The sequence below is a fragment of the Novosphingobium sp. 18050 genome (assembly GCF_902706195.1).
GTDB lineage: Bacteria > Pseudomonadota > Alphaproteobacteria > Sphingomonadales > Sphingomonadaceae > Novosphingobium.
The window spans coordinates 1-41,528 of record NZ_CACSJO010000032.1 but is presented as its reverse complement, the minus strand read 5'-3'; the positions used below and the strand labels follow the sequence as shown (position 1 = coordinate 41,528).

36 protein-coding genes, 1 tRNA gene and 1 pseudogene are annotated in these 41,528 nt (G+C 62.0%); 17 read left to right on the top strand and 21 right to left on the bottom strand.

Features of this window, described 5'->3' with window-relative positions; translation table 11 throughout:
- The first annotated feature begins 409 nt into the window (after positions 1-409).
- A complete protein-coding gene (locus tag GVL61_RS21470; protein ID WP_159982766.1) occupies positions 410-697 on the top strand; it encodes a TauD/TfdA family dioxygenase in 288 nt (95 codons plus the stop codon).
- Between the two features lie 377 nt (positions 698-1,074).
- Positions 1,075-1,956 (top strand): SDR family NAD(P)-dependent oxidoreductase, encoded by an 882-nt coding sequence (locus GVL61_RS21465; protein WP_235037826.1) that lies wholly within the window; start codon positions 1,075-1,077, stop codon positions 1,954-1,956.
- A gap of 77 nt (positions 1,957-2,033) precedes the next feature.
- Here the strand turns inward: GVL61_RS21465 and GVL61_RS21460 are convergent, their stop codons facing one another.
- The 7 genes from GVL61_RS21460 to GVL61_RS21430 form a co-directional block, all read right to left on the bottom strand.
- The gene (locus tag GVL61_RS21460) at positions 2,034-2,969 is read right to left on the bottom strand and encodes an SDR family NAD(P)-dependent oxidoreductase (RefSeq protein ID WP_159982762.1); all 936 of its coding nucleotides are present in this window, start codon (positions 2,967-2,969) and stop codon (positions 2,034-2,036) included.
- Positions 2,966-3,844 carry an SDR family NAD(P)-dependent oxidoreductase gene (locus tag GVL61_RS21455; protein WP_159982760.1) on the bottom strand — a complete coding sequence of 293 codons (879 nt, stop codon included), beginning with the start codon at positions 3,842-3,844 and terminating at the stop codon, positions 2,966-2,968. Before GVL61_RS21455 ends, GVL61_RS21460 begins: the two co-directional genes overlap by 4 nt.
- Complete coding sequence (locus GVL61_RS21450; protein WP_235037825.1) at positions 3,844-4,422, bottom strand: nuclear transport factor 2 family protein; 579 nt, start codon at positions 4,420-4,422, stop codon at positions 3,844-3,846. The genes GVL61_RS21455 and GVL61_RS21450 overlap by 1 nt, the downstream gene beginning before the upstream one ends.
- Positions 4,412-5,308 (bottom strand): SDR family NAD(P)-dependent oxidoreductase, encoded by an 897-nt coding sequence (locus tag GVL61_RS21445; RefSeq protein WP_159982758.1) that lies wholly within the window; start codon positions 5,306-5,308, stop codon positions 4,412-4,414. Before GVL61_RS21445 ends, GVL61_RS21450 begins: the two co-directional genes overlap by 11 nt.
- Positions 5,305-5,850, bottom strand: a complete 546-nt coding sequence (locus tag GVL61_RS21440; protein ID WP_159982756.1) for a nuclear transport factor 2 family protein — start codon at positions 5,848-5,850, stop codon at positions 5,305-5,307. Before GVL61_RS21440 ends, GVL61_RS21445 begins: the two co-directional genes overlap by 4 nt.
- A 129-nt stretch (positions 5,851-5,979) precedes the next feature.
- Positions 5,980-6,774: an enoyl-CoA hydratase/isomerase family protein gene (locus GVL61_RS21435; RefSeq protein WP_159982754.1), complete on the bottom strand. Its 795-nt coding sequence runs from the start codon at positions 6,772-6,774 to the stop codon at positions 5,980-5,982.
- A gap of 23 nt (positions 6,775-6,797) precedes the next feature.
- The gene (locus GVL61_RS21430; RefSeq protein ID WP_159982752.1) at positions 6,798-9,122 is read right to left on the bottom strand and encodes a TonB-dependent receptor; all 2,325 of its coding nucleotides are present in this window, start codon (positions 9,120-9,122) and stop codon (positions 6,798-6,800) included.
- 225 nt (positions 9,123-9,347) lie between these two features.
- On the opposite strand from GVL61_RS21430, the gene GVL61_RS21425 reads away from it, so the two are divergent.
- Entirely contained in the window at positions 9,348-10,403 is a 1,056-nt protein-coding gene (locus tag GVL61_RS21425) for an AraC family transcriptional regulator (protein ID WP_159982750.1), read from the top strand.
- A gap of 190 nt (positions 10,404-10,593) precedes the next feature.
- On the top strand, positions 10,594-10,815 hold the full coding sequence (locus tag GVL61_RS21420) for a hypothetical protein (protein ID WP_200844913.1): 222 nt from the start codon (positions 10,594-10,596) through the stop codon (positions 10,813-10,815).
- A gap of 86 nt (positions 10,816-10,901) precedes the next feature.
- Here the strand turns inward: GVL61_RS21420 and GVL61_RS21415 are convergent, their stop codons facing one another.
- Complete coding sequence (locus GVL61_RS21415) at positions 10,902-12,026, bottom strand: Gfo/Idh/MocA family protein (protein WP_159982748.1); 1,125 nt, start codon at positions 12,024-12,026, stop codon at positions 10,902-10,904.
- Between the two features lie 35 nt (positions 12,027-12,061).
- Complete coding sequence (locus GVL61_RS21410) at positions 12,062-12,505, bottom strand: cytochrome c family protein (protein ID WP_159982746.1); 444 nt, start codon at positions 12,503-12,505, stop codon at positions 12,062-12,064.
- Between the two features lie 147 nt (positions 12,506-12,652).
- Between GVL61_RS21410 and GVL61_RS21405 the strand changes: the two genes are divergently transcribed.
- The 6 genes from GVL61_RS21405 to katG all read left to right on the top strand — a co-directional run bounded on the left by GVL61_RS21405 (position 12,653) and on the right by katG (position 19,916).
- A complete protein-coding gene (locus tag GVL61_RS21405) occupies positions 12,653-14,863 on the top strand; it encodes a PQQ-binding-like beta-propeller repeat protein (RefSeq protein ID WP_159982744.1) in 2,211 nt (736 codons plus the stop codon).
- On the top strand, positions 14,860-15,627 hold the full coding sequence (locus tag GVL61_RS21400; protein WP_159982742.1) for a hypothetical protein: 768 nt from the start codon (positions 14,860-14,862) through the stop codon (positions 15,625-15,627). Before GVL61_RS21405 ends, GVL61_RS21400 begins: the two co-directional genes overlap by 4 nt.
- Before the next feature lie 46 nt (positions 15,628-15,673).
- Positions 15,674-16,405: an alpha/beta hydrolase gene (locus GVL61_RS21395; protein ID WP_159982740.1), complete on the top strand. Its 732-nt coding sequence runs from the start codon at positions 15,674-15,676 to the stop codon at positions 16,403-16,405.
- A 416-nt stretch (positions 16,406-16,821) separates the two neighbouring features.
- Positions 16,822-16,986, top strand: coding sequence for a TRIC cation channel family protein (locus tag GVL61_RS25500; RefSeq protein ID WP_368667140.1), 165 nt, complete (start codon positions 16,822-16,824; stop codon positions 16,984-16,986).
- Positions 16,917-17,129 (top strand): TRIC cation channel family protein, encoded by a 213-nt coding sequence (locus GVL61_RS24845; protein WP_235037824.1) that lies wholly within the window; start codon positions 16,917-16,919, stop codon positions 17,127-17,129. Before GVL61_RS25500 ends, GVL61_RS24845 begins: the two co-directional genes overlap by 70 nt.
- Positions 17,130-17,678: 549 nt before the next feature.
- Positions 17,679-19,916 carry a catalase/peroxidase HPI gene (katG, locus tag GVL61_RS21385; protein WP_159982738.1) on the top strand — a complete coding sequence of 746 codons (2,238 nt, stop codon included), beginning with the start codon at positions 17,679-17,681 and terminating at the stop codon, positions 19,914-19,916.
- Positions 19,917-20,039: 123 nt separating this feature from the next.
- Here katG and GVL61_RS21380 read toward each other — a convergent pair whose 3' ends face one another.
- From GVL61_RS21380 to glmS, 3 genes are all read right to left on the bottom strand, one after another.
- Positions 20,040-20,390 carry a hypothetical protein gene (locus GVL61_RS21380; protein WP_159982736.1) on the bottom strand — a complete coding sequence of 117 codons (351 nt, stop codon included), beginning with the start codon at positions 20,388-20,390 and terminating at the stop codon, positions 20,040-20,042.
- 79 nt (positions 20,391-20,469) lie between these two features.
- A complete protein-coding gene (locus GVL61_RS21375) occupies positions 20,470-20,871 on the bottom strand; it encodes a hypothetical protein (protein ID WP_159982734.1) in 402 nt (133 codons plus the stop codon).
- A gap of 107 nt (positions 20,872-20,978) precedes the next feature.
- Positions 20,979-22,802, bottom strand: coding sequence for a glutamine--fructose-6-phosphate transaminase (isomerizing) (gene glmS, locus GVL61_RS21370; RefSeq protein ID WP_159982732.1), 1,824 nt, complete (start codon positions 22,800-22,802; stop codon positions 20,979-20,981).
- A gap of 164 nt (positions 22,803-22,966) precedes the next feature.
- Here glmS and cls point away from each other — a divergent pair, with 164 nt between their 5' ends.
- On the top strand, positions 22,967-24,367 hold the full coding sequence (gene cls, locus GVL61_RS21365) for a cardiolipin synthase (protein ID WP_159982730.1): 1,401 nt from the start codon (positions 22,967-22,969) through the stop codon (positions 24,365-24,367).
- Positions 24,368-24,710: 343 nt separating this feature from the next.
- Here the strand turns inward: cls and GVL61_RS21360 are convergent, their stop codons facing one another.
- The 5 genes from GVL61_RS21360 to GVL61_RS21340 all read right to left on the bottom strand — a co-directional run bounded on the left by GVL61_RS21360 (position 24,711) and on the right by GVL61_RS21340 (position 29,303).
- Entirely contained in the window at positions 24,711-25,598 is an 888-nt protein-coding gene (locus tag GVL61_RS21360) for a LysR family transcriptional regulator (protein ID WP_159982728.1), read from the bottom strand.
- A 397-nt stretch (positions 25,599-25,995) separates the two neighbouring features.
- Positions 25,996-26,202, bottom strand: a complete 207-nt coding sequence (locus GVL61_RS21355; RefSeq protein WP_159982726.1) for a ferredoxin — start codon at positions 26,200-26,202, stop codon at positions 25,996-25,998.
- Complete coding sequence (locus tag GVL61_RS21350) at positions 26,199-27,515, bottom strand: cytochrome P450 (RefSeq protein ID WP_159982724.1); 1,317 nt, start codon at positions 27,513-27,515, stop codon at positions 26,199-26,201. The genes GVL61_RS21355 and GVL61_RS21350 overlap by 4 nt, the downstream gene beginning before the upstream one ends.
- A 346-nt stretch (positions 27,516-27,861) precedes the next feature.
- Positions 27,862-28,311, bottom strand: a complete 450-nt coding sequence (locus GVL61_RS21345; protein WP_159982714.1) for an NfeD family protein — start codon at positions 28,309-28,311, stop codon at positions 27,862-27,864.
- Positions 28,311-29,303 (bottom strand): SPFH domain-containing protein, encoded by a 993-nt coding sequence (locus GVL61_RS21340; RefSeq protein WP_159982712.1) that lies wholly within the window; start codon positions 29,301-29,303, stop codon positions 28,311-28,313. The genes GVL61_RS21345 and GVL61_RS21340 overlap by 1 nt, the downstream gene beginning before the upstream one ends.
- A gap of 314 nt (positions 29,304-29,617) precedes the next feature.
- Between GVL61_RS21340 and GVL61_RS21335 the strand changes: the two genes are divergently transcribed.
- From GVL61_RS21335 to GVL61_RS21325, 3 genes are read left to right on the top strand one after another with little or no spacing between them, the layout of a single operon-like run.
- Positions 29,618-30,142 carry a 2Fe-2S iron-sulfur cluster-binding protein gene (locus tag GVL61_RS21335; RefSeq protein ID WP_159982710.1) on the top strand — a complete coding sequence of 175 codons (525 nt, stop codon included), beginning with the start codon at positions 29,618-29,620 and terminating at the stop codon, positions 30,140-30,142.
- A complete protein-coding gene (locus GVL61_RS21330) occupies positions 30,139-31,122 on the top strand; it encodes a xanthine dehydrogenase family protein subunit M (RefSeq protein WP_159982708.1) in 984 nt (327 codons plus the stop codon). Before GVL61_RS21335 ends, GVL61_RS21330 begins: the two co-directional genes overlap by 4 nt.
- Positions 31,119-33,452: a xanthine dehydrogenase family protein molybdopterin-binding subunit gene (locus GVL61_RS21325; RefSeq protein ID WP_159982706.1), complete on the top strand. Its 2,334-nt coding sequence runs from the start codon at positions 31,119-31,121 to the stop codon at positions 33,450-33,452. Before GVL61_RS21330 ends, GVL61_RS21325 begins: the two co-directional genes overlap by 4 nt.
- Positions 33,453-33,525: 73 nt before the next feature.
- On the opposite strand, the gene GVL61_RS21320 is transcribed toward GVL61_RS21325, so the two are convergent.
- Entirely contained in the window at positions 33,526-35,595 is a 2,070-nt protein-coding gene (locus tag GVL61_RS21320) for an AsmA family protein (RefSeq protein ID WP_159982704.1), read from the bottom strand.
- Between the two features lie 269 nt (positions 35,596-35,864).
- On the opposite strand from GVL61_RS21320, the gene GVL61_RS21315 reads away from it, so the two are divergent.
- The 3 genes from GVL61_RS21315 to GVL61_RS21305 all read left to right on the top strand — a co-directional run bounded on the left by GVL61_RS21315 (position 35,865) and on the right by GVL61_RS21305 (position 39,418).
- Positions 35,865-36,542: a murein L,D-transpeptidase catalytic domain family protein gene (locus GVL61_RS21315; RefSeq protein WP_159982702.1), complete on the top strand. Its 678-nt coding sequence runs from the start codon at positions 35,865-35,867 to the stop codon at positions 36,540-36,542.
- A 260-nt stretch (positions 36,543-36,802) separates the two neighbouring features.
- Positions 36,803-38,047 carry a L,D-transpeptidase family protein gene (locus GVL61_RS21310; RefSeq protein ID WP_368667139.1) on the top strand — a complete coding sequence of 415 codons (1,245 nt, stop codon included), beginning with the start codon at positions 36,803-36,805 and terminating at the stop codon, positions 38,045-38,047.
- Positions 38,048-38,197: 150 nt separating this feature from the next.
- Positions 38,198-39,418 carry a phospholipase A gene (locus tag GVL61_RS21305; protein ID WP_159982698.1) on the top strand — a complete coding sequence of 407 codons (1,221 nt, stop codon included), beginning with the start codon at positions 38,198-38,200 and terminating at the stop codon, positions 39,416-39,418.
- A gap of 397 nt (positions 39,419-39,815) precedes the next feature.
- Here the strand turns inward: GVL61_RS21305 and GVL61_RS21300 are convergent.
- From GVL61_RS21300 to GVL61_RS21290, 3 genes and pseudogenes are all read right to left on the bottom strand, one after another.
- Positions 39,816-40,855 (bottom strand): annotated as a pseudogene (locus GVL61_RS21300) (IS3 family transposase).
- Positions 40,856-40,974: 119 nt separating this feature from the next.
- Positions 40,975-41,229 carry a hypothetical protein gene (locus tag GVL61_RS21295; protein ID WP_200845009.1) on the bottom strand — a complete coding sequence of 85 codons (255 nt, stop codon included), beginning with the start codon at positions 41,227-41,229 and terminating at the stop codon, positions 40,975-40,977.
- A 145-nt stretch (positions 41,230-41,374) separates the two neighbouring features.
- Positions 41,375-41,451: transfer RNA gene (locus GVL61_RS21290), tRNA-Met, on the bottom strand.
- Positions 41,452-41,528: the final 77 nt, after the last annotated feature.

The window sequence follows — 41,528 nt, the reverse complement described above, 5'->3', positions numbered from 1 at the left end:
AATACTGCCACCCCGAGCCCTGAAGCCCCGGGAGCAGGCGCCGTCGCCCACATGTCCCTTCATCAAAAACCTACAATGTCAAAAAGCACAACCAGACAAAAAACCCGGACAACCACTCATCCCCCGCTTCTTGCGATTAGGGAGAGAGCCAGATGCCCGTCCAATGTCGGCGACCGCGGCAACAACCAGATGGGCCGCTGCGGTGAACAGCCCTCTAAGAGCCACCCGCGATTCGGTCAAACCAAAGTTTTCCACGACTTCTCCACAACCCCAAACCGACGATCAAACCGGGGTCCGATGCGCCAGCTCCCATTCCGACGCGACAGCATCTGATCTGCTGATAGCCACCATGGCCACGCTATTCTGCTTGAGGGTTTTCACGGCAAAGCTCGGGCAATGACATTGGCATTTGATCGCCCCTGAGATCAACAAAGAGGCCGTCGAACACCTCAAGCGTTCACTGTTCTGGCGCATCGATGACACGATGAACCCGGCACCAAGCCGGTGCTCGATCTTACCGGTAAGGTTTTGCCTACCCCGGGGCGACAACACCGAGTTCTCTAATTGTTACGCCGCTTTCGACGACCTGCCCCCAGAGACTAAAGCCGCGATCGACAATCTCAGGGTCATTCAATCGATGTCAAATACCGGGCTCTATCACACGCCCGAACCCTCGCTTCCACAACTGAAGGATTAGCAATCCAAGGGCGAAAAGGAACTGCCACTGGTCTGGCGGCACTGGTCCGGCCGACGAGCCTCGTGCTCGGCAATACCGCGCAGCAGATAGTAGACAAGACGCTGGCCGAACGCGCACGCATTCGTCATTCGCTCCGCGAGTTCGCGACGTCCGGGCCTACCATTACAGCCATGAATGGCGCGTCGGGGTTTCGGTCATGTAGGACAATACCGGTACGCTCCGCTGCGCAATGTCCCCTATCGTGGTATGTCAGGCTCGATCTTTTGGCTCCCCCGGAAAAGCGGCACCAACCATCGCCGCCACGCTGGCGGGGCCCTTGATTGCCATGTCCGCCATCGTGCATGGACGCGCAGGCGCCTTTTCGACGGAGCACGGCAGTGACAAGAATATCAACGCCAGTGGCGGTCGTAACCGGCGCAAGTTCCGGGATCGGCAAGGAAGTCTCCAAGGCGCTGGCACGCCAGGGTTGGCGCGTTATCGGGACCGGACGCGATCCTGCCCGCATGGCTGCAGCCAAGGCAGAGATTGCCGCCCTTTCCGTAACAGGCGCCGTCGATATGATCCACGCTGACCTGTCACTCATCGCGGCGGCACGTAAAACCGCTCGGCGGATCGAGGAACTCACCGATCGCATCGACCTGCTGGTCAACAATGCCGGCGGCATGGCGAGCGAGATGGTTCTCACTTCCGAGGGTCTGGAAGCGAATTTCGCGGGTAACCATCTGGGGCCGTTCGTGCTCACCAACGAACTCCTTCCGCTGCTGCGCAGCGCAGCGATGGAAAGGGAGGCGGGTATGGTTCGCATCCTCAACACGGCATCCGACGCAAGCGAGATGATCCCGGCCATCAACCTCGACGACCTGCAGAGCCTGAAGCGTTTCGACCCGGGCCTCGCCTATTGCACCGGCAAGCTTGCCAACGTCCTGTTCACGCGGGCGCTCGCAATGCGGCTCCGCGAAGACGGGATCGTCGTACACGCCGTTCACCCCGGCGCGGTGGAATCGAACTTCTTTTCCTACGCACCGCAGGCGACACAGGAGCGCACACGCGATCTCGCCAAGGCGACCGAAGAGGAAGGCGCGGATACCCTAGTCTGGCTGGCAACAGACGACGAAGGCAGGCAAACCAGCGGCGGATACTGGTTCCGCCGCGCGCCGCGCGCGCCGAACCCGATCGTCGAAGACCAAAGCATTCTCGATCGCTTCTGGCTGGAAAGCGAAAGGCTGGTCGAGCAGGCAGGCCTGGCTCAAACGTACTAAGCGAACAAGGCCTCAACTGAGGCCACGATCGCGTCTCAGCGGTAATCAATCAGATTGAATTGCGTGAGATAGTAATCTCAGTGCTGGGATAACGCATCGCGCGGCAGTGCAAAGCTCTTTGCCATGTGTTCTGCAAAGCCGTTTTCAACCGGGTGGAATGTCCACCGCACGCCTTCGTCGCGAATGGCATCCATGTCCGCAGCGACCTGGTCGATTGTCCATTCGGGACGATAAACGCCTTTTGTCTCCGTGACGAAAGCACGAGCGATGCGCCCCGCCATCGACACGTAGAGTTCACCCGAGACCGGGCAGCTTTCGTGAGCCAACAGGGCGACCACGGGGGCAACGAGTTCCGGTCCCATTGGCGGGTACTGCGTCACGTCGAGCCCTTCGGCCATGCGCGTGACCGCACCGGGCAGGATCACGTTCGACTTCACACCCCGATCCGCGCCCTCGATCGCAATCATGTTGTTGAGGCCAATCATGGACGACTTCGCCATCGCATAGTTCACGCCGTGCGCGATCGAATAGAGGCCACCGATCGATCCGCTAAGGACCACGCGGCCATAACCCTTTGCCGCCATCCATTCGAAAGCGGGGCGCACGACGTTGAACGCGCCTAGCAGATGGACATCGAGCACCGCGCGAAAATCTTCGTTGCTGATGGCATCAAGCCCGCCATTGCGCACATTGCCGGCGCTGGCGATCAGCACATCGATACGGCCGAAAGAGTCGAGGGCCGCATCGACGATGGCCTTGCCGCCCTCAGGCGTCACGACACTATGCGTACAAGCTACCGCTTCGTAGCCGGCTGCACGAAGGGCACGCGCGGATTCCTCCGCTGGGCCAGCATCGCCGCCTGAACCCGACATCGCGCTCCCGTTGTCGTTGATGAGGATCCTGGCGCCGAGCGAGCCCAGCAGCTGCGCATAGGCGAAGCCAAGCCCCCGCGCTCCGCCAGTTATGACGACGACGCGCCCATCGAACCGGCGCCAGTTTTCCGAGGCAGTCATGCCGTTCTCCAGGTCGTATCTCCGGCAGCCCATAGCGGCGCGCCCCGGCTAGCGCGCAGGGATGGGATCTCGCGTCCGTCCTTGTCGGTCACTCCATACTCGGATGCGAGTTCTGCGTTGATGAAGGTTCCGCCCGATTTCGCGGAGACCTGCGGGTCCATCGCCAAGGCTGCAATCACGCGCCCAGGGAACTCCGGCGAGGAACCGACTGCGCTGTTGAGTTGACCGGCCATTCCCGGGACCGACTTGAGGTTCTCGGTCGCCCGCTCGGTATAAGTGAAACCCTGCCACAACGACACGGCGCTTACGCCCGTCCCCTGCAATTCATGACCGAAGTCGCGCATCATGCGATCGGTAGCGGACTTGGTCGTGCCGAAGACGACGTCATAGGTATAGGTCACCCCGACATATCCCGAAAGCGCCGCTATCAACCCCGAGCCCTGCGGCACCATGATACGCGCAGCATGCCAGGCAGCGATGTAGGCAGCCCGCATCCCGGTGTCCCAGATCTGCCACTCCTCGGCGAGCGGTTTTTCCCAAAAACCGACACGTTGTGTCATCGCATCAGGAATGGCCATCGCATTGTTGACCAGCACATCGAGCCGCCCCTCATCGCGTTGGACGCGCTCGAAGACTTTGGCGATCTGAGCATCGTCGAGCAGGTCCATGGCGATCGCCACGCCCTTGCCACCGCGCGCATTCACTTGCGCCACGGTTTCCTCGAGCGATCCGGGAAGCACGTGCCCTCCGGGGCTAACCGTCCTGCCAGTCACGTAAACCGTCGCACCGTGATCGGCCAGCGCGCAGGCGATGCCCTTGCCGATGCCCCGACTGGCACCGGTGATGACCGCAACTTTGCCAGTCAGCGCACCCATCAGGCTTTCACCGGATTGGCAGGCGCGCGCCGGTTGACCAGCGGGCGCTGGTAGGACGGGTCGGCCATGCTGCGCGAAGACACCCCGTTCACGGCGATGTCGAGAACATCCGCGAAGGGGAGCGGCATGGGAGGTGGCAAACAGCCCCACTCGATCACGTTGGTCCGCAGCGCGATCCGCCAGATACCACCGCGCCGCTCAAGCCGGTCTATGTAGCGGCCGCCCGCGATCCACAGACTCTCGTCGTGATTGCGCCCGACAAATTGATAGTAGGTTTCGGAATGCGCGGTGTGTCCGTCAAGGTCGATGGAAGTCTGCAGCAGCGAGTGGTGTGTAACGATCTGCCCCGCCTCGTGCATCGGCACGGCCCAGTCCCAGCAGTCCGCCGCGCTGCCAACGAACGGACCAGCCGCCATCTCCGCATCGTCCCAGAACGCCGAGAGGTAGATGCTGCGGTCGAAACGGTCCATCCCGCGTGAGAAGCGCGCAAGGCACTCACGGATGTCTTGCTTGTCCAACATCGCGTCGATGCGCGCATCACGGTCATTTGGATGCTCCATCGGCTGATCACTTGCCACGGTAGTCCACCTCCGAGATCGGTTTCCAGATCGGCGACCCGCGCGTCGCGCGGGCCGAAGCGATGACCGCACCGTCGACATCGGTCAGGCCGTATTCCTGCGCCAATTCGGCCGTCACGAACTCTCCACCCGAGCGCTTCATGACATCGGGATCGGCGGCAAGCGCAGCGACCACCCGGCCGGGGTGCTCGACGCTGCTGCCCTGCATAGAGGTAATGGACTTGGTCATCCTGTCGCCCATCTTCGCGAGGTTATCCCTGGCCTTCTCGGTCAGCGTCAGCCCCTGCCACAAAGTGAGCGAGGCAACGCCGTGCGGCTCAAGTTCGATCGCCATGTCGCGCGCCATGCGGTCCACCGCCGACTTCGAGGTCCCGAAGATCACGCCGTAGGTATAAGTCACCGCAGCAAAGCCCGAAATTGCCACGATCAGGCCAGACTTCTGCGGCGCCATAATTTTCGCTGCGTGCCAGGCAGCAACGTAGTTGGATTTGACGCCGACATCCCACATCTCGAGATTGGCCAGCGGCTTTTCCCAGAAGCCCTTGGGCGTCAGCAGATCGTCGGAGAGTGTGAAGGCGTTGTTGACAAGAATGTCGAGCCTGCCCTGCTCCGAAGCGATGCGCGCAAAGAGCGCCCCCACCGCCGTATCGTCGCCGTGGTCGCAAGCAACGGCAATGCCGCCGCCCCCGCTGTCCTTGCCGCGCGCATCGCACTCGGCCGCAGTGCCCCCGACGGTGCCGGGGAGATAATAGTCGCCCTCCCGAACCGTGCGGCCCGTCACATAGACGATCGCGCCCTGCTCGGCGAGTACAAGCGCGATTCCCTTGCCGATACCCCGGCTCGCACCTGTGACGAGCGCGACCTTACCCGCGAGCGGCGCGCTCATGCCTTGTCTCCCGCAAACCAGTGCTCGGAGAAATCGCCCTTGGCGCTGCCTGGGAAGTGCTCGGCTGTAAAGGGATAGCCCATCACCCCCTTCGACCAGTCTGCCGCGGCGCCCCAGTCCTGCTCCCAATCGTAGAGCATCACGCGGTCGGCGATGCGCCATTCGGGCGAACCCGCTTCATTGGCGCGCTTTTCAAAGGTATCGAGATAGCGACCGCCGATGCAGGTATCGCGGTCTCCCTGTCCCATATCGACGCGGTGGTAGGAGAATACGTGCGTTTCGGCCCTGGCGAGGTCGCCGGCCAGTTCGACATGCGTCTGACCCAGCAGATGCTGCGTGTCCTTGATGGCGTCGGCGCCGGGCACGACCCACGCGAGATAGGTTTCGAAATCCCCGTTGTGCACGCCGTAGTCGAACCGCGCCTCAGGCCACCAGCACGAGCGTATGAGATCGGCGCTGCGCCGGTCCTCGCCTCGTGCCAGCCGCGCCACGCACGAGCGGATGGCCTCGCGGTCCAGCATCTCGCGTAAAACCTGCTCCATCATGCCTCTCCTTGATCCGCCTCTATCGAGGGCGGCTTGTTCAGGTTCTAGCCGATCCGGCTGCTCCCGATTTGACCGATGCGGACAGAGATGCAGAATCCGGGATCATCGCCTCTGCGCCCGCATTTTTCACGGCTTCGGAACGTCCAATCCTTCCGGTATCCACGCAGGCGGACGCTTTTCCATGAAGGCGCGCATACCTTCTCGCGGTTCATCGGAATGCTGCAACGACCAGAACATGGTCTGGTAGTCTATCGCACCATACTGCTGGTTGAGCATGCGCTTGACATGCGTGCGTGCCTCCGGCGCGGTCATCAGGACTTCACGCACCGCCTGCAAAGCCGCTTCGCGCAATTCGTCGTGCGGCACGACCCGCGATATCAACCCTATGCGCTGTGCTTCGCGTGCGTCGATGGTGCGTGCGGAAAGCAACAGATCGCGTGCGGTAGCAAGGCCGACGTGGGCAGGCAGCATTGCCGCGTAAGAGGAATCGATAATTCCACGCAGCAGTTCGGGCACGCGGAAGCTCGCTCGCTCGCTCACCACGGCGATGTCCGCCATCATTGCGATCAATAGCCCTCCAGCCTGGCAGATGCCGTTGACGGCCGCGATCACCGGCGCAGTGCTTTCTCGGATGCTGATGAACGGAAGACTTTCGTAACTCAGTCCCTCGGGGACGCGCTCGTCTCCGGGCTCATAGCGGCCGCCCAGATCACCCCCGGGCGAAAAGACGTCGTCCGTCCCGGTGATGATGAGCGCACGAAGTTCCGGGTCGGTATTGACGAGCCTCACAGCGCGCTTGATACCAAAGTACATCGCCGGAGTAAGGGCGTTACGCGCATGCGGCCGGTCGATCACGCACCACGCTATCGGACCGTCCCTCTCAATCCGTAGCGCCGATGCACCGAGGTCATCTCCGTCCATTCATCTACCCCTTCAGGTTCGCATCAACGGAACTTCACCCCTACTTCCACGCCATAAGTCACCGGGGAATTCCAGACCGAGCCGGTGCCCAACGTGTTGAAGAGGACCTGTGTCCGATAACGCCGGTTGGTGACGTTGTCCCCGAAGACCGCGATCGTAAACATGTCCGCTGGGTCGGTCCACTGCGCACGTAGGCTCAATACCTCGTAGCCCTTCTGACGAAACTGCTGTTCCGGGTCGAAGTAGAAGCTGGACGTGTAGTAGAGATTACCTGAAAGCAAAGTCCGACCGCCCGCAAGATCGAAGCCATAGCTCGCGCCGATGTTGCCGGTGAACTCGGGCGCGCGCTGCATCTTGTAGCCCGATGCATCGATCGAGGCCTGGACGATACCGCCTGCGCTCTGGGTGCCGGAATACGCACAGTTCATCGGATTGGAAAAGTCGGTGACCGCCGGGTCGCAGTACCCGTAGTACGGTGCATTCGGGAACGACTTGTATCGCGCATGGGTCCAGGCCACGCCCCCGTTGATGTTGAAGTCGCGGCTGATGGCATAGCGGACCTGAGCTTCCGCGCCGTAGATTTCCGAGGACGCAGCGTTGCGGATCTGCGCCGCGCCGTCCTGATAGCTGGACACCTGAAGATTCTTGTAGTCGTAATAGAAGCCCGCAAGGTCCACCTGCAGTGTCCGGTTGTCGAACTTGTACCCGACCTCGAAGGCGTTGATCTTCTCAGGCTTGACCGGCTGCTGCGAATAGCCACCCACGTTGAGGATTCCCGCCTTGTAGCCGCGTGTGAACGAGCCGTAGACGCTCGATTCTTCGCTTGGCTTGTAGCGCAGCACCACGCGCGGAATGAAGCTGTCATTCTTCAGCGTATTCACCGCGACCCGGTCCCCCGAGCTGCCGGTGAACGGCACGTTCTGTCCCTCGGGACCGGTGTAGCCGGTCAGCGGCGTGGTGAAGTTGGCGGTGAAATAAGCATCGCCGACCACGTCATGGCTATAGCGGCCACCCAGGGTGACAAAGAAGCGGTCGTTGACCTCGTAGGTCGCGTCGAGGAAAGCCGCGTAGGACGTTGTCTTCGTGCTCGAACCGCCGAAGGGGGAGAACGGCGCGCCACCGAACGAAGCGCCGATCGTCCAGGTGTCACGAATCTGGAAGTAGTTCAGGCCGGCAGTCCACTGCAGCCGCCCGCCCGGCTTGGAATTCAACAGGAACTCCTGGCTCCAAGTCTCGTCATTGACCCCAACGAAGATGTTGAACGCCGGGATCGCGGTCGCGTCAAGATCACCATAATAGGGCGAAAGATCCTTGCGGTACTGGGTGTAGCTGGTGAGGTCCGCAAAGCCGAGATCCGCGCTGATGGTTCCCTGAAGGGCATCCGAATTGGTACGGAAGCTGAGCGGCTTGTTAAGCAGCACTTCGCCAGGCCTTGTGGCGTAGGCCGAAGCGGGCGTGCCGTAGCCGACGAGCGGCAAGCCCTTGGAACTGGACACGCCGTATATCGCAAGACCGGCAGGCGAAACCTTGCCGAAGAATCCGGCACCGCCGCTCTTGTCGACATAGGCGTTCACAAGCTGGGTGGTGGGGTCGTCTGTCTCCGCATGGACCCAGCGTAACAGAACCGAGACGTCGTCGGTCAGTTCCGCCTTCAGCCCGACACGCAGCGACCAGTTCTCGTACTTTCCGACTTTGTCGTCATCGTTGCTGACATCGGTGATGTATCCGTCACCGCGCCGATATAGCCCCTCGATGTCCAGCGCTACGCGATCACTAATACCGTAGGTCACATAAGCCTGTGCCTTGAGCGAGTTGAAGCGCCCGTAGCTGACCTTGGCCTGCGCGCTCGTTTCGGTACTTGGCTCGGCAGTGGTGACGATGATCGCGCCGCCAGTCGTATTGCGGCCGAACAGTGTACCTTGCGGACCTTTGAGTACCTGGATGCTGCGCACGTTGAGCAGGTCGAAATCCGACATGTATGTGTTGGCCTGGAAAAAACCGTCGACATAGATGCCCACGTTCGGCCCGCCGCCCGAAGTCGTGATGGCCGTGCCGACGCCCCGGATCGTCGGCTGTACCGCCGGCCCTTGGGAGTCGAAGCGCAGGCCCGGCGTCAGCTTTGCGGTGTCCGAAAGCTGGCGGACGTTGGCGGACTGAAGCTGCTCCTGCCCAAGCGTAGTCACGCTGATCGGCACGTCTCGGGACACCTCCTCGCGCCGCTGTGCGGTAACGATGATTTCGTTGGCGACATCACCCGTGCCGCTGTCCTGCGCCATTGCCGGGAACGCCGAGATCGCGGCGGCCATGGCCAACAGCGAAACGGCGGCCTTCATTACGGGTTCAGTCATCGTTTCCCTCCGGCGGACCGTGCCGGTCCGTGAATACTGCGCGCGGAAGGTTCGTCGGTTATTGTTCGCAACCCCCTCCCTGTCATAGGCTCATCTGCATTAGTTTTGCAGGCGTGGCTTGACCAATGTGGCCAAAAGAGGCAGCCAACGTTCCTGCCAAAAGTGCTGAACAAGCGAAAAATCGCTGATCGCCGTGCATTCACAGCAGCGCAAAGGGGGAGCCGGATGTCACTGATCGCCGACGCGGAATTTGTGAAGCTCAATATTCCGCTGTTGCGCCATTTCCCGGAAGTGGTGAGCACTTTGGGCGGAAATTGCACCGAGATACTAACATTGGCAGGCATCCGGCCCGAAACCTTCCGCGACGATGCCGTCGACCTGACCTACCCCGAAGCGATCCGGCTGCTGGACACAGCAGCACGCCGGCTTGAATGCCGAGACTTCGGGATGCGCCTGGCTCTGCGTCAACGCGGCGGTGCGATCTTCGGGCCACTCGGCCGCACGATGCGCAATTCGAGAACGTTCGGCGATGCCCTTCGCTTCGCAAGCGAAAACATCGGTGCTCACAGCCGCGCAGCACGCGTCTGGCTGCAAACCGGGCCCGAAGGTACGGTGTTCGCCGGTCACGAACTATTCCTGGAAAGCAGCGGCGAACGTATCCAGGCCATCGAGCAGATCCTGTTGATAGGGCACCTCGAGGCGATGGAAATGACCGGCGGCTATGCCCGCGCGCGCTGCGTCCACTTCCGCCATGAGCCGAAATCATCCTCCGGGAACTATCGCCGTTATTTCGGCTGCGAAGTGCGCTTCGGGGAGCCAGCCGATGGCCTGACGTTCTCGGCGCAGGATTTGTCCAGCCCCGCCCTTAGCCAGAATGAAGACGTCCATCGGGAGTTGACTGCCTATATCGAAACGCATTTCCCGAAGAGGAGACTGCCTTTCAACGCGGAAGTGAGCGGCCTCATCATGCGCCGGCTCACACACGGCGATTGCGCTAGCAGCGAGGTCGCGCGCGCGCTGAACATCCATAATCGCACTCTGCGCCGCCGCCTCAAGGACGAGGGTACGACCTTTCAGGAGGTGAAGGACGACGTGCGCCGTGATCTGACCCTTTACTACCTGCGCCAGACCCAGATCGATTTCCGTCGCATTTCCGAAAAGCTGGGCTTTGCCGAGCAGGCCGTCTTCTCGCGAAGCTGCCGCCGCTGGTTCGGACAATCTCCCACCCAGCTGCGTGCGGCATCGGCTCCGTATGCACGGCGCCAAACTTTGCCCTCATAGGTAAAGCCACGCCCCGGCGATTGCGCGATTATGCCTGCCAACGGGGAACCAGCGAAGGTCCGGGCCTGCCCAACCGCGCGTGGATTCGCGAGGACGAACGGGATATGGCCGATGCAGACCAGAAGGGCGTCATGGACATCACCGACGTCGAGCAATCGATGGCGAACCCGACTGCTGGGTCAACCAGGACATGGGCTGGATCAACGGGTTCAGCTTCGACGAGGAAGGCGCGCTGACCGACCCGCACCTGTGCGACGGCCTCTACCTGAGCCTATCGCGCGGCCACATCTACGACGGCCGCGCGAGCGAGATCGGCATGCACCGCGCCTATGGCTACGGCGCCACGGTGGCCGCGTGGAACACCGACTACCTGGCGTTATGGCCGGGCAATCTTCACCACAGCTATCAATGAACGAGGCGCAACCCACGAGATGATCGCACGGGAAACGATTTCGGGCAGGACGTTCTGCCCGCAATCGCCCAAGCCCGCCCAGCCTGCTATGCGATTTCAGTCATCTTGACCCAGCGCCGCTCAGCCGAGGAAAGGCGTATAGCTTCCTGGACGCGTTCGATTTCCCAAGCCTGTGCAAAATCGGGATGAGCCTTGCCCTTCCCTGCAATCGCACCGACCATCGCCTCCATCGACAGCGCCATCGGGTAGCAGGGCGGCACCGGCATGTCGGCATCGATGCTCACTTGCGATGCCCGGAACAGCGCATCCGGCAGGTCAACGCGCTGCAAGCCTTTATGGCCCCGCACGTCGCCCGTAGCCAGTGTACCCGCGTAAAGGACGGTGTCCTTCGCGGTGGGAAAACTGGGTGCCTCGATCACCATCCGCCCTTCGCTGCCGTAAAAGTCCAGATGCCAGCCGCGCCCCAGCGGAGCGTTCCACGAGACCTGGAACTGAAGAACCATGCCGCTGGCGAACCGCACTATCATGCTGGCGAAATCGCTGGTTTCGGGCGTGATCGCGCTGCCGTCTGGAAAGCTCCATCGGTCCAACAGACGCTGGTCCACCGCCACCAATTCCTCAACGGGACCGAACAGGAAATAGAGCATGTGCAGCGCATGGCTGCCCAGGTTGCGCACCGCCGACACGCCCTGCCCGCCTTGCGCGAACCAGTTGTAAGGGAAATGCGGATCGGGCCGGTTGAACAGCGACATGTTGAACACGCAGGTTCCGCCGAAAGGCTGCCCGAGGAACCCATCGTCTATCATCTGCCGGGCAACCCGGTTTGCCGGCAGCCATTGCCCATAGGCATCCGCTACGGCCACCGCCCCGCTTTCGGCCGAAGCGTCACGCAAGCTGCGGGCGCTTTCCAGATCGGCGGCGAAGGGAATCCCGTTGTACACGTGCTTGCCGTTGCGCAAGGCCGCCAGCACCATGGAATGACGAATGTTGGGGCGGGTGCCGCAATCGAGAATGTCGATTTCGGGATCGGCAGCCATCGCTTCCGCATCCCAGAATGCGCGCGCTATGCCATGTGTCCGAGCCGCCGCTTCGGCGGTCTCCTGCCTCGACGTGCAGATGGCGGTGACTTCGACGCCGGGTACCGCGCGCCATGCCGGCAGATGCGCGAAAGTACCCCAATTCGCACTGATGATACCGACTTTCAGGACCATTCTTCCTTTTCCCTCTTTCGCTTCGTGCAGCCTGCTCATCGCAGGCTTGCGAGATATTCCACCAGGTCGCCGCGCTGTTTCGCGTCCGGCATCGCGACCACCATCCGGGTGCCGGGCACCAGCTTATCAGGACCCGACAAAAAGCTGTCGAGATTGGCCTTGCTCCACGTCAGCTCCGAGCGCTTCAAGGCGGCTGAATAGGCATAGCCGGTACTCCCGGCCTTGCGCCCAACCACGCCGTTGAGGCCGGGGCCCATAGGCCCTGACTGTTCCGGCCCCGCATGACAGACCTGGCAACGCTGCCGATAGATCACCGCGCCGCGTGCCTGTGCAGGCGCATCCGCCAGCGCGGCCCCTTCCATCGCCAAGGCTACAACACATAGTGCTGCGATGGCGCAAAGAAGTCTCGAAAGACTGCGCTCCGCCATCGTCATGCCCATCTCGAATACGCACTCGATACCGCCGTGACCGTAATGCATCGCGTTGATTTCACCATTTTTATTCTGACCTCCAGCAACTTCACCGGGACGGCGATGCCTTCCTCGCCCCGATTGAACCGTAAAATCTAATGGACAGTATGTCTTGCACAATACAGTGTGTACACAAAATACTGATGGTGAGAGACAATGACGACAGGCAGACGCCCCCCCTTCGCCCGCATCGTGCTTGCAACGGCAATCGGCGCGCTGGCCGCCAGCTATGCCTCGGCGGATATCGGACAGCCGGCTGCGGTCATGTTCAAGCCCATCAGCTTCAACGACGCCCAGGTTCGGCATGGACGGGAACTCTATGATGCGCGCTGCGCCGCATGCCACGGCGCAGACCTCAGCGGCACCGCTTCGCGCCCGCTCAAGGGTCGTACCTTCATGGGGCGGTGGGGCGGGGGCGGCAGTTCGCTAGGTGCCCTGTTCAAGTACATCCGCGACACCATGCCGCCCGGCGGCGCCGGTTCGCTGTCGCCCGACGAGATCTCTGCGCTGATGGCCCTCGTGCTCAGCGAGAACGGCCTCAAGCCGAGCGGAGAGGTGTTGTCGAGCGACTATCGCACACTCCAGACCCTGCGGTTGCCCTATACGGGCGACACAAGCGGCGGCCTTTCGCTTACGGCCACCCTGCCCCCATGGCCGCAGGCTCCGAACCCGGCGGCAACTCTGTCGCCGGTGACCGATGCGATGCTACAGGCGCCTGCGGACGGCGACTGGCTGAGCTGGCGGCGCACGTTGGACGGACATGGCTTTAGTCCGCTGGCCGAGGTCGATCGCACCAACGTTCGCGGTCTGCGTCTCGCATGGTCGTTCAATCTCGCCGCCGGGCCCAACGCGGCGACGCCACTGGTCCATGACGGCGTGATCTTCGTTTACAGCAACCGCGATCAGGTCGATGCGCTGAACGCGGCCACCGGCGACGTACTCTGGACCTACAAGCGCGCCCTGCCCGCCGCCAGTTCCGGCCTGCCCATGCGGGTAAAGCGCAACATGGCGCTCTACGGCGAACGGCTCTATCTCGCGACCGGCGACAACCAGATGGTCGCGTTGGACGTAAAGACCGGCGAAGTGGCATGGGAAAGCGCGACCGGCCCGGCCTCGGGCGGCCCCCTGGTAGTGAACGGAACGGTCATCGAAGGCCTGTTCCGCGGCGAACGAATGCCGCAGCAGGCCTCTGTCAGCAGCGAGCCCGCAGCGCATGACCCCGCCAAAGTGAAATGCGTAACCTGCGGCGGCTATGGACGCATCCTTGGACTTTCGGCCACCGACGGCAAACCTTCGTGGAGTTTCAACGCGGTGCCGCAGGCCGGCGAGCCGGGCACGCAGAGCTGGAACGACATCCCCTTCGAGCAGCGCAGCGGCGCTTCGGTTTGGACGACGGGGTACTACGATCCCACACTCGATCTCGTCTTCATCGGCACAGGCAACACCTACAATACAGCACCTCTGGCCAAGCCGATCGGCAAACGCGGCACAACCAACGACGCGCTTTACACGGACACCACGCTGGCACTGAAGCCGGAAACGGGAAAACTCGCTTGGTATTACCAGCACCAAACGAACGACCAGTGGGACCTCGACTGGGCCTATGAACGGATGATCATAGACTTGCCGGCGAAAGGCAAGACGACGCGGACTGTCGTGACGGCAGGCAAGATGGCGATCATCGACGCGCTGAATGCAGCGACGGGCAAGTACCTCTTCTCACTCGACGCCGGGCTGCAGAACGTTGTCACCGCGATCGACCCGGTCACCGGGCGCAAGACCGTCAATGCCGCGCTCGTGCCCGGCGAAGGCAAAACCGCGACCGTCTGCCCGGCACAGAACGGCGCCAAGAACTGGATTCCGGGATCTTACGATCCCCATAGCACGACGCTGTTCCTCCCGCTCAACGCGGCCTGCATGGTCATGGAACCCGTCGATCCGGGTGAGATGTCGCCCTTGTCGAGCGGCGTGCGCTGGAGCGTGGCCCCGCGCCCCGACAGCGACGGCAGATATGGCCGCGTGCAGGCATTCGACCTCGTCACCCGCAAGACCCGCTGGATCGCGACTCAGCGCGCGCCCATGACCAGCGGCGTGCTGGCGACGGCGGGTGGACTGGTCTTCGCGGGCGGTCTCGACCGCGTGTTCTCGGCCTACGACAGCCAGGACGGCAAGCTGCTCTGGTCGATGAAACTAGGCGACGTGCCGACCGGAGCACCGATCAGCTTCGCGGTGGACGGCCGACAATACATCGCGGTCGTCGCCGGATACGGGACGATGCTGTCGGGCGGATACCTGCCGCTGGTCCCCGAGATAGCCGTGCCGACCACGCCCAGTTCGTCCATCTACGTCTTCGAGCTGACCCGATGATCCGGCATGCGACATCGGCGCTGGCCGGCACCGCACTCCTCTCCCTGCTGCCGGCGACGCCGGCGATGGCGCATGAGCGGCCAGACAAGCTTATCGCGTTGATCGGCTCTCGGGGATGCGACATGCCCGCGCTCGACTCCCGGCTGGACGTGATAGGCAGGCAGCTGGCCGACGACCGATCCACACACCGCGTCAGCATCGACCGGCCTGCCGATCCGGCGGCTAACCTCGACCTCATGGGCAAGCCGTCGACCTTCGCCGGCGCGATCGAGGTGAGCGCGGCATCCTCACGCCTGCAGGACCTGTCACGCCGCATCGCAAGCGGTCTCGGCCAGCAATGCCCGGTCGATATCTACCTGGTGCGGGAACGTCGCCTGCTCGATACTGCCGAGACGCTGCAGGCCGGGCACCCCTCGTCCACAGTCAAGGTGCTGGTCACCCTGACACGCAAGCAGGGCACCACGTCGGATGCCTTAGAGCGGGAATGGGGAGGCCCCCATGCACAGCTTGCCCTGGCCTGGCGCAAGGAAAGGGGCGGCGCTGGATACTACGTCCAGAATGTCGTGGTGCGAACCCTCGGGCGCGATGCCCCGGCGCTCGACGGAATCGGTGAAAGCGAAGGCCCTGGAGGCAGCCCGCCCGATGCGCATGAACGCGAAGGCCGGATAAAGACGGCAGCGCATGCAGCGACCTTCCAGGACATGTCGAAAGCCGCGATGTTCGTCGCGCGTGAAACCGTTCTGAAGCGCCCCCCAGCCCCTTAACCGCGCCTTCAAACATATCTCACCCACACTCAAGGAGGACCTACCGATGAAGACATTCGTTCTGGTACATGGCGGCGGCCATGGCGGCTGGTGCTACAAGTTCGTTGCCGGGATTCTTCGAAAAGCCGGCCATGTCGTGCACACACCATCGCTTCCGGGTATGGGTGAACATAGTCACCAGCTTCACCAAGGCATCGACCTCGACACTCACATCGAAGACGTGGTGCAGTTGCTTTTCCATGAAGACATCACCGACGCCATTCTGGTCGGCCACAGCTACGGCGGGATGGTCATCACCGGAGTGGCCGACCGAGCGACCGACCGTGTCGGTCACCGGGTATACCTCGACGCAGCCTATCCGAACGACGGCGAGTCGCTCCACGACCATGCCTTCGCAATGATCGATCCCTTGCGCCCCGGCATGTATATCGTGGACGGTGTCGAACTGGTGATGAAGCCCGACCCGGCGTTCGCTGGCTTTTTCGGCATACACGACCCAATCCTCGCCGAATGGACGAATAGCCGACTTACACCGCAGCCATGGAAATGCTTCACCCAGAAGCTCCATCTGACGAACGAACAGCGAATGCGGGCGGTGCCGGAAACTCATATCATTTGCACATCCACCATTTTCGGCCGGGACATGGCAATCCTGACCAACCGGTCCGAAGGACGGGTCTGGGACATCGACACGGGGCACGACCTCATGCTGACCGAACCAGCATGGGTTGCGGATCGCTTGCTGGATGTTTGTAAAACCCGCGCCGGCCCGACTTGATCGCGCCAACCCTTCTCGTCAGAGCGCGCCCTGATCAACGTTCGCAACCTCATCAAAACGATAGCTGGGATCTTAGCTCAGACTCTCGCCGTAATCCCTGCCGACGTAACTGCCGAACCGGCTATCGGTCGTCCAGTGAACGCCGACAAGCACACTCGAGGAGATCGGCTATACGCGGGCGGGCGTCGGGGGAACCGGCGTCGTCGGCGGCAACCATCCGGCGGCTTATTCTAAGGCCAAGACGAAGGGCCGGCTGAACGAACCGCCGGTCAATCACAGCCCGCATTTTGCGCCTCTCCTGCACCTAACGCTCGAAACCGGCGTAGAAGAAACGGTCATCGCCGCGATGGCGTGAAACGCAACATAGTGTCGGCTGTTTGGACGGCGGCATGATCGAAGCGTAGGCAACCGATGAACTGCTGCGTACGATCGTTCTCGATCTTGGCGGGACTTTCGCCTTTGTACTCAGCGGCGCGATGGCGGGGGTCCGGCGGCGGTTCGACATCTTCGGGTGCTCGATGCGGCCGGTTTGGCGCTTTTCGCCGTCGCGGGATCGGAAAAAGCGCTGGCTTACGGGTTGAGCCCAGTCATGGGGGCGTTGCTGGGGATGCTGACTGGTATCGGCGACGGTGTTGCCCGCGACGTACTATTGGGCGGAAGCCTGCTGCATCTGCCTCTCATCATCAACACGCTGGCGGCGGTAATCTGCTCGGATTGCGCATGATGGCAATCCGGCGGGACTGGCGTCTACCGGGCGCGCTTGGGACCGATGAGACGGGGCGCCCTTACGGATACCTCGGCGACGGGAGAGGCGCCCTCCCTATATGGTCTTTAAAAAGATTCGATCGTTTCGCCCGATCGCGGCGTCAACCTCCCACTACGCGGTTGCCATTTGACGCACAGCGCGGTTCAAGGAAGGCTATTCCTAGCCTTAAGACATTTATCCATATGATCTTTAAAGGGTAAATGAGGCGCAATGATGTTCCAATCTCGTCCTTATCCGCCCAGTTAAACCACCTTGTGACGCAATTAACCGTATCGAATAGCCATCATTCTTACGCCGGAAAATTGCGACAAAACCGTCTGGAACCTGCCGCCCCTTCGGACTACACTAAACTGCAGGCAACAAATGGAGCCGCCGCGACATATGTGAGTCGTCACCCCAAAGACTGTTTTAAACGAATGGCAATCGAGCATCTCTGATGCAGTATCGGTTCTGCGTATGCACCACGATGATCGAACTTGCGCCAAAATAACGTAGGAGAGATGCGGCATGGATGCGAAGACAGGTGATATGAGCTGTCCGATGGGCAAGCCTGCGGCCACGCGATCATTGCTGGGACGTACCAATCGCGACTGGTGGCCTGAAAGCCTTTCGCTGGAAGTTCTCAATCAAGGCGGCCTCTCGCCCGATCCCATGGGCGACGCTTTCGATTATGCCGAAGCCTTCAACGATCTCGACTACAATGCACTCAAGGCCGACTTGAAGGCCCTGATGACTGATAGCCAAGCCTGGTGGCCTGCCGATTACGGCAATTACGGCGGGCTCTTCATCCGTATGGCATGGCATGCTGCGGGTACATACCGCACGGCCGACGGGCGCGGCGGGGCCAACAGTGGCCAGCAGCGTTTCGCCCCGCTGAACTCCTGGCCTGACAACGGGAATCTCGACAAGGCGCGGCGGCTTTTGTGGCCGATCAAGCGCAAGTACGGCAAGAATATCAGCTGGGCCGACCTGTTCATCCTCACCGGCAACGTCGCGATCGAGACGATGGGCGGGCCCATCTTCGGCTTCGGCGGCGGCCGGCGCGACGTCTTCGAGCCGGAACGCGATATCTATTGGGGCACCGAAGAGCAGTTTGTCGGCCACCCCGACAACAAGACCCGCATCCTGCCCGAAGAAGAGCTGGAGCTGGAGAACCCGCTCGCCGCCATCCAAATGGGGCTTATCTACGTCAATCCCGAAGGCCCGGGCGGTGTTCCCGATCCTTTGCAATCGGCGCGGGACATCAAGGTCACGTTCGAGCGCATGGCGATGAACCATGAGGAGATCGTCGCGCTGACCGTGGGTGGCCACACCTTCGGAAAATGCCATGGCGCGGGTGATCCCAGCCTCGTGAATGCTGCACCTGAGGCGGCCGACATTTCGATGCAGGGCCTGGGATGGGCAAACGATTTCGAGAGTGGGTTTGGCGGGCATACCACGACCAGCGGTATCGAGGGTTCGTGGGTTAACACGCCCACCCAGTGGTCCGAGAACTATTTGCGCCTCCTGTTCGACTACGAATATGAACTCGTTCGCAGTCCTGCAGGTGCTCAACAGTGGCAGCCGATCAACCAGAAGCCAGAGGACCTGGCACCGGCAGCGCACGACGCCGCGCTGCGCGTGCCAACAATGATGACCACGGCCGACATGGCGTTGAAGATGGACCCTGAATTCCGGGTCATTTCGTTGAAGTTCCGTGAAGATCATGAAGCCCTCAAGGATGCATTTGCGCGGGCTTGGTTCAAGCTCACGCATCGCGACATGGGGCCCAAGGTTCGTTACCTCGGGCCGGAGGTGCCGGAGGAAACCTTGATCTGGCAAGATCCGGTGCCTTTGGGCAAGACCCCGGCGGACGGCGACGTCGCCGCGTTCAAGAAGGCAATCCTTGGCGCGGAGTTCACTCTAGGCCAATTGGTCAAGACAGCCTGGGCCTCGGCATCATCCTATCGCAGGTCCGACCATCGCGGCGGCGCCAACGGCGCGCGCGTTCGCCTGGCGCCGCAGAAGGACTGGACGGTCAACGATCCGGCTGAGCTGGGAGCCGTCCTGGCGAAGATTGATGGGCTGCGCGGCAGTCTCTCGATGGCCGACGCAATCGTGCTGGCCGGCACTGCGGCTGTCGAAAAAGCCGCCAGGGACGCGGGCTTCACGATCGAGGTTCCGTTCAAGGGCGGTCGAGGCGACGCAACGCAGGAATGGACTGACGCCGACAGCTTTGCCGTGATGGAACCTCCGGCGGACGGTTTCCGCAACTACCTCAAGACCAAGCATTCGGTGAAGACCGAGGAGCTTTTGCTCGACCGTGCTTCGCTCCTCGGGCTTTCCGTACCGGAAATGACCGTACTGGTGGGCGGTCTGCGCGTGCTGGGTGCCAATCACAAGGACGCACCGGAAGGCGTATTCACTGACCGGAAAGGCCAGCTGACCAATGATTTCTTCGTTAACCTGCTGGACAACGACACTTTCTGGAAGGTGGTCGATGAAAGCGCCGACGAAGAGTTCATCGGCTACGATCGCGGCGGAAAACAGGAAAAGTGGCGGGCAACCCGCACCGACCTAATCTTCGGCGCGAACAGTCAGCTGCGCGCCGTCGCCGAGGTTTACGCCGAGGTGGGCAATGAGGAAAAGTTCGTTCGGGACTTCGTGAGCGCCTGGACCAAAGTGATGAACGCCGATCGCTTCGATTTGCCTCAGAACCCCGATAGCGTGGAGCCTGCGGGCATCGCCGAACCCGTCACCCAATAATAGCGAGGAATGCCCCGCCGGCATTATTTCGGGCGGGGCATTCGTTGCGGAGCGGTTGAAACTCATAATTCGCGGATAGAGCCCGGCTGGGCGCGTGACCGGCGCAAAAAGGTTGACGGCGCATTAGCGGTTCATCGCATATGTGATAATAAGCGAGACGACCGTCATCAGCGACATTGCCGCGATGAAGGTGATGTCCGCGATCCTTTCCATCAGATGCAGGCGTCTGACACTACCTACGCGCAATGCGAAGTAGGACGTAAGTGTTGCGACCAGAAAGAGTGTGGCATCAAGGGCCAGAAGATCGTCCGCGATCGTTGACGTGCGCCCGACGACGATCACAAGATGCAAAATGCCGATCGCAGTGAGGCACACGCCAGACATGCCCGCCGCAATCGGGCAAACCATGCGGCAGGTCCTCTCGTCGATCGCCGCCACTGATCGTTTGCGTATCCCAGTATCCACATCTTTCATCGGCTACTCGTCCTGGCACTGAGATAATCGTTATTTGGATGCGGCCTTCCATTCACGACGAGCCCGGTCGGAGTATCAATCAACGCGAAGCAGGCCGATAGGGAACAAAGGGGCCGAGCCCCACGGTGCCGCTCTGCATGCGGGTGCCGCTGTCCAGCAGCCGGACGATATCGATACTGCACAGTTGATCGGAATGGGTATCGGTGACGAGCACGTTGTCGCGGCGCAGGGCCGATGCACCGGAGCTGGGCCGGTTCACGTAGATCGTACCGTCGTTCATCCGATAGACGATCGCGGTGCCGTCCACGATCTGCGACGATGAAATCGACATCTGTCGGATACAATCGGTCTGCGCGCCTGCAGTACGGCCGGCGGTGATCTTTGCAATCTGGGCATCCGGGCTGATGCGGGGCGCAGCCTGCGCGGCGCTCCCAAAAAGCAACAGGCCGCAGGCTACAAAAATTGGTATAGACTTGAACATGTCGTGATCCTTTCCGGGTTTGAGCATCGAGTAAGTCTAAATCCGCCTGCCCATCCTTACGATGGCCGCTGGGTTAAGAATTCGACAGATGCACCCGCTCCGCCAGTTCACTCCACCGTGACCGACTTGGCCAGATTGCGCGGCTGGTCCACGTCCGTGCCCCTGGCAAGCGCCACGTGATAGGCAAGGAGCTGTACGGGAACCGCATAGACCAGGGGGGCGATCAGCGGGTGGACCTTGGGCATCGTGATCGTCGCGAAGCAGCCGCTTCCCGCCGCCTCGATCCCGTCGTAGTCCGAAATCAGAACGACCTTGCCGCCGCGCGCCTGCACTTCATGCATGTTCGAAACGGTTTTCTCGAATAGCGGGCCGCTTGGTGCGATGACGACCACCGGCACCTGGTCGTCGATCAGGGCTATCGGTCCATGCTTCATCTCGCCGGCGGCATACCCCTCGGCATGAATATAGCTGATTTCCTTCAGCTTGAGCGCGCCTTCCAGCGCCAGCGGATAGTCCGCGCCGCGCCCCAGGAACAGCACATCGCGCGCCGAAGCGATCCGCGCGGCGACACCGGCAATGGCCTCCTCATAGGCAAGCGCGGCGTTGAGCGCAGCGGGTGCCTCTGCCAGATGACGCACGATATGCTGCTCGTCCACACCGGCCAGTTCGCCCCGCGCCAGCGCAAGGTTCGTTGCGAAAGCGGCCAGAACCGCAAGCTGGCACGTGAACGCCTTGGTCGATGCGACGCCGATCTCCGGCCCCGCATTGGTTGGCAGCAAAAGGTCCGCCTCGCGCGCCATCGTGCTGGACGGGACGTTGACGACCACGGCAATCTTCTGCCCTTCACCGCGCGCATGGCGCAGCGCCGCCAGCGTGTCCGCCGTCTCACCCGACTGGCTGATAAAGAGCGCCAGTCCGCCCTCCTCCATGCGCGGTTCACGGTAGCGGAACTCGCTCGCCACATCGATGTCGACAGGAATCCGGGCGAACTGCTCGATCCAGTAACGCGCCACCATGCCTGCATAGTAGCTGGTGCCGCAGGCCACGATCGTCACGCGCCGGACACCGGCCAGATCGAATTCCGGGATGGGCAGCGAGACACTGCCGTCCAGCCGCCGCAGATAGGACCGTAGTGTCTGTGCCACGGCGACCGGCTGCTCGTGGATCTCCTTGTGCATGAAGTGGGCATGGTTGCCCTTGTCAGCCGCTTCGCTCATCACTCCGGAAACCACGATAGCCCGGGTCACGGCGCGGTTCGCGGCATCGAAAACCTGCGCCCCGTCCCGCGTCAGCACGGCCCAGTCGCCCTCTTCGAGATAGGCGATCCGCTGGGTCAGCGGCGCAAGCGCCAGCGCGTCCGAGCCGAGATAGGCCTCGTCTTCGCCATAACCCAACACTAGCGGGGAGCCCTGACGGGCACCAATCAGCAGGTCGGGATGCTGGCGAAACAGGATTGCGAGCGCAAAAGCCCCCTGTAGCCTGGGCAGGGTCTGCTTCACGGCATCGACAGGTGCCGCGCCGCCCTCGACCAGTTCGCTTATCAAGTGCGCGACGACTTCGGTATCGGTCTCGCTCTCGAACAGGCGGCCGCGGGCGATGAGTTCATCGCGCAAGGACTTGAAGTTCTCGATGATGCCGTTGTGGACGACGGCGACCTCTCCGGTAGCATGAGGGTGCGCATTGGCCTTCGTCGGCGCCCCGTGGGTGGCCCAGCGGGTATGCGCGATGCCGGTCGTCGCAGCCAGCGGCTGTTCGGCAAGGACCCGGCCCAGGTTGATCAGCTTGCCCTCGGCCCGCCGGCGCACGATGCGCTCACCCTCGACCCCGGCGATACCGGCGGAATCATAGCCGCGATACTCAAGGCGCCGCAAAGCTGCGAACAGGCGATCTTCAACCGGGCTGCCGCTGACGATTCCTACGATACCACACATCCTGCGTCCCCTTTTCTGCCCGCGAACCGGCGCGGACCAAGCCTGACGAGAGCACATATGAACCGGCATGTCTGTCGGCCGACTGGAGGCCAGATTAAACCTCTGTCATGCAGCGCCGTCGAGAGAGGGCTGGAACGTAGGAATTTCGGCCCTAGGATCACCCGATGACGATCAGCCTTTTCTCGCAGTCCGGCGCGCTGTTCTATGCCTGCGAGTGGCTGGTGCGGATCGCCATGCTGCTCATCGTGCCCTCGCGCCGCACGCCCGAAGCCACGCGCAGTTGGCTGCTGCTGATATTCTTCCTGCCGATCCCCGGCGTCCTGCTTTACCTCGCCATCGGCCGCCCCCGTTTCCCGACATGGCGAGCGGAGCGTTTCGAACGTGCAAAAGCGGCCCTTGCCCCTGCGGTGGAGCGACTGCAGCCCGCTCCCACCCCTTGCGATGTAGCAAGCCTTGCAGCCAGACTTGGCGGGATGCCCTCGGTATCCAGCAATGGCGTGGAACTGCTGACCGACTATGAAGGCACTATCGACCGTCTCGTCCTGGACATCGACAAGGCGCGCAAACACGTCCGTATCCTGGTCTACATCTTCGCCGACGACGCTACTGGGCGGCAGGTCGCGGCCGCCCTCGCCCGCGCCGTGCAGCGCGGCGTAACGGTCCACGTTCTGGTGGACCCGGTCGGGTCGCATCGCTGGCTGAAGGGCTCCATCGCCCTCCTTCGCGGCGCCGGGGCGCATGTGCGGGAAGCGCTGCCCTTCCACTGGCTACGCGGCCGCACGCGGCGGGACATGCGCAATCACCGCAAGCTGTTCCTGATCGACGGGGAGATCGGTTACGCAGGCTCGCAGAATATCGTCGACAAGAATTTCAGGCCCGGCGTCGAGAACCGCGAACTCGTCGCACGCGTGACCGGCCCCGTGGTGGCGGAAATGACAGCCACGTTCCTTACCGACTGGTTCCTCGAAACGGAAACCATGCCCGAAAGCGATATTGTCGTTCCCGCCGCAACGGGTACGGCCGAGGCGCAGCTTCTCCCCAGCGGCGCGAACTATCCGCTCGAGGGCTTCCAGACGCTGCTGACCTGGCAACTGCAACGTGCCGTCCGCCGGGTCATTATCACCTCACCCTATTTCATTCCCGACGAACCCCTGCTGTGCGCGATGCGCACTGCGGTGATGCGCGGGGTGGAAGTGAACCTCATCGTCTCGGCCGTGGTAGACCAACCGCTGGTCGCCCTTGCCCAGCGATCCTATTACGCGGACCTCCTGCGTTCAGGGGTCAAGATCCACTTGTTTCGCCAGTACCTGCTGCATGCCAAGAACGTGAGCATCGACGGCGAACTCGGCATCGTCGGATCGAGCAATGTCGACTTGCGCTCGTTCCAACTCAACGAAGAAGTGAGCCTGCTTTTGCATGATCGGGCCAGCGTGGCCGCGCTCGAGGCGATTCAGGCGGGCTCCATCGCCCACGCCGATCGCCTCTCGCTCGACAACTGGCGCCGGCGTCCGCTCATGCGCAAAATCGCCGAAAACATCGCCCGTATGGTAAGCCCGCTGCTGTGAGCACAGTTGTGTCAGCGTACTCCAACGTCGTCTGTACCCCTCGAGATTGCCCTCCACATTCTCATCATACGCAAGGAAGCCTATGTCCCTATTTTCGCCAGCGCCCGTGGCTCGGCGGAAATTTGCCTCGACAAGCGCGAGGCCGCCGCATTCAGCAAGATCTGGCACAGGCTGACAAGCAACAGCAGCGTCGCCCGCCCAAAACGGCTTCAACCTGCTTCTACAAAGCCGCCAACGCTGGTTTTGCGCGGCAAAGGACACCAATTTGAGCCCCTTGGCAGAAGCGCCCCCCTTCTCGGTTTCATCCGACCTCGTCGCTCTGGAACTAGCTGATACCGCTCGATCAGATAGCGCCGGGCTCAGCGTAATGGTCGATGAACGCACGCTGGGCAGCCGACATTCCTCGCCGCGTTGCGAACACCATGTGGAGAAGGCCTTCGGTCGTATGCAGCTGAGATAGTACTCGTTCGAGACGCCCATGTGTCAGATCTTCACGGCAGGTAAGTTCATGGAGAAGCGCGATACCCATACCGTTCACCGCAGCTTCGCGAACGATATGGGAATCGTTGCTGTACATGCGAGGCCGATGAACCACGCGGTGCATTGTGCCGTCTTCTTCGATCATATCCCATCTATGTTGCTCGGCGTGTTCTCCAACTGTCAGCGTTGGCAATGACGGCAGCATCTGCACTTCAATGGGCCCGATTTCGCTCAAAAAGCCCGGGCTTGCGACCAGGATGCGCTGGCCGCGACCGAACTGCCGCATGGTAAGGGAAAGGTCGGTATCCTTCTCCACGTCCGCACGAAGGGCAATATCGTAGCCTTCCTTGATGATGTCGACCCGGCGGCTGGTGATGTGCATCTCCACTCGAACCTGGGGGTATTGGTCAAGAAACGCCGAGAGGCGTTCTGCACCGAGGTAACGAGCGACGCCAGGCGGAGAACTGATACGCAGCAGACCGGCGACGTCTTCCCTTGCGCGATCCGCGATAACCCGTGTTGCTGCCAGGCTGTCGGCGATAATCTCGCATTGCCGATAAACTTCCAGTCCCACGTCAGTGACGCGGACGCTGCGGGTCGACCTTTCCAACAGCCGGGTTCCGAGTTCCCGTTCAAGTTTGACGACCCGCTTCGACAGCTTTCCGCGCGCTTCGCCCGTTGCACGTTCCGCTGCGGAGAACCCACCATGCAGCACAACCATGGCAAAGCTCTTCAAGTCCTCAAGGTCCACGTTCAGCTCCAGGCGATCACTCTTCAATCACATGGTCGCATGTTCCGATGGAGAAGGGGAACCCCGTCCTGCTTCGATATCGGCGTCATGCGCCAATTTCTGCGTCCAATGAACATGGCACGCCACGTAAGGTGAGCAATGCGACTAGCCCTTTTTGCGTCATGGGCGGCACCCCATCGTCAATGCCTTGCCCGCCGAGCATTGATCCACTCCCGACCGCCTGTAATCCGCCGCGCCCCGCCGATCGCGGCCCGGCGGGGGTAAAACACTCATCAAAATACCTGCTTTCGCTGGCCGCCGATCACCTTCGACGCGCCATGGGCGTGCATCAGCGGCGCACTATTTTTCGACTGCGCCGCAGGGGCAGACGTTAATTCCGACGAGCCCTTCCCCGGGCTCAGACCGCTGAGGAATCTCCGCTTATGGAAATCGCTTGCGCCGGACACTGACTGACCGCCCGGCGTACCAGATCCTCAAGCTCTGGCGGTACTTCGCTAACCAGCACAGTGGCGTAGCCGTCTTCGTGCAGTTCAAACACCTCCGGGCAGATTCCGACGCAGATTCCGAAACCCGCGCAGAGATCCGTATCGACATGGACATTCATCGCGGAGCGGCCTCTACCGGATCGAACTCCAGGGCGATGTGCGTCAATCCACGCAGGATGAACGTGGGCAAATAGCTGTAGCGCCGAGCGTCGGCCGGTCCGTGGACCTTCTCGGAGATGCGGATGTCGCTGGTCCGATCGAACATGCGATTGAGGCTTACAACCGCTTCGGCCCGCGCCAAAGGAGCGCCCGGACACGCATGGCGGCCAGCGCCGAATGCCACATGCAGGCGGGCATTCTTACGGTCCAGCTCGAATTCTCCGGGGTTTTCGAACTTGCGCGAATCCCGGTTGGCGGCGCTGTTGGCGATGTAAAGGAAAGCGCCGGCGGGAACATCGACCCCTCCTACGCTCGTCGGCTTTTTCGCCAATCGGAAGTCGCCCTTTACGGGGCCCTCAATTCGCAGGCATTCCTCGACGAAATTGGGGATGAGACTGCGATCCTCGCGAAGGCGTTTCTGAAGGTCAGGGCGTTCGCCCACCACCTTGAAAGCATAGCTTAGCAAACGCACCGTGGTTTCTTGGCCGGCAGCGAACAGATTGGCCGCAATCCGGGCAACATCGAGCGGCTCCGGCACCTCACCGCCGGGGAAGGTGGCCTTGGCGAGCCCGGTCAGGATATCCTCCCTGGGATTTTGCCTACGGTCCTCGATGTATTTAGAGAACGTATCGTAAAGCCAGACGAGCGGCCCATGGTTGACCTCGCCGTCCGTACCGCCGACCACGGCTCCGCCACTTTCCTGCTCCACGCGGATCAGGTGCTTGCGGAATTCTGTGCGATCCTCGGGAGGCACGCCCAGCAGATCCGAGACAACGAGCACGGCGAAGGGCTGGGCGAAATCGTCCATGAACTCGCACTCGCCACGGGAAATAAACGTGTCGATCTGCTGCTCGGCCAGCTTCCACATGAACTCCTCATTCTCTTTGAGGCGTTTCGGCGTGATCAGCGACATCAGCAACGCTCTATGGGCGGAGTGGGTCGGCGGATCCATGGTCGGAAGCTGATCGCTGAAGGGGGTCTGGTCGCGGTAGGTTTCGATCAGTTCGGAAATGTCTTCGTTTTCGTGACCTGCCAAAGGAATGGGGCAGCCCGCGAACGGTCCTGTCGTCGACATGCAGGACGAGAACCGGGCGGGATCGTTGTAGACTTCGAGCGCTTCGGCGTAGCCGGTTACCATGACGATACCCTGATGCGGCTCGCGGACCACCGGCGACTGTTCCCTCAGGTAATCGAAATAACCGTACGGATCATCGATAAACCGATCGCTGCGGAAGAAATCATGGGCTTCAAACTCGCCGGGCATATCGTTCATGTTCTCTCCTGCAACTCGCTGCCCGCATACTCCGGACTCACGATCGGCTCGAAGCCGGTGGCAAGTGTAACGCTGTCACGACGCATCTGCTACCAGTTAGCCCCGTTCAAGAAGAGCATCGCCCAAACGATCCGCTCTGCCCGCAATTGGGCTCGCGTCGCAAAGGAAGCGCGGAACAGCCGCTGCCCGTTTCTGCTCAAATTGCTCGATCCGAACAGGCCTGTCTGGGTGGTAATCGACCGCCTTCTCCATTGCGACCGAACCAATGGTTCTCTCAAGAACGACCGTCGACAACATATGCAGGCCAAACGGCTTCCTCGCCCACCAACCGGCATGTCGCAGTCGATCAGGCAGGCGGCACGCTTACCAGCAGCACTGATCCGTCGACAGCCGTTACGCGAAGGCGCGTTCCCAGCGCCGCATCCTCGCCGCGCGCCATCCATTCGCTGTCACCTAGCCGCACGCGGCCGCTACCGCCGACGATTGCCTCGGTAACGACTACGCTCTCGCCCACGGCACGTGCGCCGCGCTGGTTCATCAGCGGATCGGCGGCAACAACCGGATGACGCGCCAGATACTTGCGTCCGGCGAACACCGCCAGGATTGAGAGCACCGAGAAGATCGACACTTGCGCTGGCAGTTCGATCGCCACCATCCAGGTCAGCATGCCTGTGGCCAGCGCCGCCCCTGCCATCCATATCAGGAACACGCCGGGTATCGCCATCTCGGCCACCGCCAGCACCAGCCCAATCACCAGCCAGGTATAGTGCGGCTCGAGGTCGAAAGGCATCGCCATCATGGTGCCCCGGAAGGACCGGCCGGCGGCACGCCGGGACGGGTCGGGAAAGTCGCCGGCCGAGCGGCGGTCGTGGCCGGAGTGGAAGAGCCTGAAAGCGCTTCCTTCGCCAGTTCGCCGATCCCGCCCAGAGTCCCCATCAGCTGCGTCGCCTCAACCGGGAACAGGATCGTTTTGGCATTGGGCGAGGTCGCGAACTTTCCGATCGCATCGACATATTTCTGCGCAACGAAGTAGTTGATCGCTTGCACGCCAGAATCCGAGATCGCCTCGCTAACCATCCGCGTTGCCTTGGCCTCTGCTTCGGCTTCGCGCTCGCGCGCCTCGGAATCGCGGTAGGCAGCTTCACGGCGCCCTTCCGCTGCAAGGATTTGGGACTGCTTCTGCCCCTCGGCCTTGAGTATCTCGGATGCGCGGCGGCCTTCCGCTTCCAGGATTTCGGCCCTCTTCTCACGCTCGGCCTTCATCTGACGCGCCATCGCATTCGAGATGTCGAGTGGCGGGCGAATGTCCTTGATCTCGACACGGGTAATCTTAAGGCCCCACGGCGCGGTCGCATGATCGACCACCACGAGCAGCCTTGCATTGATCTCGTCCCGCTTGGACAACGTCTCATCCAGGTCCATCGAACCCATCACGGTTCGCAAATTGGTAGTCGTCAGCGCCATAACTGCCAGTTGCAGGTTGTGCACCTCGTAGGCCGCCTTGCCGGCGTCGAGTACCTGGAAGAACACTACCGCGTCGACGCCGACCATGGCGTTGTCCTTGGTGATGATTTCCTGACCGGGGATATCGAGCACCTGCTCCATCATGTTCACCTTCTGGCCGACGCGGTCGACGAACGGGATTATGATGTGCAGACCAGGCTCAGCCGCCAGCGTGAACTTGCCCAGGCGCTCGACGGTGTAGACATAGCCTTGCCGCACGACGCGCACGCCCATGACGAGGAACATCGCGACCACTGCGATCAACGCGACGAGTAAACTTCCCATGATTTTCTTAGTCTCTCCCTGTTGAGCTGCGATCGTAACGCGGCGGCGTCACGCGATAAAGCGAAACCGGCGATAACGTGCATGATGCGGCATCATCGGGGTATCCCGCCATTTGAAGGACGTGGGGGAAGAATAAAGCGTAGTCATCGTCTGAAATGCTCGCAGAGGCGCCAGAGGTACTGGTCCCGTTCGCAGGTCGGTCCGTGGCATCTACGCCACCGGGCTTGCCGTACCAGCGGCACCAAACGCGCAGTCGGGCGTTAGTTCGGAGACGGGCTACGGCGGACGGCCCTTTCCGATTGCGAGGCTTACGCATGAGCATGACCGTGAACGGCGCTGCCGTATCCCTGCCCGACGATCCGCGCGTGTCGCTTCTCGATCTCTTGCGTGAATACCTGCATTTGCCAGGCACCAAGAAGGGCTGCAACCAGGGCGCGTGCGGAGCCTGCACCGTGCTCGTCGATGGCGAGCGCATCCTCTCCTGTCTGGCGCTGGCGGTACAGTTCGAAGGGCGCAGCGTCACCACGATCGAGGGGCTGGGCGCGCCCGGTTCGCTTCATCCGCTCCAGCAGGCGTTCATCGAACATGATGGGTTCCAGTGCGGCTATTGCACCCCCGGCCAGATATGTTCGGCCATAGGCATGGCACAGGAAATCCGGCGCGGCGTGCCCAGCCATGTCACCGCCGACCTGTGTACAGAAACAATCTCACTCAGCCACGATGAACTGCGCGAGCGGATGAGCGGGAACCTGTGCCGCTGCGGCGCGCACAACGGCATCGTCGATGCCATTACCGAGGTGTTTGCAGAAGAAGATATTCTCGCGGAGGCGGCCGAATGACCCCGTTCACCTATTCCCGCGCCGCTGACACGGCCGAAGCGGTCCGGCGGGGCACGATCCCCCAAGCCAGATATCTGGGCGGCGGCACCAACCTTGTAGACCTGATGCGCGAGGAGATCGAACGTCCCGATACTCTCGTCGACGTTACCGGCCTTTCCCATGAGATCGAGGAGCTTCCCGGCGGCGGCCTGCGCATCGGTGCGGGCGTCCGCAATACCGCCGTGGCAGAGCACCGATCGGTGCGCTCCCGCTATCCGGCACTTTCACGCGCGATCGTCTCGGGGGCGAGCGCGCAGATCCGCAATATGGCGACTGTTGGCGGCAATCTGCTGCAACGCACCCGCTGCGCCTATTTCTACGACGAGGCGGGGCAATGCAATAAACGCAGTCCCGGCAAGGGCTGCGATGCCTTGGAAGGCTTTAACCGCAACCATGCCATCCTCGGCGCGTCGCCGGCCTGCGTTGCCGTCCACCCATCCGACATGTGCGTTGCGCTAGTGGCGCTCGACGCCTCCGTCCATTTGCGTGGCAGTGCCGGCGTGCGCCATATTCCGCTGACCGAGCTGCATCGCCTTCCCGGCGACCAGCCCCATGTCGAGACGGTGCTCGATCCAGGCGAACTGATAACTGCGATCGAACTCCCCCCGCAGCCGTTCGCCGCGCGCTCCACCTATCGAAAGGTGCGCGACCGATCGAGCTATGCCTTTGCGCTCGTTTCGGTGGCGGCCGCGCTCCAGATCGAGGACGGCCATATCCGCGACGTGCGGATCGCCCTCGGCGGCGTGGCGCACAGACCATGGCGCGCCTCGCGGGCGGAAGAGGTCCTGCGAGGCGGTCCCGTCGGAGCAATTGCCTTCGCTGCAGCCGCCGATGCGGAACTGGCCGATGCTCGCCCGCTCAGCGACAACGGCTTCAAGATCGAACTTGCCAGAAGGACCATCATCGCCGTGCTCGGCAACCTTGCAGGAGAAACGGCATGAGCATCTCGAAGGATGCCAGGCAGATCGTCGAGAGCGCCGTTCAAGGCGTAATGGCCAAAGCCATAGCGCTTGCGCCTGATGGTTGGATTCCCGGCGGCGAGCCCGATCCCTTGATCCGTTCCCGGCACGGGCACGTCGGCAAGCCGGTCTCGAGGCTGGACGGGCCGCTCAAGGTCTCCGGCACGGCCCCTTTCGCGGCCGAATTTCCGATGCAAGGCATGGTCTACGCGGCCCTCGTATTCGGCACGGTCCCGAAGGGGCGGATTGCCGCAATCGACACCGAGCAGGCAGAGAGTTCGCCCGGTGTGTTGAGCGTCATGACGTATCGCAATGCCCCGCGCATCGCGCCGCCGCCGGTTTTCATGTCTGGCCCCAAGGCCGCAGGCGGCGACAATCTCCCGGTGATGCAGGACGATGCCATCCACTGGAACGGCGAGCCCGTCGCGGTGGTGCTGGCCGAGACGCAGGAACAAGCCGACCATGCCAGTTCGCTCGTCCACGTGCGCTACCAAAGCGAGCCTGCACAGACGCACTTTGCCAAGGCCAAGGCAGCAGGGACGCGCACTGCGACATTCATGGGCCAGCCGCTCCATAACGAGATCGGCGATGCCGAAGCCGCGCTCGTGAGGGCGCCGGTCAGTGTCGACGTGCGCTACAGCACGCCCCGCCACAACCACAACGCCATCGAGCTCCACGCGGTTACCGCTGCTTGGACCGGCGACGAACTGCGCATCCACGATGCCTCACAGCTAGTCGCCCACGAAGCCTGGTCGATCGCCCAGATGTTCGGCATTCCCGAGGACAAGGTGGTGGTCACCTCGCCGTTTGTAGGCGGCGGGTTCGGCGGCAAGTGCCTGTGGCAGCACCAGGTTCTGGCAGCAATGGCGGCCAAGGCCTCTGGCCGCCCGGTACGCCTGGTCCTCTCGCGAGAGGGGGTCTACCGCGTGGTAGGCGGCCGCTCTCTGACCGAGCAGCGGGTCGCCCTCGGCGCCGACCGCGAGGGCCTGCTCAAGGCGCTGATCCACACCGGCGTCACCGCCAAGACCGCCAGCAATGCGATGCCCGAGCCATTCATCATGGCCACACGCAGCGCCTATGCCTCCGAGACGATCAGCCTCGACGTACAGGCGGTGGAACTGGACATGCTTGCCAATACCTTCATGCGCGCGCCGGGGGAATCAGTGGGCACGTTCGCGCTCGAATGCGCGATGGACGAACTGGCATCGGCGCTGGACATCGACCCGATCGAACTGCGCGTCCGCAACGAGCCCAAGAACGAGCCGATCTCGGGCCTGCCCTTTTCCTCACGCAACATCGTCGAGGCCTGGCGCACCGGCGCGGCGAAGTTTGGGTGGGATAAACGCAGCTCAGTGCCGTGCTCCACCCGCGACGGCGAATGGCTGGTAGGAATGGGCTGCGCCGCCGGAACCTACCCCTACTACCGCATGCCCGGCGGCGCGGCGCGTATTACCCTCACCCATGACGGCCAGGCGATCATCGACATTGCCGCACACGAAATGGGCATGGGAACTTCCACCGCGCAGACCCAGGTCGCTGCGGATCGACTGGGGCTGTCGATGGACGCGGTGGTGTTCCGCTACGGGGACTCCACTCTGCCCGGCGTGGTTCTCGCCGGCGGGTCGCAGCAGACTGCCGCAATCGGCGCAGCCGTAAGCGCCGCCCATCATTCATTGGTGAAAGCGCTCCTCAAAATCGTGGGCAACGATTCCCCCCTCGCCGGCCTCAAGCCGGACGAAGTGGCGAGCGGCGATGCCGGGCTGTGCAAGCTTGGCGATCCCGCATTGCATGAAACCTATGTCTCGATCCTCGCCAGGGCTGGCCAAACCTCCGTGACCGTCACGGCAGAAGCGCCGGCCCCGCTGGAGACGCAGCACTGGTCCATGCACAGCCACGCCGCGATGTTCTGCGAAGTGCGCGTCAATTCGGTGACCGGCGAACCGCGCGTCAGCCGCTTTCTTGGTTCGTTCGACTGCGGGCGCATCCTAAACCCCAAGACCGCGGCTAGCCAGTTTCGCGGCGGCATCATCATGGGCCTTGGCCTTGCGCTGATGGAGGAGACCCAGTTCGACGAGAGAACCGGCCGCGTCATGAACCCCAGCCTCTCGGAATACCATGTTCCGGTCCACATGGACGTGCCCGAAATCGACGTGATCTGGACCGACATCGCCGATCCGCATACTCCCATGGGGGCACGCGGTATCGGCGAGATCGGCATTACCGGCACCGGCGCGGCGGTCGCCAATGCAATCTACAACGCAACGGGAAAGCGCATCCGTGACCTGCCCATCACACTCGACAAGCTGCTATAGCGCTAGATTGCTTTAATTCGGAGCTTCTGTTCAGCTTGAAATTCCTCTTCCCTGAGCATTTGCGGCTCCGGCTTCAGGAGGTCTTTTTCGCCTGTCCCTTGCCGACGTCAGTGCGGGGCTTGCCCTTGGTCGTGCGCTGAGCGGCAGCGCGCGCGCCTGAAAGGACAGGGCCGCAGGCGGCGGACTTCGCATCACCCACATCGACAAAAGCCAGCAGACCCGCCACCGGCGATGCTACCACGGCCAGCCCCAGGCCCGCTCCGACGCGTCCGAGCAATTGGGGGCTGACGACCTGCAGCGAAGGGCTGGCGAAATGCCCGCCCAGACGCACCGGCGACTGGCCCGACAGCAGGCTGAACTTCTTCCCATCGGCGCGAAACGCCATATCGACACCTTCGGTATCGAAGTTAAAGCCGCCCCGCGCAGTGACGACGTTCTTGCTCGTGTCGATTAGGATGGGGTCCGATGCCGCCATGCCGCCGCGGACGGTGAAGGCGAGAAGGCCGCAATTGATCTCGATCGGCTTCTTCAGCTTGCCCTCGAACATCTTGTAGACGAATGTTCCAAGGTCGAGTTCGGCAAGTTGGGCATTCTTCGTCCACAGCGTGCCCTGCGGCATGACGAAGGCAATACGCCCGGATGAAGTCGCCAGCGAATCGTGGATCGTGTCCCCCCGCCCCTCCAGCTTGATACGCCCGTGCACCGATCCGGTGGTGCCCGAATCCGCAACGCCATACCCTGCGAGCAGGCGCCCCATCGGCGTCGGGCCGAGGCGAATGTCGTAACTGATCGCCGATGGACGCTGGCGCGTATCGAAGATCAGGTCGGACGAGACGTCACCGCGCGCCATCGAAAACGTCAGCGGCGACAGCACCAGCCGCCCGCGTTCGAGCGACAACTTCATCGCCACATCCGAGACCGGCACGTTTTTCGAGCGGACGATGCCGATCTTCCAGTCCAGTCCGGCATCGAAGCGTTGCATCGAGGCGACCGGCAGCGCGGCATCGGGCATCACGCGCTGCGCGCCTGCACCAGTCGCCGCAGCAGCCGCTACCGCGCCATGGGAAGCAACGATATCGGGGTTGTAGCCGATGAAAGGTGCTGCATCGATGATATCCAGCCTCCGCGTCGTCAAAGCTGCGTCAAGGCGCAGCCGTTTGGCATTGTTGACAGTGAAGCGGCCCGAAAGGTCCGACTGGCCGAAAGTGCCGGTCATGCCGGTGAAGCGGTACGCCTGCCCGTCCTTCACCATCTGCGCTTTGAGTGCGTAGCGGCGGGTTTGCGGGATCGTGACATCGATCACCCCCACCAACTGCGACAAGTCGCGGCCCTTGGCAGCGACGTTCAGCGGCACATTTTCGAACTCGGTCAGCGCGGGGAGGGTTCCGGTAACGTCGATCACGCTGTTCACGGCCCAGGCACGCAGTTCCAGCTTGTTCTCGCCTCCGGTGACGCTCGCATCGGGCGACAGCAGGCGCGCGGCTACCCTGAACGGCGTATTGCGGAACCGTCCATCCCCGTTCACTCCAACCGCATTGCCGATCCGCGTATCGATCGAGACGATGGGATCGATCCTAAGGTTTGCCAGTAGCGGCATTTGCGGATCGACATAGCGAACCCGCATCCCCGAAATGCTGGCGCGGTCGATGCGCGGCAATTCGAATGGCTTGCCTTTGCCGCCGCTGCCGAAAGTCCAGGTGTTGCGCCTGTGCTGCGCATCCCATTCGAGATTGGCGTTGCCGTCCGCCAGATCGAGCCAATACGCATGCCTGCGGCCGAAGATCAGCGACAGCGGCGCGATACGCGTTTCGAGCCGGCGCGCGGAAAAAAGGGTGTCGGCGGAAGCCCATTTCGGGTTCGAAACTTCGAGATTTTCAGCCAGGAACTTGAGGCGAAACGGCGCGAAATAAAGCTGGAAGTCCCCCCCCACCATTATCTTGCGATCCGCAAGCGAACCAGCCACGCTTTCGAAGGGATGCTTCAGAAAACGTCCCTTGGTGATGAAAAGCACCAGCCAGATCGCGAAAATCACGCCGATGAAGACCAGCACCGCATTGCGCACAATTTTCAGAACGCGCCGTTGCGGCTGCACGTCTGCAGACACTACTGCGCTATCCGCATCGACAGGTGTGATTGCGTCCATGATAAGCCGTAGCGCACGAAGAGACACTTTGGTTTCCAAGCCAACAGATACCCGGATAATCGTGTACGGAAATGATAATTTGCAGCGATTGCCCAGACGCACGCGCCCGCCAATATCATCTCAGCATAATCAGGCAGTAATTTGCCAGATTTCGGCTATGGCGGTCACTCATCGGTTCATCGCAAAATTCAAATAAAGTGTGCTGAATTGAACGCAGAAAACAGCGATGAGCCCTTTAAATACAGAGACATATTTCCATACATAACATCATGGATAAAAAGCCCCATCAATCTTCCAGGCGCGCCGCGATAATTGCAGGCGCTGCGGTGGCTGTTGGCGCCGTGGCTTGTTCGACTCGCGTGCCGTTTCTGGCGGAGCCAACCCCGCCCATGCCGCTACCCGCCCGTCCCCCGATTGCGCCTACGGCCTCGCGGTTTGCCGTCGACCCAAAAATTTTGCGACGGGCGCTCGCTGCGCTCGACGAACATGCGAAGACGATCACCGCCCGCGATCGCATCGCCATCGTCGACTTTTCAGCACCGTCCTCAGAGCCGATGCTGCACTTTCTCGACGTTGAGAGTGGCAAGGCTTCGCGCCTGCTCGTCGCCCACGGATCCGGCTCGGACCCAGGCCACACCGGCTTCCTCAAGAGCTTTTCGAATGCTTTCGGATCCAATGCCTCCAGCGAAGGTGCATTCGTGACCGACAACTATTACGTCGGCAAACATGGTCGCTCGCAGCGACTTATCGGGCTGGACGCGACGAACAACAACGCCCTCGATCGGGCCATCGTCATACACAGCGCATGGTATGCCAATGACGAAATGGTGACCGCTCACGGCAAGCTGGGCCGCAGCCAGGGCTGCTTCGCGGTGGGCGAGAATAAGCTCGACGACGTGTTCGGATTTCTGGGACAGGGACGACTGGTCTACGCAGTTCGCGCATGATGGCGTGAAACTCTTCGCGCGTTCTTCCGTTATTATACGGCTCTTTCAAGGAGATCCGTGTGCCCAAAGGTGTGATCGCGTGTTCGTTACTGGTTCTGACGTTCACACTCGCCGGATGTAATTTCCTTTCCAGGGAGCCTGACAAGGCCGTAACAGCGACCAGTATCGACCAAGTCCACTGGGACGATGCTTCAGTACGCCAGCTTCGGAAGGCCATCGACGGACGCGCCGTGCACGGCCTGGATCGGATGAAATTTATCGTGGAAGGCCAACCTGGCAGCGTCGAAGGCGAAAAGGCGCTGAACCGAAGCGCCCTTCGCTATGCGGCAGCCTTGGCACGCGGCGCATCCGATCCTGCCCGGTTATACGAAATCTACACGGTTCCCCGGCCGAAACCCGATCTGTTAAGCGGGCTCGCCGGAGCGCTTTCGACGGGAAAGCTCGGGGACTGGATGGCGGGCCTTGCCCCCAGGGACGATGGCTATCGCAACCTATCCAAAGCCTATCTCGCGCTGCGCAAGCAAGATGATGCGCCCGGCCCCGCCATTCCCGACAAGGGGGAGTCGCTGAAGCCCGGCGGCGCCGACCCGCGCATTCCCGCGATTGCCCGCCAGCTTGTGGCATCCGACTATCTCGACCGCGCCGACGCGCAAGGCGGTAGCTACAGCCCGGCGATGGTCCGGGCTGTCCAGCACATGCAGGCCGATTACGGGATCAAACCCGACGGTCTCATCGGCACCGATGCGCTCGAAATCCTCAACTTGTCCGACGCGGACCGCGCAAGGGCCATCGCCGTCGCCATGGAGCGGATGCGCTGGCTGGACCGCAATGCCCCGCCCACCCGCATCGACGTGAACATCGCCGCAGGAAGGTTGCTCTATTGGCGCGATGGAAAGATCGCCGACAGCCGCAAAGTCGTGGTCGGCGAACCCGAGAACGAGACGCCGCAACTGGGGTCGCCGATTTACAGGCTCGTCGCCAATCCGACCTGGACCGTGCCGCGCTCGATTCAGAACAAGGAAATCGCGGGCAAGGGCAGCGGCTATCTGCGCCGTAACAATATGGCCTGGAAGGATGGCTGGGTCGTCCAGCAGCCGGGTCCGAAAAACTCGCTCGGTCTGGTCAAGTTCGACATGAAGAACGAGCACCAGATCTATCTCCATGACACTCCCGCCAAGCAACTGTTCCTGGAAGTGCAGCGCCAGCGCAGCCACGGCTGCGTCCGGGTGGAGGACGCGCTGGGTTTCGCGGAAATGCTGGCACGCGACGAGGGCGTCCTCGACGAATGGCACCGCGCCCGCGCGACCGGCAAGGAAACCTTCGTTTCATTGCCGCGAGAAATCCCCGTCAGGCTCATCTACCAGACGGTGGTATTCGGTGAGGACGGCGAGCCGGTGATCCGCTCCGATCCTTACGGCTGGAACGACGCTGTCGCAGCCGCCTTGGGCTTCCCATCGGGCCAGACCTACCGCCTGCGCATCTCGGGCAGCGATGTCGGACCGTGACGACGGACCAGTCACCAGCATCCCTGCCATGTCCCTGAAAGCCCATGAAAGGACCATCCGGTGCGGTTGAGCGCCGCAAACTCCTGTTGCCTGCGATACCGCAAGGGCTATTGATCATGCCCCCGATTCATCCCGGAAGCAGCCGCTCGTATGAAAAGACCGCTCACGTTTATTTCGGCGCTGGCTCTGGCAGCCGCGCTACCCAGCAGCGCATTCGCCCAGGACGCGATGGAAACATTGATTGGCCATGTCGAGCCGAACCCGGATGGCGGCGCGCAGCTTGATATCCGCTTGCTCAACACCGGGACGGGCACCGCCGAGGCAAGCCTGCCTGACACTGTCGAGGCGCGCCTCGAAAGGCGCGGCGCACTGGGCGCAGGGCGCACCGTCATGCTGCAGCGAGCCCCGGAGACGCCTGCCACGGTGACTATCGCTGCCGGCAGCTTCGCTTCCGCGCATTACCAGTTGGCACCTGGTAGTTTCCAGGACGGAGCATTGCTTTCTGTGCCGCAATGGGGCGCGCAGGCCGTGACGCTCGCGGCGTCACTCCCTGCGTCGTCAGCCGCACCCTCAGGCGCCGCGCCTGATGCAGACGTTCAGGTCGCCGATGCCCTCCCGGCAACCCCGCCGCCGAGCGATCGTACCATAGGCAATGCCTTTCTAGAGAACCTGAGTGCCTACGAGCCGATCTATGCCGTCTATGGCCCCGGCACCAACAGCGAGGCGCGCATCCAGCTCAGCTTCAAATACCAGTTGTTCGGCAGCCGCGCCCGTGAGGGCCGGCCCGCGCTGGGCGACGGGTTCTATTTCGCTTACACGCAGCGCATGTTCTGGGATCTGGGGGCGGACTCCTCCCCCTTCCGCAACATCGATTTTCAACCGGAACTCTTCTACGTCACCCCGCCGAAGGCGCTGTCCGACAAGACCACATTGAGCGCCCAGATAGGCATGCGCCATGAATCGAACGGACGCGACGGCGACTTCTCGCGCAGTCTCAACACCGTCTACATCGCGCCGATGGCAGCATTCTCGCTGGGCGGCGGAACCCGTCTGACGGTGGCACCGCGCGCCTGGTTCTATGCCGGCGACCTGTCGGACAACCCGGACATCCGCCGCTATCGTGGGAACACCGGATTGTTCCTCGAGATTGGCCAGGAGGACGGCCTGCGCCTCTCCACGTCCAGCCGGTTCAACTTCGGCAGCGGCAAGGGCTCGGTCGCGGCAGACTTGTCCTACCCGCTGCGCCGCATTCTGGGCGGTGGTCCGGACTTCTATCTCTTCGGCCAGACCTTCACGGGATACGGCGAAAACCTGTTGGACTACAACCGGCGCACGACGCGCCTTCGTATCGGCGTGGCACTAGTGCGGTGAACGCATTTCATTCAGGCGGACAGTAGATCCTGCGGGTTTCGCTATGGCGTGACATTTGCCACATGCCATCGCAATGACCTCGCATACCACATTGTCCCAGACTGCTCCGCTGCTAAGCGCCGCTGCTCGTCGTCTACGACAGCGCTTTCGCACTGCTGCATTGGACTGCCAGAGCATGGGGCGGAGCCGGGTTCTTTTCCTTGTGGTATCCTACGGCGGCCCGGCGTTTCGCCGTATTGTAGAGCCGGGGGCCGCGCCTGAATCCGTGGCTGGTACTGGCCACCATTCACCATTTCGCGGTCAGTCAGCATTCGCTTTCTGAGGTGGTCCCGCCTTCCTGGACAGTTCGGCGGCTGCGTTAAGCTAATCCCAGTTGTCGTTCATGCCGCCATTCTGGTCATCCATAGGCCTCTGCCGGGGTTCTCCCGGCAAGACCTGAGTGCGGACGCTGGGTGTTGTAATAGGGATCCATCGGGCAAGGCCAGCGCGAAGCTCCGAGCCGGTCTCGAAGGCATGGAGGTAGACGCACTCGTACTTCAAGGATCGCCACAGGCGTTCGATGAAGACATTGTCCATCCACCGCCCCCGACCGTCCATGCTGATGCGGACCTCGGCGTTGCGCAGCACGCTGGTGAAGGCCTGCGACGTGAATTGGCTGCCCTGATCGGTATTGAATATCTCCGGCTTGCCGAAGCGGCCAAGCGCCTCCTCCAGCGCCGCGACGCAGAAGCCGGCATCCATCGTGTTCGACAACCGCCAGGCCAAGACCTTGCGCGTTGCCCAGTCCATGATCCCCACCAGATAGAGGAAGCCGCGCCGCATCGCGATGTAGGTCACGTCGGCACACCAGACGTGATTGGGCCGCTCGATCACCAACTTGCGCAGCAGGTACGGATAGACCCGGTGCTGCGGGTGCGGATCGTTCGTGCGCGGCCGTTGGTAGATCGGCGTCAGGCCCATCTTCGCCATCAGCCGCCGAACGCCCTACCTGATGGCCTGCCCGGCGCAGATGCCGCGCCATCTAACGGCTGCCGTACCATGGGCATTCCATGAAGGTCTTGTCGATGACTGTCATCAGCCCCAGCGTCTCGTCCGTTTCCGGCACCGGAGCGTAGTAATAGGACGAGCGGCTGATCCGCAGCGGGCGGCATTGCGCCGAGATTGACAGGCGGCTGTGAGCAGCTTCCACCATCGCTCGCCTCCGATCCACGCTCATCGACCAAAGGCTTTCGCCAAAAAATCCCGCTCCACCACCAGTTGCCCAATCTTCGCGTGCAGCTTTTCCAATTCGCTCTCGGTGACCGCCTTGGCCGCATCGCCAGCCCCGGAGAACGTCCCCGCCATACCGTCGATGGCCTGGCATTTCCACGATGCTATCATCGTGTGGTGCACGCCGTGCTTGGCTGCCAACTCCGCCAGCGTCAGGTCACCCCGGATCGCTCAGCGCACCTTGGCTTTGAAATCGACGCTGTAGCGCTTTCTCGTCGTCTTCATTCCCGTACCAATCCATCAGGTCGGGATTAGCTTAGCATCCTGTCCAGAAAAGCGAGACCACCTCACATCTCGTATTCACGCAGGAACTGGGTCGCAGCTTCCTTGAAGGTCTTCTCTGTTTTGAGAACGCCCGCATGAAGCTTGCCCCGCAGACCAAGATACCAGTCTTCGGCAATTTTCTTGGCCAGAGACAGACTGTCGGTCTTGGTGGTGACCCGGCGCTGCCTGCTGCCAACCGATGCGGAGCAATGCCAGTTGCCGCCGTCTATGCGCCGGTAAACCTGGACCTTTCCGCCTAAAATCTCGTGCCGCTGCATGACAAACCGCCAATGCTGGTGTGGAGGATAAGCGGCAGCGTCTCACAAATCGCGTAAGGCCGCAAATGTGTTAGCGTTGTGCTAAGCATCACAAAGCCCAACGGCTTTGGATGGGTTTTTTAAGCCATTGATTTGGTTGGGTGATTGGTTGCGGGGGTAGGATTTGAACCTACGACCTTCAGGTTATGAGCCTGACGAGCTACCGGGCTGCTCCACCCCGCGTCAATCTTGCGCGTTCTGCAGGAACGCGAAGAGGGCCGCATGGGCCCTCTTGTTTGTTGTCATTGTGATGGGTTTTT

Coding starts and splice junctions, on each gene's coding strand:
- GVL61_RS21305 (WP_159982698.1), top strand. CDS start 38,198: ATGAAAAGACCGCTCACGTTTATTTCGGCGCTGGCTCTGGCAGCCGCG.
- GVL61_RS21460 (WP_159982762.1), bottom strand. CDS start 2,969: ATGACTGCCTCGGAAAACTGGCGCCGGTTCGATGGGCGCGTCGTCGTC.
- katG (WP_159982738.1), top strand. CDS start 17,679: ATGGATGCGAAGACAGGTGATATGAGCTGTCCGATGGGCAAGCCTGCG.
- GVL61_RS21345 (WP_159982714.1), bottom strand. CDS start 28,311: ATGGCGATGCCTTTCGACCTCGAGCCGCACTATACCTGGCTGGTGATT.
- GVL61_RS21420 (WP_200844913.1), top strand. CDS start 10,594: ATGGGCTGGATCAACGGGTTCAGCTTCGACGAGGAAGGCGCGCTGACC.
- GVL61_RS21435 (WP_159982754.1), bottom strand. CDS start 6,774: ATGGACGGAGATGACCTCGGTGCATCGGCGCTACGGATTGAGAGGGAC.
- GVL61_RS21455 (WP_159982760.1), bottom strand. CDS start 3,844: ATGGGTGCGCTGACTGGCAAAGTTGCGGTCATCACCGGTGCCAGTCGG.
- GVL61_RS21350 (WP_159982724.1), bottom strand. CDS start 27,515: ATGAACGATATGCCCGGCGAGTTTGAAGCCCATGATTTCTTCCGCAGC.
- GVL61_RS21335 (WP_159982710.1), top strand. CDS start 29,618: ATGAGCATGACCGTGAACGGCGCTGCCGTATCCCTGCCCGACGATCCG.
- GVL61_RS21315 (WP_159982702.1), top strand. CDS start 35,865: ATGGATAAAAAGCCCCATCAATCTTCCAGGCGCGCCGCGATAATTGCA.
- GVL61_RS21410 (WP_159982746.1), bottom strand. CDS start 12,505: ATGCATTACGGTCACGGCGGTATCGAGTGCGTATTCGAGATGGGCATG.
- GVL61_RS21405 (WP_159982744.1), top strand. CDS start 12,653: ATGACGACAGGCAGACGCCCCCCCTTCGCCCGCATCGTGCTTGCAACG.
- glmS (WP_159982732.1), bottom strand. CDS start 22,802: ATGTGTGGTATCGTAGGAATCGTCAGCGGCAGCCCGGTTGAAGATCGC.
- GVL61_RS21400 (WP_159982742.1), top strand. CDS start 14,860: ATGATCCGGCATGCGACATCGGCGCTGGCCGGCACCGCACTCCTCTCC.
- cls (WP_159982730.1), top strand. CDS start 22,967: ATGACGATCAGCCTTTTCTCGCAGTCCGGCGCGCTGTTCTATGCCTGC.
- GVL61_RS21340 (WP_159982712.1), bottom strand. CDS start 29,303: ATGGGAAGTTTACTCGTCGCGTTGATCGCAGTGGTCGCGATGTTCCTC.
- GVL61_RS21325 (WP_159982706.1), top strand. CDS start 31,119: ATGAGCATCTCGAAGGATGCCAGGCAGATCGTCGAGAGCGCCGTTCAA.
- GVL61_RS21430 (WP_159982752.1), bottom strand. CDS start 9,122: ATGACTGAACCCGTAATGAAGGCCGCCGTTTCGCTGTTGGCCATGGCC.
- GVL61_RS21375 (WP_159982734.1), bottom strand. CDS start 20,871: ATGTTCAAGTCTATACCAATTTTTGTAGCCTGCGGCCTGTTGCTTTTT.
- GVL61_RS21445 (WP_159982758.1), bottom strand. CDS start 5,308: ATGAGCGCGCCGCTCGCGGGTAAGGTCGCGCTCGTCACAGGTGCGAGC.
- GVL61_RS21415 (WP_159982748.1), bottom strand. CDS start 12,026: ATGGTCCTGAAAGTCGGTATCATCAGTGCGAATTGGGGTACTTTCGCG.
- GVL61_RS21330 (WP_159982708.1), top strand. CDS start 30,139: ATGACCCCGTTCACCTATTCCCGCGCCGCTGACACGGCCGAAGCGGTC.
- GVL61_RS21355 (WP_159982726.1), bottom strand. CDS start 26,202: ATGAATGTCCATGTCGATACGGATCTCTGCGCGGGTTTCGGAATCTGC.
- GVL61_RS21380 (WP_159982736.1), bottom strand. CDS start 20,390: ATGAAAGATGTGGATACTGGGATACGCAAACGATCAGTGGCGGCGATC.
- GVL61_RS21395 (WP_159982740.1), top strand. CDS start 15,674: ATGAAGACATTCGTTCTGGTACATGGCGGCGGCCATGGCGGCTGGTGC.
- GVL61_RS21320 (WP_159982704.1), bottom strand. CDS start 35,595: ATGGACGCAATCACACCTGTCGATGCGGATAGCGCAGTAGTGTCTGCA.
- GVL61_RS21295 (WP_200845009.1), bottom strand. CDS start 41,229: ATGCAGCGGCACGAGATTTTAGGCGGAAAGGTCCAGGTTTACCGGCGC.
- GVL61_RS21425 (WP_159982750.1), top strand. CDS start 9,348: ATGTCACTGATCGCCGACGCGGAATTTGTGAAGCTCAATATTCCGCTG.
- GVL61_RS21440 (WP_159982756.1), bottom strand. CDS start 5,850: ATGGAGCAGGTTTTACGCGAGATGCTGGACCGCGAGGCCATCCGCTCG.